The organism is Massilia sp. CFBP9012, assembly GCF_034045115.1.
Classification (GTDB): Bacteria; Pseudomonadota; Gammaproteobacteria; order Burkholderiales; family Burkholderiaceae_D; genus Telluria.
In genome coordinates, this window is sequence record NZ_JAXCWM010000010.1 from 170,267 (window position 1) to 226,082 (window position 55,816).

52 protein-coding genes and 2 tRNA genes (1 of these 54 only partly in view) are annotated in these 55,816 nt (G+C 65.4%); 25 read left to right on the plus strand and 29 right to left on the minus strand.

Annotated elements, in window-relative coordinates; genetic code table 11:
- Nucleotides 1-218, minus strand: the 5' end (the start) of a protein-coding gene (locus tag SOM61_RS17870) for an HAD family hydrolase (RefSeq protein WP_147936826.1). It extends 523 nt beyond the left edge of the window; 218 of the gene's 741 nt are visible here — the first part of the coding sequence; its start codon is at nt 216-218; its stop codon lies off the left edge, out of view.
- 218 nt (nt 219-436) lie between these two features.
- On the opposite strand from SOM61_RS17870, the gene SOM61_RS17875 reads away from it, so the two are divergent.
- Nucleotides 437-1,093 carry a hypothetical protein gene (locus SOM61_RS17875; protein ID WP_320475334.1) on the plus strand — a complete coding sequence of 219 codons (657 nt, stop codon included), beginning with the start codon at nt 437-439 and terminating at the stop codon, nt 1,091-1,093.
- On the opposite strand, the gene SOM61_RS17880 is transcribed toward SOM61_RS17875, so the two are convergent.
- Genes SOM61_RS17880 through SOM61_RS17890 form a run of 3 tightly spaced genes read right to left on the minus strand, consistent with a single transcriptional unit; the run spans nt 1,094 to nt 7,993 of the window.
- A complete protein-coding gene (locus SOM61_RS17880; protein ID WP_320475335.1) occupies nt 1,094-2,035 on the minus strand; it encodes a transglutaminase family protein in 942 nt (313 codons plus the stop codon).
- Nucleotides 2,032-4,572: a circularly permuted type 2 ATP-grasp protein gene (locus tag SOM61_RS17885; RefSeq protein ID WP_320475336.1), complete on the minus strand. Its 2,541-nt coding sequence runs from the start codon at nt 4,570-4,572 to the stop codon at nt 2,032-2,034. Before SOM61_RS17885 ends, SOM61_RS17880 begins: the two co-directional genes overlap by 4 nt.
- A 34-nt stretch (nt 4,573-4,606) precedes the next feature.
- Nucleotides 4,607-7,993, minus strand: coding sequence for a transglutaminase family protein (locus SOM61_RS17890; RefSeq protein ID WP_320475337.1), 3,387 nt, complete (start codon nt 7,991-7,993; stop codon nt 4,607-4,609).
- Between the two features lie 165 nt (nt 7,994-8,158).
- Here SOM61_RS17890 and SOM61_RS17895 point away from each other — a divergent pair, with 165 nt between their 5' ends.
- Entirely contained in the window at nt 8,159-9,571 is a 1,413-nt protein-coding gene (locus SOM61_RS17895; RefSeq protein WP_320475338.1) for a circularly permuted type 2 ATP-grasp protein, read from the plus strand.
- Nucleotide 9,572: 1 nt separating this feature from the next.
- Nucleotides 9,573-10,598 carry an alpha-E domain-containing protein gene (locus tag SOM61_RS17900; protein WP_320475339.1) on the plus strand — a complete coding sequence of 342 codons (1,026 nt, stop codon included), beginning with the start codon at nt 9,573-9,575 and terminating at the stop codon, nt 10,596-10,598.
- Nucleotides 10,599-10,675: 77 nt separating this feature from the next.
- Here the strand turns inward: SOM61_RS17900 and SOM61_RS17905 are convergent, their stop codons facing one another.
- The 4 genes from SOM61_RS17905 to SOM61_RS17915 form a co-directional block, all read right to left on the minus strand.
- Nucleotides 10,676-11,794 (minus strand): zinc-binding metallopeptidase family protein, encoded by a 1,119-nt coding sequence (locus SOM61_RS17905; protein WP_320475340.1) that lies wholly within the window; start codon nt 11,792-11,794, stop codon nt 10,676-10,678.
- Between the two features lie 206 nt (nt 11,795-12,000).
- A complete protein-coding gene (locus SOM61_RS17910; protein ID WP_320475341.1) occupies nt 12,001-12,240 on the minus strand; it encodes a T6SS amidase immunity protein Tai4 family protein in 240 nt (79 codons plus the stop codon).
- Complete coding sequence (locus SOM61_RS26440) at nt 12,221-12,475, minus strand: T6SS amidase immunity protein Tai4 family protein (protein ID WP_349254701.1); 255 nt, start codon at nt 12,473-12,475, stop codon at nt 12,221-12,223. Before SOM61_RS26440 ends, SOM61_RS17910 begins: the two co-directional genes overlap by 20 nt.
- Before the next feature lie 261 nt (nt 12,476-12,736).
- Nucleotides 12,737-14,143 (minus strand): FAD-binding oxidoreductase, encoded by a 1,407-nt coding sequence (locus SOM61_RS17915; protein WP_320475342.1) that lies wholly within the window; start codon nt 14,141-14,143, stop codon nt 12,737-12,739.
- Nucleotides 14,144-14,582: 439 nt separating this feature from the next.
- Between SOM61_RS17915 and SOM61_RS17920 the strand changes: the two genes are divergently transcribed.
- Entirely contained in the window at nt 14,583-15,935 is a 1,353-nt protein-coding gene (locus SOM61_RS17920; RefSeq protein ID WP_320475343.1) for a PKD domain-containing protein, read from the plus strand.
- A 7-nt stretch (nt 15,936-15,942) separates the two neighbouring features.
- Here SOM61_RS17920 and SOM61_RS17925 read toward each other — a convergent pair whose 3' ends face one another.
- The gene (locus tag SOM61_RS17925; protein WP_320475344.1) at nt 15,943-17,736 is read right to left on the minus strand and encodes a DUF885 domain-containing protein; all 1,794 of its coding nucleotides are present in this window, start codon (nt 17,734-17,736) and stop codon (nt 15,943-15,945) included.
- A 147-nt stretch (nt 17,737-17,883) separates the two neighbouring features.
- On the opposite strand from SOM61_RS17925, the gene SOM61_RS17930 reads away from it, so the two are divergent.
- From SOM61_RS17930 to SOM61_RS17950, 5 genes are all read left to right on the plus strand, one after another.
- Nucleotides 17,884-19,008: a toxic anion resistance protein gene (locus SOM61_RS17930; protein ID WP_320475345.1), complete on the plus strand. Its 1,125-nt coding sequence runs from the start codon at nt 17,884-17,886 to the stop codon at nt 19,006-19,008.
- A 27-nt stretch (nt 19,009-19,035) separates the two neighbouring features.
- Entirely contained in the window at nt 19,036-19,623 is a 588-nt protein-coding gene (locus tag SOM61_RS17935) for a TerD family protein (RefSeq protein ID WP_123070470.1), read from the plus strand.
- Between the two features lie 56 nt (nt 19,624-19,679).
- On the plus strand, nt 19,680-20,570 hold the full coding sequence (locus SOM61_RS17940; protein ID WP_320475346.1) for a hypothetical protein: 891 nt from the start codon (nt 19,680-19,682) through the stop codon (nt 20,568-20,570).
- Nucleotides 20,571-20,712: 142 nt separating this feature from the next.
- Nucleotides 20,713-21,132 (plus strand): FxsA family protein, encoded by a 420-nt coding sequence (locus SOM61_RS17945; protein WP_320475347.1) that lies wholly within the window; start codon nt 20,713-20,715, stop codon nt 21,130-21,132.
- Between the two features lie 112 nt (nt 21,133-21,244).
- Nucleotides 21,245-21,787, plus strand: a complete 543-nt coding sequence (locus tag SOM61_RS17950) for a hypothetical protein (RefSeq protein WP_320475348.1) — start codon at nt 21,245-21,247, stop codon at nt 21,785-21,787.
- 108 nt (nt 21,788-21,895) lie between these two features.
- Here the strand turns inward: SOM61_RS17950 and msrA are convergent, their stop codons facing one another.
- Both msrA and SOM61_RS17960 read right to left on the minus strand, forming a co-directional pair.
- The gene (msrA, locus tag SOM61_RS17955; RefSeq protein WP_320475349.1) at nt 21,896-22,402 is read right to left on the minus strand and encodes a peptide-methionine (S)-S-oxide reductase MsrA; all 507 of its coding nucleotides are present in this window, start codon (nt 22,400-22,402) and stop codon (nt 21,896-21,898) included.
- 98 nt (nt 22,403-22,500) lie between these two features.
- On the minus strand, nt 22,501-23,382 hold the full coding sequence (locus SOM61_RS17960) for an alpha/beta fold hydrolase (protein ID WP_320475350.1): 882 nt from the start codon (nt 23,380-23,382) through the stop codon (nt 22,501-22,503).
- A 317-nt stretch (nt 23,383-23,699) separates the two neighbouring features.
- Between SOM61_RS17960 and SOM61_RS17965 the strand changes: the two genes are divergently transcribed.
- The gene (locus SOM61_RS17965) at nt 23,700-25,274 is read left to right on the plus strand and encodes an AbgT family transporter (RefSeq protein ID WP_320475351.1); all 1,575 of its coding nucleotides are present in this window, start codon (nt 23,700-23,702) and stop codon (nt 25,272-25,274) included.
- Nucleotides 25,275-25,470: 196 nt separating this feature from the next.
- Nucleotides 25,471-26,319: a hypothetical protein gene (locus tag SOM61_RS17970; protein ID WP_320475352.1), complete on the plus strand. Its 849-nt coding sequence runs from the start codon at nt 25,471-25,473 to the stop codon at nt 26,317-26,319.
- 103 nt (nt 26,320-26,422) lie between these two features.
- On the opposite strand, the gene SOM61_RS17975 is transcribed toward SOM61_RS17970, so the two are convergent.
- Nucleotides 26,423-26,498, minus strand: a tRNA-Phe gene (locus SOM61_RS17975).
- Between the two features lie 58 nt (nt 26,499-26,556).
- On the minus strand, nt 26,557-27,042 hold the full coding sequence (locus SOM61_RS17980) for an acyl-CoA thioesterase (protein ID WP_320475353.1): 486 nt from the start codon (nt 27,040-27,042) through the stop codon (nt 26,557-26,559).
- A gap of 166 nt (nt 27,043-27,208) precedes the next feature.
- On the opposite strand from SOM61_RS17980, the gene epsC reads away from it, so the two are divergent.
- Nucleotides 27,209-28,138, plus strand: a complete 930-nt coding sequence (epsC, locus tag SOM61_RS17985; protein WP_320475354.1) for a serine O-acetyltransferase EpsC — start codon at nt 27,209-27,211, stop codon at nt 28,136-28,138.
- A 4-nt stretch (nt 28,139-28,142) separates the two neighbouring features.
- Here the strand turns inward: epsC and SOM61_RS17990 are convergent, their stop codons facing one another.
- From SOM61_RS17990 to SOM61_RS18025, 8 genes are read right to left on the minus strand one after another with little or no spacing between them, the layout of a single operon-like run.
- Complete coding sequence (locus SOM61_RS17990) at nt 28,143-28,871, minus strand: ABC transporter ATP-binding protein (protein ID WP_320475355.1); 729 nt, start codon at nt 28,869-28,871, stop codon at nt 28,143-28,145.
- On the minus strand, nt 28,868-29,695 hold the full coding sequence (locus SOM61_RS17995; RefSeq protein WP_320475356.1) for an ABC transporter permease: 828 nt from the start codon (nt 29,693-29,695) through the stop codon (nt 28,868-28,870). Before SOM61_RS17995 ends, SOM61_RS17990 begins: the two co-directional genes overlap by 4 nt.
- A gap of 1 nt (nt 29,696) precedes the next feature.
- Nucleotides 29,697-30,668: an aliphatic sulfonate ABC transporter substrate-binding protein gene (locus SOM61_RS18000; RefSeq protein ID WP_320475357.1), complete on the minus strand. Its 972-nt coding sequence runs from the start codon at nt 30,666-30,668 to the stop codon at nt 29,697-29,699.
- A 20-nt stretch (nt 30,669-30,688) separates the two neighbouring features.
- Nucleotides 30,689-32,080, minus strand: coding sequence for an LLM class flavin-dependent oxidoreductase (locus SOM61_RS18005; protein WP_320475358.1), 1,392 nt, complete (start codon nt 32,078-32,080; stop codon nt 30,689-30,691).
- A complete protein-coding gene (locus tag SOM61_RS18010) occupies nt 32,080-32,919 on the minus strand; it encodes a MetQ/NlpA family ABC transporter substrate-binding protein (protein ID WP_320475359.1) in 840 nt (279 codons plus the stop codon). The genes SOM61_RS18005 and SOM61_RS18010 overlap by 1 nt, the downstream gene beginning before the upstream one ends.
- Before the next feature lie 33 nt (nt 32,920-32,952).
- Nucleotides 32,953-33,615, minus strand: a complete 663-nt coding sequence (locus SOM61_RS18015; protein WP_320475360.1) for a methionine ABC transporter permease — start codon at nt 33,613-33,615, stop codon at nt 32,953-32,955.
- Nucleotides 33,608-34,438 (minus strand): methionine ABC transporter ATP-binding protein, encoded by an 831-nt coding sequence (locus tag SOM61_RS18020; protein WP_320475361.1) that lies wholly within the window; start codon nt 34,436-34,438, stop codon nt 33,608-33,610. The genes SOM61_RS18015 and SOM61_RS18020 overlap by 8 nt, the downstream gene beginning before the upstream one ends.
- 10 nt (nt 34,439-34,448) lie before the next feature.
- On the minus strand, nt 34,449-35,663 hold the full coding sequence (locus SOM61_RS18025) for an acyl-CoA dehydrogenase family protein (protein ID WP_320475362.1): 1,215 nt from the start codon (nt 35,661-35,663) through the stop codon (nt 34,449-34,451).
- Nucleotides 35,664-35,856: 193 nt separating this feature from the next.
- On the opposite strand from SOM61_RS18025, the gene ssuE reads away from it, so the two are divergent.
- The 3 genes from ssuE to SOM61_RS18040 are packed head-to-tail and all read left to right on the plus strand — an operon-like array spanning nt 35,857 to nt 38,319.
- Complete coding sequence (ssuE, locus tag SOM61_RS18030) at nt 35,857-36,408, plus strand: NADPH-dependent FMN reductase (RefSeq protein WP_123070397.1); 552 nt, start codon at nt 35,857-35,859, stop codon at nt 36,406-36,408.
- Nucleotides 36,409-36,425: 17 nt separating this feature from the next.
- A complete protein-coding gene (gene ssuD, locus SOM61_RS18035; protein WP_320475363.1) occupies nt 36,426-37,577 on the plus strand; it encodes an FMNH2-dependent alkanesulfonate monooxygenase in 1,152 nt (383 codons plus the stop codon).
- A 34-nt stretch (nt 37,578-37,611) separates the two neighbouring features.
- Entirely contained in the window at nt 37,612-38,319 is a 708-nt protein-coding gene (locus tag SOM61_RS18040) for an alpha/beta fold hydrolase (protein WP_320475364.1), read from the plus strand.
- A gap of 1 nt (nt 38,320) precedes the next feature.
- Here the strand turns inward: SOM61_RS18040 and uvsE are convergent, their stop codons facing one another.
- Together uvsE and SOM61_RS18050 are read right to left on the minus strand one after the other, a co-directional pair.
- Nucleotides 38,321-39,229, minus strand: a complete 909-nt coding sequence (gene uvsE, locus SOM61_RS18045) for a UV DNA damage repair endonuclease UvsE (RefSeq protein ID WP_320475365.1) — start codon at nt 39,227-39,229, stop codon at nt 38,321-38,323.
- 147 nt (nt 39,230-39,376) lie between these two features.
- Nucleotides 39,377-40,270: a CAP domain-containing protein gene (locus tag SOM61_RS18050; RefSeq protein WP_320475366.1), complete on the minus strand. Its 894-nt coding sequence runs from the start codon at nt 40,268-40,270 to the stop codon at nt 39,377-39,379.
- Nucleotides 40,271-40,289: 19 nt separating this feature from the next.
- Here SOM61_RS18050 and SOM61_RS18055 point away from each other — a divergent pair, with 19 nt between their 5' ends.
- Nucleotides 40,290-40,454 (plus strand): hypothetical protein, encoded by a 165-nt coding sequence (locus tag SOM61_RS18055; protein ID WP_320475367.1) that lies wholly within the window; start codon nt 40,290-40,292, stop codon nt 40,452-40,454.
- A 49-nt stretch (nt 40,455-40,503) separates the two neighbouring features.
- On the opposite strand, the gene SOM61_RS18060 is transcribed toward SOM61_RS18055, so the two are convergent.
- On the minus strand, nt 40,504-41,088 hold the full coding sequence (locus tag SOM61_RS18060; RefSeq protein ID WP_320475368.1) for a lipocalin family protein: 585 nt from the start codon (nt 41,086-41,088) through the stop codon (nt 40,504-40,506).
- A 123-nt stretch (nt 41,089-41,211) separates the two neighbouring features.
- A complete protein-coding gene (locus SOM61_RS18065; RefSeq protein WP_320475369.1) occupies nt 41,212-43,077 on the minus strand; it encodes a tetratricopeptide repeat protein in 1,866 nt (621 codons plus the stop codon).
- Between the two features lie 171 nt (nt 43,078-43,248).
- On the opposite strand from SOM61_RS18065, the gene SOM61_RS18070 reads away from it, so the two are divergent.
- On the plus strand, nt 43,249-44,124 hold the full coding sequence (locus SOM61_RS18070; protein WP_320475370.1) for a class I SAM-dependent methyltransferase: 876 nt from the start codon (nt 43,249-43,251) through the stop codon (nt 44,122-44,124).
- 27 nt (nt 44,125-44,151) lie between these two features.
- On the opposite strand, the gene SOM61_RS18075 is transcribed toward SOM61_RS18070, so the two are convergent.
- A complete protein-coding gene (locus SOM61_RS18075) occupies nt 44,152-44,493 on the minus strand; it encodes a zinc ribbon domain-containing protein YjdM (protein ID WP_320475371.1) in 342 nt (113 codons plus the stop codon).
- Nucleotides 44,494-44,753: 260 nt separating this feature from the next.
- Nucleotides 44,754-45,620 carry an AraC family transcriptional regulator gene (locus tag SOM61_RS18080; protein WP_320475372.1) on the minus strand — a complete coding sequence of 289 codons (867 nt, stop codon included), beginning with the start codon at nt 45,618-45,620 and terminating at the stop codon, nt 44,754-44,756.
- Nucleotides 45,621-45,843: 223 nt separating this feature from the next.
- Between SOM61_RS18080 and SOM61_RS18085 the strand changes: the two genes are divergently transcribed.
- The gene (locus SOM61_RS18085; protein WP_320475373.1) at nt 45,844-46,392 is read left to right on the plus strand and encodes a hypothetical protein; all 549 of its coding nucleotides are present in this window, start codon (nt 45,844-45,846) and stop codon (nt 46,390-46,392) included.
- A 62-nt stretch (nt 46,393-46,454) separates the two neighbouring features.
- Here the strand turns inward: SOM61_RS18085 and SOM61_RS18090 are convergent.
- A tRNA-Phe gene (locus SOM61_RS18090) sits at nt 46,455-46,530 on the minus strand.
- Nucleotides 46,531-46,681: 151 nt separating this feature from the next.
- Between SOM61_RS18090 and SOM61_RS18095 the strand changes: the two genes are divergently transcribed.
- The 6 genes from SOM61_RS18095 to SOM61_RS18120 all read left to right on the plus strand — a co-directional run bounded on the left by SOM61_RS18095 (nt 46,682) and on the right by SOM61_RS18120 (nt 53,049).
- Complete coding sequence (locus SOM61_RS18095; RefSeq protein ID WP_414675023.1) at nt 46,682-47,914, plus strand: FAD-dependent monooxygenase; 1,233 nt, start codon at nt 46,682-46,684, stop codon at nt 47,912-47,914.
- A gap of 10 nt (nt 47,915-47,924) precedes the next feature.
- Nucleotides 47,925-48,659, plus strand: coding sequence for a DsbC family protein (locus SOM61_RS18100; protein WP_320475375.1), 735 nt, complete (start codon nt 47,925-47,927; stop codon nt 48,657-48,659).
- Between the two features lie 37 nt (nt 48,660-48,696).
- Nucleotides 48,697-49,158 (plus strand): (2Fe-2S)-binding protein, encoded by a 462-nt coding sequence (locus SOM61_RS18105; protein ID WP_123072164.1) that lies wholly within the window; start codon nt 48,697-48,699, stop codon nt 49,156-49,158.
- A 4-nt stretch (nt 49,159-49,162) separates the two neighbouring features.
- Nucleotides 49,163-49,759, plus strand: coding sequence for a nucleotidyltransferase family protein (locus SOM61_RS18110; RefSeq protein ID WP_320475376.1), 597 nt, complete (start codon nt 49,163-49,165; stop codon nt 49,757-49,759).
- 102 nt (nt 49,760-49,861) lie between these two features.
- A complete protein-coding gene (locus tag SOM61_RS18115) occupies nt 49,862-51,682 on the plus strand; it encodes a M61 family metallopeptidase (protein ID WP_320475377.1) in 1,821 nt (606 codons plus the stop codon).
- A gap of 32 nt (nt 51,683-51,714) precedes the next feature.
- Nucleotides 51,715-53,049 carry an amidohydrolase gene (locus SOM61_RS18120; protein ID WP_414675024.1) on the plus strand — a complete coding sequence of 445 codons (1,335 nt, stop codon included), beginning with the start codon at nt 51,715-51,717 and terminating at the stop codon, nt 53,047-53,049.
- 68 nt (nt 53,050-53,117) lie between these two features.
- Here the strand turns inward: SOM61_RS18120 and SOM61_RS18125 are convergent, their stop codons facing one another.
- The gene (locus SOM61_RS18125; protein ID WP_123072168.1) at nt 53,118-53,498 is read right to left on the minus strand and encodes a Fur family transcriptional regulator; all 381 of its coding nucleotides are present in this window, start codon (nt 53,496-53,498) and stop codon (nt 53,118-53,120) included.
- A gap of 159 nt (nt 53,499-53,657) precedes the next feature.
- Here SOM61_RS18125 and SOM61_RS18130 point away from each other — a divergent pair, with 159 nt between their 5' ends.
- Entirely contained in the window at nt 53,658-55,766 is a 2,109-nt protein-coding gene (locus tag SOM61_RS18130; protein WP_320475379.1) for a TonB-dependent receptor domain-containing protein, read from the plus strand.
- The last annotated feature ends 50 nt before the right edge of the window (nt 55,767-55,816 follow it).

Here is a 55,816-nt window from a genome sequence, read left to right on the forward strand (position 1 = left end):
AGCTGGGCGCGGCTGTTCTTGCGCAGGTTCTTGCGGATGATCGAGGGGAATTCCTTCAGTCCGCCCATGTACTTGAGCAGCTTGTGCCGCTTCTGGAACCGGGTCTCGTCGCCAATCACCAGCCCATGGTGGGCGAATGCCGCTTCGATGGCGGAGAAGGCATCGATGGTGGTGCCGTCGGCGTCGAGGATCAAGAGCTTCTTGTCGCTTTTGTACATGATGTCTGCGCACCCGGGTAGCGTTGGCCGGTCCGGCGTGAACACATGCCGGAGCTCACTTTTGACCATCATCCGCCCGTGTAATGACAGGCGTGTGACAAAACGGTGGACTGTTGCGGTCGGCCGACGCTGCGGCATCGATGCGCGCGTTCAATCGGCCGAGCCGTCGACGGTCGAATCGGTACACTGCCGTATCGATGACAACCGCCGGGACGAGGATGCGTTATATGGATTTCAGTTCATGGCAAGGCGCGATGACGACCATCATCGGGCTTGCCGTCTTTACCTTGCTGGGGGTGGGCATCCGCATTCTCATGATGCAGACGATTCAGCAGCGCCGCGAGCGCATGAACCGCCAGATCAACGAGCGCCTGAAGACACTGATCGCCGCCTACCGCACCTTGGGCGGCTCGTTCACCGGGCAGCTGACGGTCGATCCGACGCATCTGCGCGACCTGCGCGAGCGGGCCGGATCGGGCGAAGAGGGGGAAAGTGATGGAGCGGCGAGCTCGGACCGCTCGCGCCGCATCCGCGATGCGGTCGAAGCCGCGCTGGCGGACATCCTGCTGCTCGGCACCGAAGAGCACTGCCGGCTGGCGGCGCAGGCGGCGGCCGACCTGGCGGCGGGGCGGCCCATTCATACGGCGGAGCTGGTCGTCAGCCTGCGCACCTTCATTCGCGCGGCGCTGGATCTCGATCCGATGCCGGATGAGGTCATGATTCCGCTGCAAGGACCGACGCGCACGCAGGGTGGTGGCGGTCGTGCGAAAGGCGAGGCCGGCGGCGGTGGCAACCGGGGCGGCGGCGGCATGGACGGCGGCGGCGGCGGGGGCATGCCCATCCCCGCCGGGCTTGGGCACAAGGACGGCGCCTAGTTACGCCCCTTCGAGCAAGGGCAAGGGCGTCACCGTCACCTGCACCTCGAGTTCCTGCTTGCCGCCCCCCAGCACGATGCCGCGCAGCGGGGTCACGTCGCTGAAGTCGCGTCCCCAACCCAGCGTAATGTGTTCATGCTGCACCAAGCAACGGTTGGTCGGATCGAAATCGACCCAGCCCAGCGCCGGGCAGAACACCGATACCCAGGCGTGCGAAGCGTCGGCGCCAACCAGGCGCGGCTTGCCTGCGGGCGGGTGGGTCAGGATGTAACCGCTCACGTAGCGCGCCGGCAGGCCGATGCTGCGCAGGCAGCCGATCATCAGCTGGGCGAAGTCCTGGCACACGCCGCGCCGGCCGCGTAGCACCTGATCGAGCGGGGTCGAGATATCGGTCGCCTTGGCATCGAACTCGAAGTCGTCGAAGATCCTGTACGTCAGGTCCAGCGCGGCATCGAGCTGCGGCCGGCCCGGGGTATAGCTGGCGCGGGCATAGGCTTCGAGCTCGGGGAAGCTGGCGACATGCGGCGAGGCGTACAGATAGCGGCAGGCTTCCAGGGTGGCGGCGCTTTTTTCCTTGCCCATCATGTCGCGCACGCATTCCCACGGCAGCGTCCCGGCGATCTGCGCCAGGGTGTAGCGCGCCCACAGCGAGACCGTCGATTCGGCGTGCACCAGCAGGCTGTCATGCGGCACGGTCAGCGCCACGTGGCGGGTCAGGTTGCCGAAGTAGTCGACACTGTCCTTGCTGTCGTTGACGACCGGATCGAGCCAGATCAGGTGCGACTCGGTCTGCTGGCAGGGGAAGGAGCGCGGGGTCAGGTGCAGGTATTGCTGCGACAGGGTGACCGTGCTGCTGTAGGTGTAGCGCGTTTCATGCACCACGCGATAGCGCGCGCAGGCGCCGGCGCTTGCCGGCGAATCGGTCATGGACTGCGCGATCATGAGCTGCGGTTCCTTTGGCGGCCGTTGTCGGTATAGCTGAAAAATTGCACGCTGATCTGCTCGGACAGGGCCGCACTGGTGCGCCCGATCCGATCCAGCAGGCCGCCGAGCAAGGGGTTGCCGTGCTTCAGGTCAGTGTCCGGATCGAGCGCGAGCAGTTCCTTTTTCAAGGGCGCCAGCATATGCGTGCCGCAGGGCCCCTGGGTCTGCTCGATCCTGGCCAGCGTGCCCAGGATGCCGTTGAGCTGGAAGACGATCGAGCGCGGATTGGTCTCGTCGAGCAGCAGCAGGTCGAGGACCGGCAGCCATTCGGGTTGGGCCCGGTAGCGGGCCCGGTAGGTGATGATGCTGTCGGATAGCTCCAGCAGCCAGTCGAGGTTGCCGCTCCCGTTCATGGCGAGCGCGCGCTGCAGCACCACGCTCTGGAATTGCAGGCGCTCCAGGCGGCGTCCGATCGACATGAAACGCCAGCCAAGATCGCGCGTCATGCCATCGAGGGCGAAGCCGGCCAGTGTCATCAGTGCGGCGGCGGCATCGTCGAGGATCGTCATGACCCCCGACTGCGATGGCCGCTCGCCGACGGAGGTGGCCGGTTGCACCATCCGGTTCAGTGCACGCCAGTTGTCGACCGAGAAGCGTTCGTGCAGCTGCCCGGCAAGCCGGTGCAACTGCTGCTGCTGCCGTGCCAGGCCGGGGACGGTGGGCGAGACGACCGCCGTCAGCAGGGCCGACTCGATCTCGGCATCGGTAAAGATGGGGCCGGTTTGGGTCGTGCCTGGCGTGGCCGGCTTTTTCCCTTCGTCGAGCAGGCCGAACCAGATGCACAGCGCCTCGACGGTCGGCCATTCGGCGCCGCGCTGGTCGAAACGCACGTTGAACAAGAAATCGAGCGCGACCCGCAGCAGGCGGCAGATATTGTCGGTGCGTTCCGCATGGCGTCCGAACCACAGCAGGTTTTCCGCCACGCGGCTCGACAGGTTGGTGTCTTCCCGCACCAGGTCGCGGCCCGAGATGCTGCGCTGCTGCAGGCGGTGCACTTCGACCCTGGCGCGCGCCTGGACCCAGGTGTCCTTGCTGGCGCCGCCCATCTGCATCGTCAGCACCCGCGCATCCGGCCCGGTAGCGACCCGGGTCAGGCCGCCGGGCATCACCACATAGCCGTTCGGGGTGGCGCAGGCAAACACCCGCAGGCCGACGGCGCGCGCCTCGAGGCCAGGCGTCGGCCCGTCCCGCCATACCGGCGATTGCGACAGCCGCACCAGTTCCTGGGCGATGTAATCGTTGGGATTGGCGCGCATCCTGGCGACGAAGGCCGCGCGCGCCTCGCCATCGAGGTCCTGGCCGAACAGCGCCGCCTGCGGACGCTGTGCAAAGCTGGGCTTGATGACCAGGCGATCGAGCCTGGCGATGACGGTGTCCAGCGCGCTCGGCTCGCCGCACCACCAGGTGGCCACCGACGGCATTTTCAGGGGTTCGCCCAGCAGGCGCTTCGACAGCGCCGGCAGGAAGCCGAGCAGGGCGCCCGATTCGAGCAGGCTCGAGCCGAGGCTGTTGGCGACCAGCACATTGCCGCGCATGGCGGCCTGGGTCAGGCCCGCCACGCCCAGCAGCGAGTGCTGCAGTTCGAGCGGATCGCACGATTCGTCGTCGACCCGGCGCATGATCACATGCACACGGTGCAGGCCGGCCAGGGTCTTGAGGTACACCACCCCGTCGCGCACCGTCAGGTCGCCGCCTTCGACCAGCGGCAGGCCGAGATAGCGCGCCAGGTAGGCCTGTTCGTAGTAGCTCTGGCTGCGCGGGCCCGGCGTGAGCAGCACGATCAGCGGCGCCTCGCCCTCGCGCAGCGGCGCCGGATGGTCGCCGGTGGCTGCGCACATGCGCCCCCAGTGCACCAGGCTGTCGTGCATGGTGCGGAAGAACCTGCCGAGAGGCTGCACCTTCAGTTCGCGCAGCAGGTCGGGGAAGGTGGGCGCGATGATGGCGCGGTTTTCCAGCGCATAGCCGGCGCCGAACGGCGCCTGGGTGCGGTCGGCCATGACCCACCAGCGGCCGTCGGGCGCGCGCGCGAGGTCGACCGCATAGAAATGCAGGGCGACGTCGTCATGGTGCCGCATGCCGTGGCAGGGACGCAAAAAGCCGGCATGGCCGTCGATCAATGCCGGCGGCAGCAGGCCTTCTTGCAGCATCTCCTGCTTGCCATACACGTCGCCCAGAATCTTGTTGAGCAAGGTGGCGCGCTGGATCACGGCGGCCTCGATGCCGCTCCATTCCTCATGCGGCAGGATCAGCGGCAGCACGTTCAGGTCCCATGGCCGCTCCTTGCCATGGGCGTCGGCCGTGACGTTGTAGGTCACGCCGTTCTCGCGCACCTGGCGCTGCACCATCTCGCGCCGCTGGCGCATCATGCCCGGCGCTTCCTGCTCCAGGTTGGCTAGCAGCGCACGCCAGTGGGCGCGCGGCGCCTTCGCCGCGTCGAGCATTTCATCGAAACCGTCCGGTGCGGCGAGATAATGGGCTAGTAACTGGTTGGACATGAAGGCAGCAATACGTTCGGTACGAAACAATAGGTCAAACCGGCTGCCAGCGCAAATCCAGCGTCATCGGGAAGCCCGGATTGGGCTCCTCCTTGCGCACCGTGAACGGGCCCGGCGTATGGCCATGCGGCCAGAACCGCGCAACCCGGCGCGCCTCGGCGGCGTTGGCATTGACCGGCGAGCCGGTTTCGTTGCGCCCGCCCGGATGCACCACATGGTAGGTGCAGCCGCCGATCGAGCGGCCATTCCAGGTGTCGACCAGGTCGAAGACGAGCGGGGCCTGCACCTTGATGCTGGGGTGCAGCGCCGACCACGGGCTCCAGGCCCGGAAACGCACGCCGGCCACGTATTGGCCGGGTACGCCGGTCGGCTGCAGGGGCAGCATGCGGCCATTGCAGGCCACCACGTGGCGGCCGTCGGTCAGGCCGGTGACCTTCAGCTGCATGCGCTCGACCGACGAATCGACATAGCGCGCGGTACCGCCGGCCGAGACTTCCTCGCCCAGCACATTCCACGGCTCGATCGCCTGGCGCAACTCCATCTCGACGCCCTCGTAGACGACGCTGCCAAAGCGCGGGAAGCGGAACTCGATGAAGGGATCGAACCAGCGGTCTTCGAAGGCATAGCCGGCCGCGCGCAGGTCGCGCGCGACGTCGCGGATATCCTGGGCGACGAAATGCGGGAGCATCCAGCGGTCGTGCAGCGCGGTGCCCCAGTGCACCAGACGGGCCTGGCAGGGCTCGCGCCAGAAGCGCGCGACCAGGGCCCGCAGCAACAGCATCTGCAGCAGGCTCATGCGTTCGTGCGGCGGCATCTCGAAGGCGCGGAATTCCACCAGTCCCAGGCGGCCGGTGGGGCCGTCGGGCGAATAAAGCTTGTCGATTGAAAATTCGGCGCGGTGCGTATTGCCGGTCAGGTCGACCAGCAGGTTGCGCAGCAGGCGGTCGACCATCCACGGCTTGTCGCCCGGGTGCAGGGTGGGCAGCACCTGGTCCATTTGCTGGAAGGCGATCGCCAGCTCGTACAGATTGTCGTCGCGCGCCTCGTCGACCCGCGGCGCCTGGCTGGTCGGCCCGATGAAGGTGCCCGAGAACAGGTAGGACAGGGCCGGATGCACCTGCCAATAGGTGATCAGGCTCTTGAGCAGGTCGGGCCGGCGCAGCATCGGGCTGTCGTCGACGCTGGCGCCGCCCAGGGTGGCGTGGTTGCCGCCGCCGGTGCCGGTGTGGCGGCCATCGTGCATGAATTTCTCGGTGCCCAGGCGCGTCAGGCGCGCTTCCTGGTACAGGGTCGTCACGTTGTGCACCAGCTCGTTCCAGGTGGCGGCCGGATGGATATTGACTTCGATGACGCCAGGGTCGGGCGTGACGCTGAGCAGCTTGATGCGCGGGTCGCGCGGCGGCGCATAGCCTTCGATCCGCAGCTTCATCTTGAGCCTGGCGGCAGTGGTCTCGACCGCACTGACCAACGCCAGGTAATCCTCGATGCGCTTTTGCGGCGGCATGAACACATACAGGCGTCCGGCGCGCACTTCGACGCACAGCGCGGTGTGGATCACGTCGCGTGCGGCCGGTTCGGCCGGCGCGGCCGGCGCGGCCGGCGCGGCCGGCGCGGCCGGCGTAACCGGCTTGCCGGCCCTGGCGGCCTTGTCCGCCGATTTACCGGCGGCCAGGCCCAGCACCGGGCGCCGGTCCTTCTTCACGGCCGGCAAGGCGGCGCGCGGCGCGAACGGATCGATATCGAACCCGGGATCGCGTTCTTCAGGCAGCACCCACGGCAGCGTGGCCAGCGGCAGGCGCAGGCCGATCGGCGAATCGCCCTCGAGCAGGTACAGGTTTTCGCGCCGCAGCGGCCAGGGCGAGGTGCGCCAGCTGGTGCCGAGCATGACGGCCGGGTCGTATTCCTTCGCCTGCAGCGGCAGCACATAGCCGGCCACCTGGCCCAGGCCGCGCTCGAGCAGGCGCGCCAGCCGGCGCCGTTCCTCCGGCGCCTTGAGGTCGGCTTGCAAGGGATCGAGGTTGCGCGGCAGCGCCTGCTCGCGCTGGGCCTGCAGCAGCACGTCTTCATAGGCCGCGATGGCGCTGCCCGCCGGCAGGCCGAGCGACTTGACCAGCTCGACGATGAAGTGGCCGGCTTCCTCGCTGCCATAGCCATCGTCGATATATTCGTCCGAGAACAGGGACGGATCGAGCCATATCGGCTGGCCGTCGACGCGCCAGAAGATATTCAGGGCCCAGCGCGGCAGCGGCTCGCCCGGATACCATTTGCCCTGGCCATAGTGCAGCATGCCGCCCGGCGCGAAATGGCTTTTCAGCCGGTGCATCAGATTGCCGGCCAGTTCGCGCTTCTTGTCGCCGTGCGCCAGGGTATTCCATTCCGGCCCGTCCATATCGTCGATCGAGACGAAGGTGGGCTCGCCGCCCTGGGTCAGGCGCACGTCCTGGGCCAGCAGATCGGCATCGACCTGCTGGCCGAGACGGTCGATGGCCTGCCAGTCGGTTTCCGTGTACGGCTTGCTTACGCGCGGGTCTTCATGGATGCGGGTGACCGTCATCTCGTGGATGAAGGTGACCTCGGCCTGGTCGCTGAAGCCCGTCACCGGCGCCGCCGACGAGGGTAGCGCGGTGCAGGCCAGTGGGATATGGCCTTCGCCCGCCAGCATGCCCGAGGTCGGGTCGAGTCCGATCCAGCCGGCGCCGGGAATGTACACCTCGGTCCAGGCATGCAGGTCGGTGAAGTCCTCGAGGGGGCCGCTCGGACCGTCGAGTGCTTCCTGGTCGGCGCGCAGCTGGATCAGGTAGCCCGAGACGAAGCGCGCCGCCAGCCCCATTTCGCGCAGGATCTGCACCAGCAGCCAGCCGGTGTCGCGGCACGAGCCGGAACACTTTTCCAGTGTGTCTTCCGGCGTCTGCACGCCAGGCTCCATCCGCAACAGATAGGCGATATCGCGCTGCAGGCGCTGGTTGATCGCCACCAGGAAATCGTTGGTATTCATCGGCTGCGCCAGCAGCTCGCGCCGCGCCGCCTCCACCCAGGCCAGCAGGCGGGGACCGGGCGGCTCGGCCTGGGCATACGCGCTCAGCTCCGTCTTCAGTTGCGCCGGATAGGCGAAGGGGAAATTCTCGGCATAGCTCTCGATGAAGAAATCGAAGGGATTGATGACCGTCATGTCGGCAATCAGGTCGACCGTGAACTCGAGTGTGTCCGTTTTTTCCGGGAACACGAAACGGCCGATGTAATTGCCGTATGGGTCTTGCTGCCAGTTGATGAAATGCTCTTGCGGCAGCACCGACAGCGAATACGACAGGATCGGCGTGCGCGCATGCGGCGCCGGACGCAGGCGCACTTCATGCGGCGAGAGGGCGACTTGCCGGTCATAGCGGTAGCTGGTCTTGTGGTGCAGCGCGATACGGATAGCCATGCGGGAGTGCCTTTATAGGAGAGGTCACGAACGATACCAGCACCGTCGATGCATGCCTGTTTCAACAGTATTTAAGCATGATTCATACCCGCAATATAATGCGCTCGTGCGGCGTCGCCCCAGCTGGCACGTTTCTTGATTGCACTTATGCCACTGGAGGATCCGATGCCGAAATTTTACGATGAAATGTATTCCACTGCGGCAACTGCACGGCCTCACTATGACGCGTTCGCGCGCTGGCTTGCCCTGCAGTCGCCGCAACTGATCGCGCAAAAGCGGGCCGAAGCCGAGCTGACCTTCCAGCGGGTGGGAATCACCTTCGCTGTGTACGGCGACAACGCCGGCAAGGAGAGGTTGATTCCATTCGACATCATTCCGCGCGTGATCAACGCCGCGGAATGGGCCAAGCTGCAGGCCGGCCTGGTGCAGCGGGTGACCGCGCTGAACCGTTTCCTGCATGATGTCTACCACGACCAGGCTATCCTGAAGGCGGGCATCATCCCGCCCGAACAGATCCTGAACAACGCGCAATACCGGCCCGCCATGCAGGGCGTCAGGGTGCCTTCCAATATCTACGCCCATATCGCCGGGGTCGACATCGTGCGCGCGGGCGAGGGCGAGTTCTACGTCCTCGAAGACAATCTGCGGGTGCCTTCCGGCGTGTCCTACATGCTGGAAAACCGCAAGATGATGATGCGGCTGTTTCCCGCGCTGTTCGCGAGCAACCGCGTGGCGCCGGTCGAGCACTATCCCGACCTGCTGCTCGACAACCTGCGCACCGTGGCGCCGCACGGCCTCGACGATCCGACCGTGGTCGTGCTCACGCCGGGCATGCATAACTCGGCCTATTTCGAACACGCCTTCCTGGCCCAGCAGATGGGCGTGGCGCTGGTGCAGGGGCAAGACCTGTACGTCAGCGACGACACCGTCTATATGCGCACCACGCGCGGGCCGAAGCAGGTCGACGTCATCTATCGCCGCATCGACGACGACTACCTCGATCCACGAGCCTTCCGCGCCGAGTCCACCCTGGGCGTGCCGGGCCTGCTCGACGCGGTGCGCGCCGGGCGGGTCGGCCTGGCCAACGCCATCGGCACCGGGGTGGCCGACGACAAGTCGATCTATCCCTATGTGCCGGACATGATCGAATTCTATCTGGGCGAAAAGCCGATCCTGAACAACGTGCCGACCTACCAGTGCAGGAAGAAAGACGATCTCGCGTACACCTTGTCGCGGCTGCCGGAGCTGGTGGTCAAGGAAGTGCACGGCGCGGGCGGCTACGGCATGCTGGTCGGGCCGGCCTCGACCCACGCCGAGATCGAGGCTTTCCGCGAGCGCCTGGTGGCCAACCCGGACGGCTATATCGCCCAGCCCACGCTGGCCTTGTCGGCTTGCCCGACCTATGTCGAATCGGGCATCGCGCCGCGCCACATCGACCTGCGTCCCTTCGTCTTGTCGGGCAAGACCGTCTCGATGGTGCCGGGCGGCCTGACCCGGGTGGCGCTGCAGGAAGGTTCGCTGGTGGTCAATTCGTCGCAGGGCGGCGGCACCAAGGACACCTGGATTTTGGAGAACTAGCATGTTGAGCCGCACCGCAGATCATTTGTTCTGGATGGCCCGCTACACCGAGCGGGCCGAAAACACGGCCCGCATGCTCGATGTCCGGGTCCAGTATTCGCTGATGCCGCAGTCGGCGCAGGCCGAGCAGCAGGGCTGGCGCAGCATGCTGGGCGTGTCCGAGCTGGAGGCGCAGTTCGAGGCCAAGTACCCCGCGCTCACACAGAAGGACGTGATCGACTTCATGGTGCGCGATCCGGACAACCCGTCCTCGATCACCAGCTGCCTGCGCGCATCCCGCGAGAACGCGCGCGCCGTGCGCGGCTCCCTGACCACCGAGGTATGGGAAACCGAAAATACGACCTGGCTGATGCTGCAGCAGCATCTCAATAAGCGCACCTTCGAGCACGATCCCGGCCAGTTCCTGGAGTGGGTCAAGTACCGCTCGCACCTGTCGCGTGGCGTCACGCTGGGCACCATGCTCCAGGACGAGGCGTTCAACTTCATCCGTCTCGGCACCTTCCTGGAACGGGCCGACAACACGGCGCGCATCCTCGACGTCAAGTTCAGGTTCGGGACGCACGATGCGGTCCAGGCCGGGACGCAGGCGGAGTTCTACCAGCTTGCGGCGCTGCTGCGCTCGGTGTCCGCCTTCGAGACCTACCGCAAGGTCTATCGGGACGCCATCACCTCGAAGCGGGTGGCCGAACTATTGATACTGCAAGAGAAGATGCCGCGCTCGCTGGTGGCGTGCATCGCAGCGGTGGTGGCCAACCTGAAGGACGTGCGTAATGCGCAGTCGCACGATACCGAGCGCCTGGCCATGGAACTGTACGCCATGCTGCAGTCGGCCCCGATCGGCGACATCCTCGAAGAAGGCCTGCACGCCTTCCTGACCCGCTTCCTTGCTTCGGTCGACGCATTGGGCAACGGCATCAGCCGCGACTTCCTGATCCCGATCGAGCCGGTCCCTTCCGACGAGGGACAGACCCAGTCCCAGACGCAGACCCTGGGCGGGATGACGCAAACCCAGACCCAGACGGCGTAGGCCGGGTGCACCGACATGGCGCGCGCCGCACCGTTTTGAGGAAAACGGCGGCGCGGGCCTCATGACGGTGCGTCGGCTCAGGCGCCCGGTGTGACAGGCACCGGCGTCGCGGCCGGCTTGACTGGCGCCGTCGCTTGCTTGATCTGGGCGCGCACGACGCGGTGCACGAAGTGCAGTTTTTCCAGTACCGGTGGGCTGAGCGTGAACGGGTAGGAGTCCGGCATCCCGATGCTGCGATTCAGGCTGTTGAGCACGTAGGTCAGCGCGAACCAGTCGCTCAGGGTATCGTCGAACGCGTCGGTCCTGGTCGGCAAGGTGATGCCGTCGAGCGCAGGCTCGTCGGCCTTGCGCGGCTTGAGCTGCAGGCCGCAGGAGTGCGCCGTCTCCAGCGTATCGATCATGTGGAGGTAGTGGGCCCAGGTCTCGGCCCAGTCTTCCCACGGGTGCGAGCTGGCATAGCTGCTCACGAAACGCTCCGCCCAGTCGTCGGCCGGCCCGTTCTCATAGTGGCGCTTCAGGCTCTCGCCGTAATCCTGGCGCTCGTCGCCGAACAGCGCGCGGTACTCGTCGATCCACGGGCTGTTGGCCACCAGGCGGTCGAAATAGTAGTGGCCACTTTCGTGACGAAAATGACCCAGCAGCGTGCGATAGCGCTCGTGCATCTGCTCGCGCGTGCGTTCGCGCTCGGCCGGATCGGCTTCGGCAATGTTCAGGGTGATCACGCCGTCGGCATGGCCGGTCATCACGCACTGGTCCGTCACGCCGTCTTCCAGGAACTGGAATGCAAGGCCGGTCTCCGGCTCGTCTTCCTTCGACGCCGGAGTCAGGTTCAGCGTCGCCAGCGAAAACAGCAGGCGGCGCTTGGCCGCTTCGAGACGCGCCCACAGGATCCGGTTTTTTTCGGAGGTCAGCGCCGGGATGACCACGGTCAGCTGGCAGGAGGTGCACAGATCGTGCGGGTCATCCGCAGGCAGCATCCAGTTGCATACATTGTGCTGAACATAGTTGCTGCATTGTTTATAGACCTTGCCGGCGTCGGTGCGATTCAGGCTGCGCCACAGGCCGTCCTCGGTCTGTTCGAAGCTGTTGACGCTGCGCGTGGCCGGCTGGTAGCCGAGCGTGCTGTCGCAATTGAAGCAGAGGGTGTTTTCAAAAAAAATCTGTTGTGAGCACTTGTCGCAGTGAAAGGTTTTCATGGTAGAAATAAGAGTGGGCTGACGGGCGTATTCGATATTAATAATCTAACAGCAAAATCGATCGCGGCAGGCACGTGTAAGACAACGCCGCATTAAGGTGGAAGGGGATGAGGAAAAGACGCACCTGACGGTGCTGGTAATGAAGGTGGTCGCACTGGATCGCGACCAAGCGCACACGCTATGCTCTGGAAAAATCCAGCCACGTGCTATCTGGCGGTAGCACCGTGGGCCTGCGGTCGCGAAGGATGCTCCTGCCCATAAATGCGTTTCGGGTAGATGACCAATCGCTTCGCCAGGTCGTCCAGTGCTTTGCTGTGGTAGAGGTCCATGCATTTCAAGAAATCGAACCGCACGCCCTTGATTTCCGATTCGACCAGCGGATTGGAATAATCCCGTGCCAGGTAGCTATTCACTAAGGAATTGACCTCATCTGGATTCTGGTCCATATCGAAGTATGTCCAGTCGCGTAAGGCAGCTGATGCTGCTGCCGGCATCCGTAGCCACGCTAGTGTCATTCCGATAGGCTTGGGTCAGACAGGTTGCCAGCACCATGTCCTTGTAATTCTGCGCGTAAGTGCGGGTTACAGCCAGCGGGGAGGTATTGTCGCGAGCACTGATATGGGCTGGCAATGACAATAAAGTGGACACCATCACTGCCAGTCGCAGAGCGGACAACCTCATCGCAAGCTCCAGAAATTTGCGCGATCTGTGCGGTATCGCGCCTCGGGTTTGTTGTCTCCAACGCCGTGCATCATCGCGCGAGAAATTAAGGCCGGCCTTTCGCTAGCACAATAGTCGGGCGGATTTCCACATGACGTGCGAAGACCTGATCGGCATTTGCGATCGGGTTTGCTGCTGCGATGAGCAACGCGGACAAGGGGGCGAGTTGCGGCCGCTGACGCCGCATCCGCGACGCCATCGAGGCCGCGGCTGGTCAGCCTGTCAATCGGCCGCAGATGCAGCGGACGCCGGCCGAATATTCTGATTGGTACGGAACAGATTGTCCGGATCGTAGGTCGCCTTGATCTGCGCCAGGCGAGCATAGTTGGCGCCATAGGCATCGGACGTACGCTCGCCTTCGTCCTGCGGCATGAAGTTGACGTAGACGCCGCCGCTCGCATACGGCGTGGCATCCGCAAAGAAAGCGCGGGCCCAGGCAATGCATCGTTCGTCGTCGGCCGGATCTTCCCAGCGCGTGTGCACGTTCATCACGTACAGCGCATCGCGGTGCGGATAAGCCGTCGCCTGCGGCGGCGGGGCACCGGCCTGGCCGCCCAGCAGGCCAAGGAAGATCTCGCACTGGGCGGTGGGCAGGTTGCCGGCATAGTGCATGACGACGTCGATGGCCCCGTCGCTTAGTTGCGCGAAATTATGCGATTTCCAGTAGTTGCGCGCGCCTGGCGTCAGCATCGGATCGAAGATCTGCTGCCAGGCTGCATAGGGCATGGGACCGACATGCATGCCCAGCGGCTCGCCCAGCCTGGCGATGCGCGCGATGGCGGCGTCCACGGCGTCGCTCGGCGATGGCGAAAAGACCGGCAGCACCAGCACGTCCTGGCCATGCACTTGCGGCGCCAGGAACGGCAGCGGCGGCGCCTTGCGCAGGACGGCCCAGACCGTGAGGTCGGGCGCCATGGTAGCGACGGCATCGCGGTATTGCTGCAACACCGACCGGGCCTGGTCGAACGGGTAGACGATCAGCCCGGCCGTGATCTGCGGGCCCACCGGGTGCAAAGCGAATTCGAAGCGCGTGACCACGCCGAAATTGCCGCCGCCGCCACGGATGGCCCAGAACAGGTCGGGATGCTCGGTCGCGCTCACCTGCAGGCGCCCGGCGTCGGAGGTGACCATCTCGGCCGATAGCAGATTGTCGGCCGCCAGGCCCAGCGTGCGGCTGAGCCAGCCGAAGCCGCCGCCCAGGGTCAGGCCCGCCACGCCGGTGGTGGAATTGATGCCCAGCGGCGTCGCCAGTCCGTAGGCCTGAGCTTCGTGGTCGAAGTCGCGCAGGGTCGCACCGCCTTCCACCCAGGCGCGGCGGCGCTCCGGATCGACTTGCACTGACTTCATGCGCGACAGGTCGATCACCAAGCCGTCATCGCACAGCGCGCTGCCGGCGATATTGTGGCCGCCGCCACGCACGGCCAGCCGCAGCTTGTGGTCGCGCGCGTAGGCCAGCGACGCGCGCACGTCGGCCGTGCCGGCGCAGCGCACGATGATGGCCGGCCGCCGGTCGATCATCGCATTCCAGACGGCACGGGCATCGTCGTAGCCCGCATCGTTGGCCTGGAGGATTTCTCCCCGTATTACACCCCGTAACTCATTGAGCTGCCCATTCGTCAGCGTATTCATGACCCACCTCGCAGATGGTTGGTTCGACGTCTCGCTTCATCATAGGAAGGCAATGTGCGTTGACGCAAGCTCATGAGATGGAAATAGAGCGCAGGAATAGGGACTGGAGAATCGACAACGTCGGGCCACGGTCGAGGCCATTGGTCCAGCACAAACGGCGGCGCAAGTGCGAGCTGCGACATACCGTGCGCATCGGCTGCAACGCATGATTGAGCCCCTTCCCGGCGCCATCCATGGCGACCGGCCCGACGTTCCACTTTTAATGGAGACATGCATGCGTATCGCTCGAAGAAACGATGTGTCGACCGGCAGCCCGATATCGGGGCTGTCCCGCCTGGTCTTGCTAGTGGTCGCGATGTGGACATCCGCAACGGCGCTTGCGCAGCCGGCGTCAGGCGAGGCAGATGGAAAACACGGTGCGCAGCGCACGAGCTACCGCGTGATCAACCTCGGCCCCGGCACGATCGCGACCTACCCCGGCATCAATGCCGCCGGCCAGGTGGCATTCTCGATGGTGAACGGCGGGCGCACGACGGGTTTCTTCTTTGACGGCGCCGCGATAAAAAACATCGGCTCGCTGGGCGGCGGCATCACGTATGCGAACGACCTGAACGAGGGCGGCCAGATCGCGGGCACCTCGATCAACGAACTGGGCATCGAGAACGCCTTCGTGTGGAGCGCGGGTGGCGGCATGCTCGACATCCGCGCCGAACCAGGCCGGGGCCGCTCGTACGGCTGGGCCATCAACAATCGCGGCGTCGTCACCGGCTCGTTCGGTGACTCGGCGCGGCCGTTCCGCTGGAGCCATGCCGGCGGCGTGGAAGACCTGGGCGTCACGCCGGCCTTCCAGCAACCTGCCGGCCGCGTGCTCAACGATGCCGGCCTGATCGCCGGTGTGACTACGATCGACGATGAATTCACGCGCGTGTTTGCCTGGACGCGCGCGAGCGGCCTGGTCGACATCGACACGCTGGGCAGCGTCGAATCGTCGCCGGTGGCCGTCGGCGCCGGGGGCGAGGTAGCGGGCAATCGCCTGGTTTCCTGGGACGATGGCGGCGATCGCCCCTTCCTGTGGACACGCGCCACCGGCATGGTCGACCTCGGGATCGGCCGTGGCACCACGGCCTGGGTCAATGCGATGACGCCGGGCTTGCACATCGCGGGCGGCATCGGCTTTTCCGACGGACGCCAGCGCGCGATGTCGTGGACGCGGAGCGGCGGCATGCGTGAACTCGGCACCCTGGGAGGCAGGACCTCGGTCGCGCGTGGCGTCAATGCAAAGGGGCAGATCGTCGGCTTTGCCGAGGACAAGGCCGGCGCCATGCGCGCCTTCGTCTGGAGCGCAAGCAGCGGCATGCTGGACCTGAACCGGCAACTGCGTCGCGTGCCGCCGACGCTGGTGCTTGAACACGCGATGGCGATCAACGAGCGAGGCGAGATCGTGGCCAGCTCGAATGCCGGACTGGTTTTACTCAGGCCGGATCAGGGACGCAAAACCGGACACACGGTCGGGCCGATCGTCGCAGAACGCACGATCGAGGTCGGTGCGCCGCTGCAGGCGTCGGTGTCCTTCGTGGATGGCGACCAGGTCGGCACGCGCGGCGTGGATTGGTCGTGGGGTGATGGCAGTGGTGGGGCGGCGCGTCGGATCGACGAGCGCGCCGGCGTGGCCAGCGCGCGCGCCAGCCACAGTTTCTCGGCGCCGGGGAACTACACGGTGACGGCCACGGTGGTCGGCCGTGATGGCCGTCGCACCGTGGTCAGCCAGGAGGTGGAGGTGACTGCGCCGTAGGAAGGGATCAGCCCTTCTTCTGGGCCGCGATCCAGCGGTCGGTCGCCGCTTCGAGCACGTCGAGCGGCACCGCGCCGTGCGACAGCACCTCGTTATGGAAGGCGCGCAGGTCGAAGTCCTTGCCCAGGGTCTTCTCGGCGCGCGTACGCAGTTCGCGCAGCTTCAGTTCGCCGATCTTGTAGCTCAGGGCCTGGCCGGGAATTGCGATATAGCGTTCGACTTCCTGCACCGCCGTCACCTCGTTCTGCGGCACGTTGTCCATGAAGTAGGCGATCGCCTGCTCGCGCGTCCAGCCCTTCGAGTGGATGCCGGTATCGACCACCAGTCGCACGCCGCGCCAGATTTCGGCGGTCAGGCGGCCCACCCACTGCCATGGGTCGTTGTACATGCCGATTTCCTGGCCCAGCATTTCGCTGTACAGGCCCCAGCCTTCCGAGAAGGCGGTGCTGCCGCCGAAGCGGCGGAAGGCCGGCAGGCCGGTGGTTTCCTGCGCCAGGCTGCGCTCGAAGTGGTGGCCGGGGATCGCTTCATGCAGGAAGAAGGCGGTGGTCGTGAAGTTGGTGCGGGTCTCCGGCTTGTAGGCGTTGAAGTAGAAGACGCCGGGACGCTTGCCGTCGACCGAGCCGCGCTGGTAAGAGGCCGGGGCCGCGCTCACTTCGCGGAACGCTTCCACCGGACGGATCTCGAACGGCGCCTTGGGCACGCGCGCGAACAGCTGGTCGACCTTGGCCTCGACGCGCGGACGCATCGCCTCGTAGGCCGCCTGGATTTCTTCACGCGACTTGTAGCGCAGCTCGGGCGCGGTGTTGAGGTGATTGAAGAATTCCTTCAGCGTGCCCTGGAAGCCGACTTTGACCTTGGCTTCTTCGAACTGTGCGCGGATGCGCGCGACTTCGCGCAGGCCGATCTCGTGGATTTCTTCCGGCGTCTGGTCGGTCGTGGTGGAACGGCGTGCGAGGAAGGCATACCATTCCTTGCCGCCTGGCAGAGCGCCGATGCCGGCCGTGTCGCGGCCCGCCGGCAGGTAGGTGTCCTTCATGAAGGCCAGCAGCTTGCGGTTGGCCGGCGCCAGCTGTTCGCGCACCATCTTGCCGTAGGCAGCAAGCAGGCGCGCCTTGTCGGCGGCGCTGAAGGACTCCGGGAATTTCTTCGTCGGCCCCATATAGGTGCTGGTCTCGAGATTGTCGCTGCCGACGTTCTCGAGCTGCGGCAGTACGCGCTGGATCAGCGCCTTCGGCATCACGATGCCCTGCTTGATGCCGGTGCGCATATCGGCAATGCTGTTGTCGATGGCCGGCGCATAGCCGGCGGCGCGCTTGAGCCAGTTCTCATAGTCCTGCACGGTCTGGAACGGCTGTGTCGAGGCGCCCGAGCCCAGTTGGGCCATCAGCAGATGCAGGCCCGAGAACTGATCCACCGGCACCAGGTCGGACGGGAAGCGCAGGCCGTCGAGGTCTTGCTGCAGGCGGTAGCGCAGCAGGTCATAGCTGATGCGGTCTTCCGAAGGCAGCGGCGCCGGATCGAACTTGTCGCTGCTGGCGAGGTATTTTTCGGCCAGCGCGCGGGTCTCTTTGCGGCTCTCGGCCGACGAGGTCGGGCCGAAGCGGTCGTTGTAGCGATGGTCGCCATTGAAGGTGGCGGCGATCGGGTTTTCGCGCAGGTAGTCTTCCCAGTAGTCGCTATATAGCTGGTTCATCTTTTCCGGCGTGGCCGGCGTCTTGACTTGGGCGACGGCGGGCAGGGCGGCGAACAGCGCGGTGCACAGCGCTGTGCGAAGGATATTGGGGAGCGAACGGGTCATGTCTTCTCTAGGTGGTCAGGGCAATGTAAGAATAGCATGATGGTCCAGGTGCAATACAAGCAGGAGATCGCTCGCCGCAGAAACCCTTGCAGCCCGATTGTCCAGTGGTAAGCTATTGATGTTGTCATACCAACCCCGAGGGATTCCATGAAACCGCTGTTCTCCTCCGATGACGAAGCGAAGGCCGCGTCGACGCCCCCCGTGACGCCTGCCGCCGGTCTGCCGCCTTTGCTGGATCCGTCCATCACGCCGGACGCGCTGCCGGCACTGCGGCCGGAGGCGAGCACAGCGCCAGTGATCCCGGTCGACCTCACCGGCATCGACGACAAGGCCATCGAGACCCTGGGCAGCGCCGCCGGCCCGGGTGTGGCGAAGGTGTCGGCCAAGCTGCTGGGCACCGTGCGCGCATCGGACGCGGACGTATTCGGCACGCAGCTGAACGAACTGATCGCCACCTCGAAGGGCCTGGACCCGGCCAAGCTCAAGTCGGGTGGCCTGCTGTCGCGGGTGTCGAACATGTTCGGCTCGGTCAAGGAAAAGATGCTGTCGCAATACCAGGTGGTCGAATCGCGCATGGACACCCTGGTGTCCGAGATGACGCGCCACGCCAATGTGCATCGCGCGCGCATCCACGATTTCGACGAGATGTACAAGGGCCTCGAGGTTTACTATCAGGGTCTGGACGCCGACGTGAAGAAGGGCGAGGCCTGGGCCGACCGGCTGCGCCAGGCGGTCGCGCAGCAAACCGCGGCGGCCAATGCCTTCGAGGCGCAGCAGGCGACCGAACTCCGGCGCCGTCTCGAGCGTCTCGAAAAACGCATCGACGACCTGCGCCGCGCGATGCTGATGGCCACGCAGATGGTGCCGCAGATCCGCCTGTCGCAAGACAACGCGCGCGCGCTGACGGACACCTTTACGGACATCGTCAACGTGTCGATCCCGGCCTGGCGCAATGTGTTCTCGCTCTACCTGCTGCAACTGGAAGCCAAGCAGAGCGCGGCGGTTGCCAACGCCGCCTACGACGCCACCGACGCGGCCTTCCGCGCCCAGGCCGATATGCTGCTGGAAAATACCGAGACGGTCGCGCGCGCCAAGCAGCGCTCCATCGTCAGTCTTGAAACCGCGCAGCACGTCCAGACGCAGCTGGTGACCGCGTTCGACAAGCTCGAACAGATCTCGAACGAAGGCCAGCAGCGCCGCCGCGACGAGCTGCCGAAACTGCAGGCGCTGGAGCAGGAGCTGATCACCCGGTTCTCGCCAGGCGCGGCGTAATTTCAACTCACTATACAAGGAGAGCTCATGTCGACGACGCTCCAGACTGGCCACCGCATCAACCTCGAAAAATCCGCACCCGGCTTGAAGCGCGTACGGATCGGCCTCGGATGGAAGGTCAATGCGGCCGAGGGCCATGCCTTCGATCTCGATTCGTCGGTGTTCCTTTGCAAGAAGGACGCGGACGACCATCCGGTCATGATCAGCAACGCCCACTTCGTCTATTACAACCACACGACCTCGCCCGATGGCGCCGTGGTGCACTCGGGCGACAACCGCACCGGCGACAAGGATGGCGACGACGAGGTCATCACCGTTGACCTGGACAAGGTCGATGCGGCGGTGATGGAAATGCCGATCGTGGTCACCATCCACGATGCCGAAGTGCGCAAGCAGAACTTCGGCAGCGTCTCTGGCGCTTATGTGAAGGTGTACAACGCCGATACCGGCGAGACGATCGCGGAATACAACCTGAACGAAGACTACTCGGACAAGACCGCGCTGCAATTCGGTTCCTTGTACCGCAAGGATGGCGAGTGGCGTTTCCAGGCGGTTGGCGCGGGGTTCAAGCTGAACCTGGCGACCTTCATTCGCAAGCTGGGCGGCACCGTCTGAGCAGCGTTACGCGTTCTTTTTCGAAGCGCTGATGGCGTGCGCCGGCAGGTAGATCGATGACAGACCAGAAGCCCAAGGCATTCGACTTCGGCGACGCGCCGGAGCCGCCTTCCGATCCGGTCGACCGTCCGGCCGGGCCGCGGGCATTCGATTTTGGCGACGAGCGCGATGACCCTGCGGCACCCGATCGCAATAGTCCGCCCAGGGCGCTGTCCTTCGACGATGTTCCTGCGGTTTCGGCTGCGTCTGCCGTGACCAGGAAAACCGTGGCCCGCCCGCTGTTCGACAGCGAAGACCATCCGGCGGTGCGCGATGCGCTTGCCACCGTCCACGCCGAGTATCCGAACGTGTTCGCGCATTCGGAGCAGCGCCTGGCCATCCTGTTTCGCCGCATCCTGCCAGTGAGGCTGGTGCTGGTAACCGAGTGGGCGGAGGCACCGCTGATGGAACAGGCGGCGCTGCTCCAGCCCATCACCGAACTCGTATTGAAATTCACGCAGATGGGCGTGCCGGCGCTGCTGGAAGCGGCGCTCGAGACCACCAAGGGGGCGCCGAGCATGTTCGGCCGGCTGTTCCGCCGACCGACAACGCCTGCCGAGTACCGGCCGGTGCTGACGTCGTCCCGCACGCAGCTCATGCAGCTGATGACCGACAGCGAAGTCGCCATGCGTAATCTGGAAGAGTCAGCAAAGGGGCTGGGCTTGCACCTGCTCGTGCTGGCCGTCGTGTCGACACTCGTCGAGGATGCACCGGATGCAGCCTTGCGCGATGCGCTCGTGCAGCGGCGCACCTTGCTCCAGCAGGCGTTGCGCCAGGCCGAGTTGTCCGTATTGCAGATGAAGCAGGTGCGGCAGCAGGCGGCGGATTTGATCGGGCAGGTGTCGTCGTTTTTGACTGTCACCTTGCCGGCGGTGGAAATGGCGCAGGCGCAGGGCGGGGCGCGATAGGCTTCGGGCGCACCTGAAACAGGTGCGGCTGTTAGAATTTGCCATAGCCTCACTGCCCATTTTCAGGAGTACAGACATCCTACGTTTTCTCATCACTGCGGCAATCGGCAGGCCAAGGTTGACGGCCGCCGTTGCAATATTCATGTTGGCAGCCTTGGCCGGTACGATGACCTATACGGGTTATCTCATCATCGGGGTGGTTGCCGATTATCTTGGCACGGGCCGGTTCGCGGCAGGACTGCTGCTCGGCATTCTTTTCGCGAGATTTCCCTGGATAAAAGAGGGCAGGCTGCGCATTGTCGGCCTCTTGCCCAAGCCTGTCCGTCGACCGCTCATCGTGAGCCTGCTTGCACTGGGCCTGTTCACCTTCGTGGCGCGAGGCGACTACGTGCCTGCACTGTTTACCGGTGTCGCAACGGCGTTTGTTCTCGCTTACCCATGGCTGCGGCGAGCGATTGTCGATCGCATGTCTTCGTCTGTGTTCACATTCGCTGGTCGAAACCGCCCCGAGCGCACCGACGACACGGTCATCGAAGGTGAGTTCAGGGAACGAAAAGAATGAGCTCGATTGCTGCCGACCAGATGCGGAAAACCGCGTCGTAAGTACTCTCCTTGCGCGCAACGTGCGGGGCGCGGGTGCTACACTGCGCGCCTTACACTCCAAAGCCACTGCCATGACCAACAAACAACAGCCTCCAGCAAAACAGCCAGCCGGGGCATCCACCGGCCGAGTGGCAAATCCCTTCCTCGACGCCGAGTTCTACCAGCGGATGCGCGACTACACCGAACGTGATGCCGCCTTCTCGAAAGAGTTGACCGCCATCGGTGAAAGTGGCGCGGGCAAGCAAAGCACCGACATGCGCACGGCGCCATCGCTGCAACTGCTGCGTGCAGTCGTCAAGAAAGGGGTGTCGCTGGACACCATGTTGGAGCGTATCGTGCAGGGTGTGGAAATGGGCCTGTGGGAGCCGTGGCTGAGCAGCTTCGGCATCGAGATCCGCGGCGTCAATTACGCCAAGGGTGAGCAGCGCAACGCCCGCCTGGCGCTCGACATGAGCCTGGCGTGCAAGGTCAATTCCGTGTTCGCCAACGCAGGCATCACCAACTGGCGCAGCCTGGTGGCCGAGGACTGCGCCCAGATCAAGATTGACAAGCCGACCGTCAGTTCCGGCGCCAAGCTGTACGCCATTTTCTATCTGGATGCGCCAGGAAAGTGACTAGCTAAATCAGCAGCTGAGCCCGGGGCGACATCGAAGCACCGGCACACGAATTTGCGATCTTCTACTTGGCAACCGGGCGACCAGGCCGTACCTGGATTACTCAGATCACTGGGTGACGGGAAGCTTCCAGCCCGGCCTGATGAAATGGCAGGTGTACCCGTTCGGAATGCGTTGCAGATAGTCCTGGTGTTCTGGCTCGGCTTCCCAGAAAGGTCCCGCCGCGGCGATCTCGGTGACGGCCTTGCCGGGCCAAAGGCCGGATGCGTCGACGTCGGCGATGGTCTGCTCGGCCATGCGCTTTTGTGCGTCATTGAGATAATAGATGCCAGAGCGATAGCTCATCCCCCGATCATTGCCCTGACGGTTCTCGGTGGTCGGGTCATGGATCTGGAAAAAAAATTCGAGGATCTGGCGATAGCTGATCTGACCCGGATCGAACACCAGTTCGAGCGCTTCTGCGTGCGTGCCATGGTTGCGATAGGTGGCGTTGGGCACGTCTCCGCCAGTGTAGCCGACGCGCGTTGACAGCACGCCGGGCATACGGCGCAGCAATTCCTCCATGCCCCAGAAGCAGCCGCCGGCCAGGATGGCGGTTTCAGTTTGCGTTGTCATTGATTGCCTTTGCTTGAACGAGTGATGTACCAAAAAGTACATCTTCCCACGTTGGTCTATTCTTCGCTGCGACTGTCGCGTGACGGCTGATCGCGGCATCACACCAGCAGCGTGGATTGCGGCAGTTGCAGGCTGGAGGATAGTTCAGCATGGCCTCCTTGTCCCTCGTGCGAAAGTCCGACTGGGGCATTCGCGAGCTGACCGGCAAGCGCGCTCAGAATCAGCTGTGCGGTCTCCGCCGGCGCATCCCAGTGCGGGAAATGGCCACACCGCTCGAACCAGTGCAGTTGAGCATCCGGGAACAAGGCCAGCGCGCGCCTGGCTTGACGCGGAAAGCAGACCCGGTCACGCCGTCCCCAGCCAATGACGAGCGGATGCGCGATGCTGTTGCGCGGAGCCCCTTGCTGTTCCTCACCGTAGGCGAGCTGGGCCAGCAGTTCATCGAACGCCGGCGAGGCCACATAGCTGCACAATTCATCGCTCACGATGTCCGGCGGGAGCTTGGTCGGACGGGCAGAAAATTGTGCCAGCAACAAAGCGCGACCAAGAGGGTTGGCGCAGACTGCCGGCAATACCGGACGAAGCAATCGCAGCAGCCGGATCGACAGGTAGATCGAGCTGAAGAACGCGTGACGCTCCCATCCCTGCCAGAAACCACCCGGATTGAGCGCCACCACGCCGCCGACGATCCCACCGCGTCGCGCCAGTTCCAGCACCAGCCGCGCGCCCATCGAGCTACCGACCGCATCGATGCCAGTCAATCCATGGGCATGGAGGAAGGCGGCGGTTTCATCGGCCAGGGTGCGGATCGAGGTTTCGCCGGCCAGGCGCGGCGTCTGGCCAAAGCCGGGCAGGTCTACTGCGATGACTTCGCGCCTCGTCGCGAGATCGGCCAGGATGGGATTCCAGCTCTGCCAATGGCCGCCAAGGCCATGGATCAGAAGCAAAGGCTTGCCGGTGCCGCAACGAATGTGATGCATGATCGATCCTCCCATCGCACGGGCGTGCGGTTGCCACCAGCGTACCGCAGCGGGCACAACGACTGCGTCCGTTAGGAATGCTTGCCCAGATCAACAACGATCGCGTCTGGCGGCCGTTCCTGCCTCGCATCGGTAAATACGACTGTCCTTCCTTAGGATATTTGCTCATCAAGAAGCTTTTCGACAGCCCAGCTTCTGCGTACCATGTGGCTTGATGTGTCTTGGAGATAACAGCTGGCAGGCAATGCCCAAGCATCGACGGGCTTGCGGCTGCGTGTATCGACGATTTCAAAGTCCCCTTATAAGCAAAGGCTACGATGACTGCACAAGCAACTGGCGCAAAACCGCGTGGATTGAACCGTGTCCTGAACTGGATCGAGGTGGCAGGCAACAAGCTGCCCGATCCGGCCATCCTGTTCGCACTGCTGCTGGCCGTGGTCTGGGCCACGTCCTGGGCCATGTCCGGCCTGGTCTTCAACGACATCGACCCGCGCACCGGTGCGCCGATCGAGATCAGGAATCTGCTGGCCCCGGCCGCCCTGACGGATTTCATGGCGAAGATGGTCAATACCTTCGTCACCTTTCCGCCGCTTGGCGTGGTGCTGGTGGCGATGCTGGGGCTGGGCGTGGCGGAATACACGGGCTTCATCAACGCCGGGCTGCGCAAGATCCTGGCGGTGACACCGAAACTACTGCTAACGCCCGTCCTGATCGGTGTCGGCATCCTGAGCCACGTGGCCGTCGATGCCGGCTATGTGCTGGTCATTCCGCTGGGCGCCGTCATCTTCTATGCCGCCGGACGCCATCCGCTGGCCGGTATCGCGGCCGCCTTCGCCGGCGTATCGGGCGGCTTTTCAGCGACCTTCTTCGTGCCCTCCAGCCTCGATCCGCTGCTGGCCGGCCTTACCCAGGTCGCGGCGCGGCTGTCGTCCGACCCGGCCGCCGCATCGATCGTGATCAATCCGCTCAATAATTACTATTTCACGACGGCCTCGACCTTCCTCGTGATCCTGGTCGGCTGGTTCCTGACCGACAAGGTGATCGAGCCGCGGCTGAACAAGAGTTCGCCGGTCGATGGCGATCCTGCCGGCCTGCCCACGATGAATGCGCTGCAGCCGAACGAGATCAAGGGCCTGCGCTGGGCCGGCATCGCGATGGTCGCCAGCCTGGCCCTGCTGCTGCTTTCGCTGATGCCGGAAGGCTCGGCCTGGCGCTCGTCGAGTACGGGCGAGCTGACGCATTCGTCGGCGCCACTGATGCAGTCGATCGTCGCGCTGATCTTCATTTTCTTCCTGATTCCCGGTGTCGTCTACGGCTATGTCGCCGGTACCGCGAAGAACCACCGCGACATCGTCAAGGGCATGAGCCATGCGATGAGCGGCATGGGTTACTACGTGGTGATGGCATTCTTCTGCGCGCAGTTCATCTTCGCCTTCGGGCAGTCCAACCTGGGCGCCCTCATCGCGCTCAAGGGCGCGTTGTGGCTCAGGGAGATGGCGTTCCCGCTGGGCCTCACGCTGGCGGGCATCGTGATTCTGTCGGCCACGGTCAATCTGTTCATCGGTTCCGCGTCCGCCAAATGGGCCCTGATCGCGGCGGTAATGGTGCCGATGATGATGGAGCTCGGCGTGTCGCCGGACATGACGCAGGCCGCCTACCGGGTGGGCGATTCGTCGACTAATATCATCACGCCTTTGCTGCCGTATTTCCCGCTGATTATCGTCTTCTGCAAGAAATATGTGCAGTCGACTGGGATAGGCACGCTGATTGCGCTGATGCTGCCTTATTCGCTCAGCCTGATCGTGACGTGGACGGCATTCCTACTTGCCTTCTGGGCGCTGGAACTGCCGCTGGGGATTGGGTCTTCGTATAACTATCCGGTGGAGCGCTGACAGGTCGGGGAGCGCTGCTTCAACGCGGCCCTGAATCCCAGAAATGACAATGCCCACGCGATGAGTGGGCGTTGTCTTGAATCCTAGTGCCCTGGGAGCAGAATCGAACCACTGATGAGTACCGTCCAGTGCATCTGCATCACCTTTGACACGAAAGAAATGGTTTAATATACAAAATATTTCTTTCGAGTCTGATATGGCGGAACTTCTTCTATACTTGGAAAATGCCGAAAAGGTATTTGTGTTCGACCAGGTCTATCCTCTGAGCGCTGCCACCGAGCAGGCGAACCAGAAAAAATTGAATGCTTTCGGGATGCTGGCGAAGTTGAATCCGTTCAAACGCCCCAAGGAAGAAACTGTCCTCCTTTCGAAGCACGTCTTGCGTTATGAGCCATTTTGGCATGTAGTGACGACTCGTTCAGTCGATTACTCACGCGAGCTGATCTATCCTGTGGAGATCGGTAATGCGTATGCAAAAAAAGTCCTCATCAACGGCAAGGAGTATTCGATTGCAGAGCAAGGAAATAAGCGGTCGATCAACCTGCAGGGAGTCGAGTTCTCCCATAGGAAAATCAATTACGAAGATCACTTGGACGGGCTGTCGCGCGACCTGAAAAAGGGAGTCCTGGCGAATTACATCAACAAGTACAAGGTGCAGGAGCATACCGTACTGGAACTGCCCGAAGCGATCGTCCCGCAACTACGTTTGCCGATGCTGCTGCAGAAGATTCGCCAGACGCTGGACGCAGAAGTAATCAATGCCCACGAGTTTCAGGAAGACATCGTTACGATCGAAAAAGTGTACCTCTATTACCGTCCTGTGTTTGCATTCGAATTTTCCTGGACAACCGAGGACAAGGTAGGCGTGATTGAAGTCGACGGCCTGACGGGTGAAGTGATCGAAAATGGCCAGTGGTTCAAAGAAAAGCTGCAGGCGATCACGACCCGCGAAATGCTTTTCGAAATGGGCTCGGAACTGGCCGGCGCGTTGGTTCCCGGTGGCGGGACGGCTGTAAAAGCGATCGAAAGGATCACTGCCAGCTGATGCATAAGCCGGGATGCCAGTTTCGAAGCTGACTTCTTGGGCGACGGATCACAGAAACGACAACGCCCACTTGCATGAGTGGGCGTTGCGTGAACGATGTTCTTGGTGGCCCGGGGCGGAATCGAACCACCGACACAAGGATTTTCAATCCTCTGCTCTACCAACTGAGCTACCAGGCCAAGAGGCCGCAATTATAGCAGCGTTTGCGCCGGGTCAACAACTCGGGCGCGGCAACAGTTACCCCCTGGACGAGATCCGCTGCGCATGGTCCCGCTCCAGCGCCAGGCGCGACTCGCGCCTGCCCTTGGCTTCCTCGAAGCGACGCAATTCATCCGGCGAAGACGGTTCCAGTGGCGGAATCGCCGCCGGCTTCTTGTCGTCGCCCACCGCCACCATCGTGAAGAAGCAGCTGTTCACATGGCGCACCACCTTGCTGCGAATGTCCTCGGCAATCACCTTGATCCCGATTTCCATCGAGCTGCGGCCGGTGTAGTTCACGGCCGCCAGGAAGGTCACCAGTTCGCCCACGTGGATCGGCTGGCGGAATGTCACCTGGTCGACGCTCATCGTCACCACGTAGCGGCCGGCGTAGCGGCTGGCGCAGGCGTAGGCGACCTGGTCGAGCAGTTTCAGGATGGTGCCGCCGTGCACGTTGCCGGAAAAGTTGGCAGTGTCGGGCGTCATCAGCACTGTCATGCTGAGCTGGTGGGAAGGCAGGTTCATGGTCATGTCATTACAAAAGGTATTCGGTGCTTGATGTTGCCTTAGAAACTGCTGCGCGGCAAGTTCGACCGTTGGCGGAGTCCATTATTGCGCCACTCAAAGCACGCATATCGACATACCAATAAAATCGTAGTCATTGAAAAACGAATCGTATAGGCTCGGCAAAATGAACAGCGAATTTTTCCATCAAGGCGGATCGGTGCAGTGGCAGCTCGGTCCCGTCATCGACGCATTGCGCACCTCGCGCGAATCCACCCACAATATCCGGCACCAGGGCAGGGTGCGCGAGTTGCCGTCACGTGACGTCGTGCGCCAGATCGTGGACGGCGTTTCCGCCGCCCTGTTCCCGACCCATTACGGCCGTCCCGACCTGAACGACGAAAGCATCGACTACTTCGTCGCCGACACGCTCAACGTGGCGCTCGACCGCCTGGCCGAGCAGGTGCGGCGCGCGCTGCGCTTTTCGCCCGAGTTCTCTTCCGAGCATGACCAAACCGAGGATGCCGTGCTGGCCGAGCGCGCCCGCGCCATCACGCGCGAGTTCGCCGCCAGCCTGCCCGGCGTCCGCGGGCTGCTGGTGTCCGACGTGCAGGCCGCGCTGGCGGGCGATCCGGCCGCCACCTCGGTGGCCGAGATCATGCTGTGCTATCCCGGCACCATCGCCATCCTCTACCACCGCATCGCGCATTGCCTGAATCGCCTCGGCGTGCCCTTCCTGGCGCGGGTGGCGGCCGATATCGGCCACTCGCTCACCGGCATCGACATCCACCCCGGCGCGCAGATCGGCGGCAGCTTCTTCATCGACCACGGCACCGGCGTCGTCATCGGCGAAACCGCGATCCTGGGCGAGCGCGTGCGCCTGTACCAGGCCGTCACGCTCGGCGCCAAGCGCTTCCCGGTCGACGAGAGCGGCGCCCTGGTCAAAGGCACGCCGCGTCATCCGATCGTCGAGGACGACGTCGTCATCTATGCCGGCGCCACCATCCTCGGCCGCATCACGATCGGCGCCGGTTCGACCATCGGCGGCAACGTCTGGCTGACCCAGAGCGTCCCGCCGGGCAGCAATGTGTCGCAGGCGCAGATGCGCAACACCTGAGTCATCAGATGGCGTGCGCCGCGTGCAGGCTGTCGAGGATCGCCGGTTTCAGCGGCGACAGCGCCAGCTTGCCGCGTTCGCGCGGCCACGGCGCGTCGTTGGTGAACTCCGCGCGCACCGGTCCGGGCACGCCATCCATCAGCACCACGCGGTCGCTGAGATAGATCGCCTCATCGATATCGTGGGTCACCAGCAGCACCGTCAGGCCGCGCTGGCGCGCCGCTTCCGCCAGCAGGTCCTGCAGGCGCATGCGGGTGAAGGCGTCGACCGCCGAAAACGGTTCGTCCAGCAGCAGCACGTGCGGCTCCAGATACAGGCCGCGCGCGATGGCTGCGCGCTGGGCCTGGCCGCCCGACAGCTGCTTGGGCAGCGCATCGCCATAGCCTTTCAGGCCGACTTCTTCCAGCAGGGCGTGGGCCCGCTCCAGGTTCGGCCGCGCGTGTCCGCCGAAGACGACGTTTTGCGCCACCGTCAGCCATGGGAACAGGCGCGGCGCCTGGAACACCAGGCCAACGTCGGCATCCGGCCCTGTCAACTGGCGGCCGTCGAGGCGCACCGCGCCGCGGTAGTCGCCGTCCAGTCCCGCCACGATCGACAACAAGGTGCTCTTGCCGCAGCCGCTGGCGCCGACCAGGCTGACGATTTCGCCCTGGTCCAGTCCCAGGCGCAGGCCCCGCAGCACCGTGCGCACGCCGTGGCGCTTGTCATCGATGGCGATCTCGAGAAAGCTCATCGCGTCGTCCTTTCCACATAGCTGTCGCGCCAGGCCAGCCAGCGCCGTTCCAGCGCCTGCATCGCGCTGTCGCTGGCCTTGCCCAGCAGGGCCAGCAGCACGATCGCCGCCAGCATGATGTCGGCGCGGCTCGATTCGCGGCCGTCGGTCAGCAGATAGCCCAGGCCGCGGCTGGCGGCGATCAGCTCGGCCGCCACCATGAACATCCACGCCAGGCTCAGGCCGTTGCGCAGGCCGGTCAGCACCGAGGGCAGGGCCGCCGGCAGCAATACCCGGCGCGCCAACGCCAGGGGAGAGAGGCGATACAGCAGGCCGACCTCGGTCAGGCCGCGGTCGACGCCGCGGATGCCGGCCACCACGCCCATGTACACGGGGAAGAAAGCGCCGATCGCGATCAGGATGATCTTCGGCGCCTCGTCGATGCCGAACCAGAGCAGCAGCAGTGGCACCCAGGCCAGCGAGGGAATCGCGCGCAGCGCCTGGAAGGTGGGATCGAGCACGCTTTCCGCGCGCCGGTTCAGGGCAACCAGTGCGCCCAGCGGCAGCGCCAGCAGGGCGCCGGCGGCAAAGCCCGCCGCCACCCGCAGCGTGCTGGCGCCGACGTGGCCGGCCAGGCCGTTCTCCAGCAGCCAGGACAAGGATTCGAGGACGGCGCTCGGCGGCGGCAGCAGATTGGCCGGCACCAGGCCGGCGCGCACACCGGCTTCCGCGCCGATCAGAACCAAGGCCGGCAGCAGCAAGCCCAAAGGGAAGCCGAGGCGGCGCCATGCGCGCCGCGGTGGTGACTGCGGAGGCGCTTCCAGGGTGATGGCCTGCCGTTCCATGTCAGGCCTTGGTGAGCTGGCGCGCGAAGCTGGTGTCGACCAGGCCGGCAATCGCCTTGTCCAGGTCCGTGCCGGGGCGCACCAGCGCCTCGTCGCGCAGGATCGGCGCCGCCAGTTGTAGCGCGCGCAGGTGTTCGGCGGTCGGCTGGGCGTTGCTGAAGTCCGAGCGCAGCTTGACCTGCAGCAGCGCGACTGGCAGCGGCACCTTGGCATCAAGCGACAGGATTTTCGCTGCTTCGGACGGATTGGCGCGGGTCCAGGCGCGGGCGCGCTCGTAGGCCTTGATCACGCGTGCGGTCTCGCTCGCGCGGGTGGCCAGGAACTCTTCGCGCACGTTCAGGAAACCGTAGGTATTGAAGCCCACGTTACGGTACAGCAGGCGCGCGCCGCCATCGAGTTCGGCCGCCGCCATATGCGGATCGAGGCCGGCCCATGCGTCCACGCGGCCCTGTTCCAGCGCGGCCCGGCCATCCGCGTGCTGCAGGCTGACGTGTTCGATGTCGCTGCGCTTCAAGCCCACGGTCTGCAGGGCGCGCAGCAGGAACAGATAGGGATCGGTGCCCTTGGTGGCGGCCACCTTCTTGCCTTTCAGGTCGGCCAGGCTGCGGATCCGGGAGTTCCTGGGCACCACCAGCGCCGTCCACTCGGGCCGCGAGAACAGGTAGGGCGTGCGGATCGGATTGCCGTTGGCGCGGGCCAGCAGGGCCGCCAGGCCGGCGCTCGACCCGATGTCGATGCTGTTCGCGTTCAGGTACTCGAGCGCGCGGTTGCTGCCGGCGCTGAACACCCATTTGATGCGGGTGCCGTCGGCCTTGAATTCTTCTTCGAGCCAGGCGAAGTGGCGCAGCACCAGGCTGGTGGGCGAGTAGTGGGCGTAATCGAGGCGCAGCTCCTGCAGCGGCGCTGCGCGTGCGGGCAAGGCGGCGAGGGCGGCGCCGCTGGCGGCCAGTTGCAACAGGCTTCTTCGTTTCATGATGGTCCTTTGTTGGTGATTCAAGCTGCCTGAATGCCAGACAGCGGGGATGCGATCTCGACCCGGCTGCCCGGGTGGCCGGGCGCCAGGCGCGGGCCCTGGCCCAGCAGTTGTCCGCGCAGCGTGCCACCGCTTGGCGTAGCGTCATAGCGGCCGCGCCGCGCCAGTTCGGGCACGATGTGCTCGACCACCAGCGCCATGTCTTCCAGCGGCAGCGCGAAGGCGAGGTTGAAGCCGTCGGCGCCGGTGTCGTCGATCCACGATTCGAGCTGGTCGGCCACCTGGCGCGGGTCGCCCACGATGATCGGGCCGCGTCCGCCCAGGCCGATGAATTCGGCGGCTTCGCGCACCGTCCAGTCGCGGCCCGGGTCGGCGGCGCTGAGCGAGGCCAGGGCCGAGCGGCCGGCGTCGGTGTCGATGTACTCGATGGTGTCGTCCAGGTGGTGGCGCGCGAAGTCGACGCCGGTCCAGCCGGACAGCAGGGTGAGTGCGGCCTCGACGTCGACGTGGCGCCGGTATTCCTCGAGCCGCGCCTGCGCCTCGGCCTCGGTCGCGCCGGTGATGACGAGGGCCTGGGCATACACCAGCAACGTATCCGGATCGCGGCCCTCCACACGCGCGGCGGCGCGCACGGCATCGACGCCGCGTTTCACCACCGCCTTGCTCGGACCGCTGATGAAGGTGGCTTCGGCATGGCGCGCGGCGAAACGGGCGCCGCGCGGCGAGGCGCCGGCCTGGTACAGGAAAGGCGTGCGCTGCGGCGACGGTTCGCACAGGTGAAAGCCCGGCACGTCGTAGTAGCGGCCCTTGTGCCGGATCGGGTGCACCCTGGCCGGGTCGGTATGGATGCCGCGCTCCTTGTCGCGCTTCACCGCGTCGTCCTCCCAGCTGCGCTCCCACAGCTTGTAGACGACCTCCATGTACTCGTCGGCCAGGTCGTAGCGCTCGTCGTGGCCGAGTTGCTGGCCGAGGCCCAGGTTGCGCGCGGCGCTGTCGAGGTAGCCGGTGACGATGTTCCAGCCGATCCGGCCACCGCTCAGGTGGTCGAGCGTCGACATGCGACGCGCGAAGGTATAGGGATGTTCGTAGGTCAGGGCGGCGGTGACGCCGATCCCGAGGCGCGTGGTGGCGTGGGCGATCAACGGCACCAGGGCCAGCGGATCGTTCAGCGGCACCTGCACGCCGTGGCGCAGCGCGGCTTCCGGACCCTTGCGGTAGACGTCGTACACGCCCAGCACGTCGGCCAGGAAGATGGCGTCGAAGCCGCCGTGCTCCAGCAACTGCGCCAGCTCGATCCAGTAGCCGGGCGTCAGGTAACGCTCGCTATCGCTTCTCGGATGGGTCCACAACCCCGGCGACTGGTGGCTCGGGGTGTTCATCTGGAAGGCATTGAAGCGGATGCGGCGCGCCATCACCTGGCTCCAGTCGATTGCAGCGCCAACTGGTAATCGGTCTTGGCGTAGTCGGCGAAATGCTTGTTGGTGACGTCCAGGAAGGCGCGCGACTTGTAGGCGGCGGCCAGGTCGCGCGCGAAGGGCTTGTCGCGGTCAGGCGTCCTGACCGCCACCAGGTTGGCGTAGGCCGGCGAAATCTTCTCGGTGCGCAGCGCGTCGCGCAGCTTGAGGCCTGAGGCCAGCGCGTAGTTGCCGTTGACGAAGGCGTAGTCGGCATCCTGCAGGGAGCGCGGCAGCTGGGCAGCCTCCAGCGGCAGCAGCTTGATGCCCTTCGGGTTGGCGGCGACGTCGCGTTCCGAGGCGCGGATCGGATCGATGCCGGCACGCAGCTTGATCCAACCCAGTTGGTCGAGCATGACCAGTGCGCGCGCCTGGTTGGTCGGGTCGTTCGGCAGCGCCACGGTGCTGCCGCTTTTCACGGCGTCGAGGCTCTTGTGGCGGCGGCTGTAGATGGCGATCGGCGCGGTCGGCACCTTTACCAGTTCGCTAAGCGCCAGCTTGTGCTGGGCGGCGAAGCGGTCCAGATAGGTCACGTGCTGGAACACATTGGCGTCGAGCGAGCCCTCGGCCAGCGCGAAGTTGGGCTGGATGTAGTCGTTGAATTCGACGATGCGCACCTTGTAGCCCTGTTTCTCGAGGATCGGCTTGATGCCCAGCCTGACCTGGTCGGCATACGGCCCGGCGCTGGTGCCGATGACGATTTCCTTTGGGTCCTTTGCCTGCGCATTGGTGGCGACGGCGAGGGCGATGGCCAGGATCAGCGGGCTGGCGAGCAGGATGCGGCGGTTCAGGCTCATGGGGTTCCTTCCGTTTCTTTTTTCATTGACGGTTCAGCGCTTGTCCAGGCGGCGCGCGATGCGTCCGCCGCCGAACTGGATCATCTGCACCATGGCGATCAGGATCGCGACCGTGACCACCATGACGTCGGTCTCGAAGCGGTAGTAGCCGTAGCGGATGGCGAGGTCGCCGATGCCGCCGCCGCCCACCACGCCGGCCACCGCCGAATAGGACAGGAAGCTGATGGCGAGCACGGTCAGCGCCAGCACCAGGCCGGACCTGGCTTCCAGCAGCAGTACCCGGGTGACGATCTGCAGGCGGGTGGCGCCCATCGCTTCGGCGGCCTCGATCACGCCGCGCGGCACTTCGTGCAGCTGCTGTTCGACCAGGCGCGCGAAATAGGGGATGGCGGCGCAGGATAGCGGCACGCTGGCGGCCAGCGGGCCGATCGAGGTGCCGGCGACGATGCGCGTAAACGGCACCAGGGCCACCATCAGGATGATGAAGGGGAAGGAGCGCACGGTGTTCACCAGCCAGCCCAGCACTTTGCCGATGCTGCGGCCACGGCCTGGTTCGCCCGAGCCGTTGAGGAACAGGACCACGCCCAGCGGGCCGCCCAGCAGTACTGCGGCCGAGAGGCCGATGCCGAGCATGAGCAGGGTTTCGCCGAAGGCGCGCCACAGCTCGGGGGCGACGATCAGGAATTTTTCAAGCATGCAGCTCTCCTGGCGGAAGGCCGGCATGGACGGCTGCGGCATGGGCTTCGGTGGCGTGAGCTTCGGTGGCGTGATACAGCAGCTCGCGGCCGAGCGAGGTCTTGCGCGGCTCGCGGTGGTCGCGCAGGTCGAACAGTTCGGCGATGCGGCCATCCTCGACCACGGCCGCGCGCTGGCACAGGCTGCCCAGCGCCTGCAGCTCGTGGCTGACGATGACGATCGTCACCCCGAGGCGCGCATTGATGTCGCGCAGCGTATCGAGCACGCTGCGCGTGGTGTCCGGGTCGAGGGCCGACGTCGGCTCGTCGCACAGCAGCACCGTGGGATAGCTGGCCAGCGCGCGCGCGATTGCCACCCGCTGCTTCTGGCCGCCCGACAGGCGCGCCGGATAGCTGCCCGCCTTGTCGAGCAAGCCGACCAGTTCCAGGCATTCGGTCACGCGCGCCTTCAGGCGCGGCGCGTTCATCGCGCCGTGGATGCGCAGCGGGAAGGCCACGTTCTCGAATACGGTGGCGTTGGCGAGCAGGTTGAAGTGCTGGTAGATCATGCCGATGCGACGGCGCGCTTCGCGCAGCTCGCGCGCGCCGAGGGCGGTCAGTTCCTGGCCGGCGACGCTGATGCTGCCGCTGTCGGGCTTTTCAAGAAGGTTCATCAGGCGCAGCAAGGTCGACTTGCCGGCGCCGCTGCGGCCCACCAGGCCGAAGATCTCGCCCGGCAGGATGTCGAGCGAGACGTCGCGCACGGCGTCGAAGCGGCCGCCTTCGGGCAGCGGAAAGGCCTTGCTGGCGCGCTCGACGCGGATGACGGGTACGGAAGCTGTCATGTCGGGCCGGTCAGGAATAGGGTGTCGGATCGGGCACGCGGCCGCTGAGCGCGTAGCGCCCCAGGTCGCGCAGCTTGTAGTCGACCGGGTCGTGCAGGGTGTGCACGCGCGCGTTGCGCCAGAAGCGGTCGAAGCCGAAGCGGCCCGACGTGGCGCGCGCGCCGAGCAGTTCGAACATCTGGTTGCTGATGTCGATCGCGGCGCGATGGGCCAGCACCTTGGCCTCGGCCACCGCGATCGCCACCAGGCCGCGATCGCGCGCCGTCACCGCGTCGCCCTTGCGGATGGCGGCATCGAGCTGGCGCCCGGCCTCGTCGGCCAGCAGCGCGGCGGGACGCACCGTCAGCCACAGCTGGCCGTAGCGGTGCTGGCTGAAGGGATCGTCGATCGCGTCGTCCACGCCGGACGCGAACCAGGGCCGTGCCTGTTCCAGCGTGTAATCGCGTGCGGCGTCGAAGGCGCCTTGTGCGATGCCGAGATACAGATTGGCCATGATCAGCTGGGCGACCTGGGAGCGCAGGGTCGAGCGGGCGGTCGGCGCCTGGCCGGGTGCCTGCAGCACCAGTGCGGTCGGCAGGTAGACCTTCTCGAAGTGGACGTTGCCGCTGTCGGTCTGGCGCTGGCCGAAGGCGTCCCAGTCGGCCTCCACGTGCACGCCGGCCTGCTCGGTCGGCACCACGGCGATCAGGGCGGCGTCGGCTTCACTGTCCCAGGCCGACACCGTCAGCCAGTCGGAACCCACCGAGCCCGACGAAAAACTCTTGACCCCGTCGAGGATGTAGCCGGCCGGCGAGGCGGTGGCGCGGGTGCGCTTGTCGAGCGGGTTCAGGGCGTTGCCCCAGAACAGCTTCTGGCGCACGGTGGCGGTGAGCAGGCTGCGCTGCTGCAGCTCGGTGCCGTAGAGCCCGATGCCGGCCAGTTGCAGGTGGTGGAAGCCGAACAGGTGGGCCAGCGCGCTGTCGGCCTTGGCCAGGATGCGCACCGCCGCCATCACGGTGGCCCAGTCGGCGCCCTGGCCGCCGAACTCGGTGGGGATCGACAGCGTGAGCAGGCTTGAAGCGCGGATCAGTTCGCGCTCGTGCTTCGGGTGGCCGCCGGCGCGGTCGCGTTCGACGGCGGTGGCGGCCAGGCGCTCGGCCAGGTCGGCGGCGATGGCCAGCGGATCGGGTGTGACCGCGGTGGCGTAGTCGTCTTGTGGACGCAATTGCTGCAGGATGGAGGACATGGGACCGTGTGCCGATGTTGGGTGAACTGCCATCTTGCATCCCAAGCCGGCGCCGCGTGAACGAAGAAAACCGGCCATGAATATGCGCGAAAAGTTAAAACGGCAAACGCATATCGATGAGTGAAACGATTCGTTGGGCCGATCTCGCGCGCGGCGTACGCTGTGGCGATCGTTGTCAGAACTGGAAATCACCATGAGCGTCATCTTGCTGGGCGGTAGCCCGTCGTCGCAATCGTCCTGCAGCCGCCTGTTGCAGCACGTTGGAGATAAACTCGCCGTCCACGGCTGGCGCACGACGCGTCTCGAGGTACGCGAGCTGCCCGGCCCAGCCCTGCTGCGCATGGACGCGAACGACCCGGAACTGGCGCGCGCGCTGGCGCTGGTGGCCCAGGCCGATGCGCTGGTGGTGGCCACGCCAATCTATAAGGCGGCCTACACCGGCATGCTCAAGCTGTTCCTCGACCTGCTGCCGCAGGACGGCCTGCGCGGCAAGGTCGTGCTGCCGCTGGCGACCGGCGGCAGCCAGTCGCACCTGCTGGCGCTCGACTATGCGCTGCGCCCGGTGCTGGCGTCGATGTCGGCGCGCGCCATCCTGTCGAGCATCTATGCCACGTCCGAGCAGGTCGCCTGGGACAGCGAGCGCGGCACGCGCCTGGCGGGCCCGATCGCCGAACGTGTCGCCGAGGGTATCGAACAGCTCGACGCCGAATTGCAGGCGCGTGTGCAGACCGCGGCTGCTGCCTGATTCACCGAGGATTTACTGTGTCGACTCCCAACATTTTCTGGTTCATCCCTACCCACGGCGACAGCCGTTATCTCGGCACCACCAAGGGTGCGCGCCCGGTCAATGCCGACTACCTGAAGCAGGTCGCGGTCGCCGCCGATACCCTCGGCTACGACGGCGTGCTGCTGCCGACCGGGCGCTCCTGCGAGGACGCCTGGATCGTTGCCTCGTCGCTGATCAACGCCACCACCAGGCTGAAATTCCTGGTTGCGATCCGTCCCGGCCTGTCGACGCCGGGGCTGGCGGTGCGCATGGCCTCCACCTTCGACCGCTTGTCGAACGGGCGCCTGTTGATCAATGTCGTCACCGGCGGCGACCAGGGCGAGCTCGAAGCCGACGGCCTGTACGCCGACCACAGAAAGCGCTACGAGATCTCGAGCGAATTCTTCAAGGTCTGGCGCGCCAGCATGGCGGGCGAGGGCGGCGCGGCGGGCTACGATTTCGAGGGCACCCACATCCAGGTCAAGGGCGCCAAGACCTTGTATCCGGCCGTGCAGAAGCCGTATCCGCCGCTGTACTTCGGCGGCTCGTCCGAGCCCGCGCACGAGCTGGCGGCCGAGCAGATGGACGTCTACCTGACCTGGGGCGAACCGCCGGCGGCGGTGGCCGAGAAGCTGGCCGACATCCGCGCGCGCGCCGCAAAGTATGGCCGCACGCTGAAATTCGGCATCCGCCTGCACGTGATCGTGCGTGAAACCAATGAAGAAGCCTGGCGCGCGGCCGACGAGTTGATCAGCCACCTGGACGACGACACCATCGCCCGCGCCCAGGCTGCGTTCGCGAAGATGGACTCGGTCGGCCAGCGCCGCATGGCGGCCCTGCATGGCGGACGGCGCGACCAGCTCGAAGTCTCGCCCAATCTGTGGGCCGGCGTGGGCCTGGTGCGCGGCGGGGCGGGGACGGCGCTGGTGGGCGACCCCGAGACGGTGGCGGCGCGCATGCGCGAGTACGCGGATCTGGGCATCGAGACCTTCATCCTGTCGGGCTATCCGCACCTGGAAGAGTCGTACCGCTTCGCCGAACTGGTGTTCCCGCTGCTGGGCAAAGGAACCGAGCACGGAGAGCAGTCGATCACCGGACCATTTGGCGAGATGATGGCCAGCGATATCCTGCCAAAGAAGGCCGCCTAGCACCGTCGTCAGCGCGCTTTGCTATGATGGCGCGATGACTATCCTGCTGGTTCCCGGCTATATGGCCGACGAGACGCTGTGGGACGGTATGCGCGACCGGCTGGCCCCCTTCGGCCCGCTGGCGCATGCCGACCTGCGTCACGATTCCACCCTCGAGGACCTGGCGCGCCGCGCATTGGCCGAGGCGCCGCCGTCCTTCATCCTGATCGGCTTTTCGATGGGCGGCTATGTCGCGCGCGAGATCGTGCGCCAGGCGCCCGAACGCGTGCGCGCGCTGGTGCTGATCGCCACTTCGACCCGGCCCGATTCCGACGCCGTCCGCCAGGGCAAGCGCACTGTGGCCCGGGCGGCGGCGTCGGTCTCGTTCGCGGGGCTGAGCCGCACCGCGATCGCCAGCTCGCTGCATCCGCGCGAGGTGGACAACGAGGCGCTGATCGAGCGCGTGCGCATGATGGGCGTGCGGCTGGGCGGTGTGGCTTTCCGCAACCAGTCGCTGGTCGAGCGGCCGGGCGACCTGCATCTGCTGGGTGAGATCCGCTGTCCGACCCAGGTGGTGGCGGCCGGGCACGACCGCCTGCGCAGTCTCGACGAAGCGCGGGAGCTGCATGCGGGGATCGCGGGGGCACAGTTCGCGCTGGTCGAGGATAGCGGGCACATGATTCCGCTCGAGGCCCCGCAAGCATTGTGCGATGTGATCGTGCCGTGGCTGGCGCAACTGCGGGCGCAGATGCCGGAAGCCTGAATCAGGCCTGCGCGACCCTCGCGCACCAGCCGTCCAGGCCGCGGATCGCTTCTTCCTTGAGCTTGGCCTCGATCTCGATAAACGGCGCGGCGAGATAGGACGAGGGCATCGTCGCGATCAGGTCGGAATGCTGGCGGTCGTTGAATCCTTCGCGGCCGTTCGAAATGTGCACCAGCTGGTGGGCCGGGTCGGGCCAGGTGGCGCGCGCCCTGGCCACCATCTCGGCCACGCTCGGGTGCTCGTAGCTGTCCAGCTTTTCGTGGACGATGTGGTGATGGGCGTCGAACACCATCGGCACGCCGGCGCGCACGCATACGGCGTGGATCTCGTCGGCGCTGTAGGCGTATTCGTCATTCTCCAGGCCGATGCGGCAGCGGATCGCGTCCGGCAGTTCGGCAATGCGCGCGACCAGCTTGTCCTCGCGGTCGGACTTGCCGCCGTGGATTTCCAGCAGCGCCCAGGGTGAGCGCGGCTGGTCCAGCAAATCCATGATGTCGGCGTGCATCTGCAAGATCTTGACGCTGTTGGCCACTACGTCGTCCGAGTCTGAACTGAGCACCACGAACTGGTCGGGATGCATCACCAGGCGGATGCCGCGCTCGATCGCGCGCCGGCCCGAGCGGCCCAGGGTGTCCTTGAACTGTTGCAGGATGTCCAGCCCGAACGGCGTATCGGAAAACGGGAAGATCGACGAGGGCATGCGGTAGAGGGTGATGCCTTCGCGCTCGCAATAGCGCAGCGCATTGTCCAAGGTCTGGATATTGTCGCGATAAATGTCTTCCAGCACGCGGCGCTGGTTATCTTCCGAATGCTCGAGCAGGCGCTTGCGCGTGAGCGCGCGGTAGCGCACGTCCTTGGAAACGGTGATGCAGACGAGGCCGAGTCGTGGTTGCGGGGCGGACTGGGTCATGTGTTCTGGGCCGGCGCAGCGAGACGCGGACGGGAGGTTGATGTTGATGGGCAGTCTATCCGAAGCAGCTTTCAGGAGAGGCATGACTCGGGACGCAATCCGGGTCGAAGGCGGGGCAGGCGTGGCGCCTTCCCTCCGGTCCGTCACTTAGCGCGGCGCGGCGAACACCTGGGTCCAGTAGATGATGCCGGTCTGCCGCTCCGGCGTGACGCCATAGGCGGCGCCCATCTCGGTGAAGTCGCGGTTCATGATGTTGGCGCAATGTCCAGGGCTGTCGAGCCAGCCTTCGACGGCTTCGCGCGGCGAACGCTGACCGAAAGCAATGTTTTCGCCCACCCGGCGCCAGCTGTAGCCGGCGCGCAGGGCGCGGTCGGTGGCCTGGCTGCCATCCTTGGCACGGTGGCTGAAGTAGCGCCCTGTGGCCATGTCGCGGCTATGGGCCAGTGCGGCATCGCCCAGCGCGGGGTTCCAGCTCAGGGGCGGCGCCGCCGGGAACGCCTGCTTGCCGCAGGAGCGGGCACTGGCGCGCGCGGCATTGACTTCAATCAGGATCGCGCGACCGGCTTCGCGCCAGTCGGGATAGGTGGCCGAGGGCAGCGGCGGCGCCGGACGCGCCAGCACGACGGTCCAGGTCGTGCCCTCGCGGTAGCTGCCGACGGCCGAGAAACGATCGCTCAGCAATACCTTGCAGTATTTCTGTGCCAGCACGTTCATGGCGGCCTGGGCATCCTCGGGGCCGGTGACGTAGACCGCCTGTGCCTGCGCGACGGCGTAACCGGCTTGTTCCAGTGCGGATTCGATGAAGGTGCCGGCGCCGATGCGCACCTGGGCCAGGGCCGGTTGCTGGTCGAGCGCAGCGGTCGCCGCGGCGGGAAGTCCGTCGCAGGCGCCAGGATTGGCGCGGTAGGCATTGACCAGTGTTGCCAACGAATCGCTATCGCCGGCCTGAGTGGGCAGGGCGTGTGTGGCAGGCAGCGCCAGCAGGGTGGCCGCCACCGTCAGCAGCGCCTGGCGCAGTGCAGGGGATTGTGGACCTGGCATCGAACTCTTCAAGGACGGCATGATGGCAGGCGATACCGGCGCGTCATATAAGCTGGGGATGAAAGATTCAGAAAGCAAGAACGCCAATGGCGTCGGCGCGGTTTGCTGTTCTGTTGGTGAAGATGGGGACGGCTGCCGGGATTTCCAGATGCACTGCCGCCGTCAGCAGGTGCGGCGGCATTGACCGTGGCAAGCGACGCGGCATTGGTCGCCGCGGTTTGCCACGTCTGTTCTTACTGTGTGGGTTGTTGCAATTGCGTTTGCGACGTGCGCACAAGCCTGGAAACATCTAGTCCCTGGGCCGTGAGGCGCGTGAGCAGGGCGTCGTATGCGGCCGGCTCGACCTGGGGCGTCCGCGACAGGATCCACAGGTATTCACGCTTGGGTTCGCTTACCGCGGACAACTGGTATTTGTCGTCGAGGTCGATGACCCAGTAATCCCCCCACACCATCGGGATGAAGGACAGGATGGCCGGCGCGAAACGCACCTTGAGCTTGGGCGACGTGGCGCCGCCGAGCTGGCGCGCCACGCCGTCGGCCATGTCGAATTTGCCCTCGGCGGTGCGGCAGCGGTTGACGACTTGCACCCGGCCATCTTCGCTCAGGTTGTAGCTTGCGGTGGTGTCACCGACGCATTTTTTCTGGAAATCGTTGGGGAATTTTGCGATCTCGTACCAGACGCCCATATAGCGCGGCACCACGAGCGATTCGATCGGCTGCAACGGTCGGGTGTTGTCCGCTGCCAGCGCCGGAATGGCGCACAGGGCGGACAGGACCAGGGCGGCGCACGGCGCGAAGAACGAAAGCTTGGCGTTCATCGGAACCTCTTGTAAATATTCGGGCTCCTAGCATAAATGACAATGGGATTGCTGTGTCGCATGATTTGCAAGCGCGCCGCATGACAGTATTTGCCAGGCCGCGCGAGCAAGTCTCCGGCAGGTCTAGAGCGCGGACAGCGCCGGCCCGTCCGGCTTGCCAAGCCAGGTGGTCGCGAACTGCTTTTGCACGGCTGCGAGCGCGGCTTCGTCACCACGTTTGCGGTACACCTCCATCAAGCCGCGCAATGCCCAGCCATTGCTTGGGGTGCGCGCCAGCGAATCGCGGAAGACTTTTTCGGCGGCGTCCGGCTGTCCGCTGCGCAGGAGCGCCATGCCGAGCGACTGGCGCACCGGGTAATACCAGTAGGGCGGCTCCATATAGGGCAGGGCGTCCTGCACCGCGATTGCGCTGCGGTAGGCTTTGACCGCACGCGGCAAGTCACCCCGCGCATCGGCGATCCGGGCCCGGGCCACCGCGCGGGCGGTCTGGACGATCTCTTGACCGGGAATATTCCAGTCGTTCACCGGCTTGAAGTCGCCGTTCTTCTCGATCTTGTCGAGCGCGGCGACTTGTCGTGCGGCCGCATCGAAGTCACCCTTGCGTGCATGGCCGACGGCGCGCGCGTAATGCCACATCGCCTGAACGAGCACGAACTGGGGGCCTGGGTCGGGGAGCGCGAGCAGGGTGTCCGCATCGCTGAACTGGACGTGGGCGAAGTAGGGCGCCGACTTGACCGGCTGCAGCGCGCCGATGGCGGTCAGGAGGTCTGGCGTGATCACCTTGTCGAGCTTGCCTGCGGCTTCGAGCGCCGTGCGGCCATCGCCGCCCATCAGGGCCGACACCATCACGAAGTGGATATTGTGCGGGTAATAGGCGCCCCGGTAGACGGGATCGCTGGCCGCGTCGGCGAAGTAGCGTTCGTCGGTGGCGATCGCCAGGACATTCGCGCGCAGCGCGTCGCGATACATGCCCAGCCGGTAATAGATGTGCGAGGGCATGTGCACGATGTGGCCGGCGCCCGGGATCTGGCTTGCCAGCACGCGCGCGGCGGGCAGGGCTTTCTCGGGCCGGCTCGAGGCTTCCATGGCGTGGATGTAGTAATGGGCGGCCCCGGCATGGGTCGGGTTGCGCGCCAATACTTTCTCGAGTGCGGCGACCAGCTCGGCCGTGCGGTTCTTGGGCTTGGCGCCGCCGGCCGCCCAGTAGTCCCACGGCGACAGGTCCATCAGCGATTCGGCGAATAGCACCTGGATGGTGTCGTGGGTGGGGTAGTCGCGCGCGACCTCGGTCATGGCATCGGCGTAGGCCTTGTCGAGCGCGGCGCGGTCGGCGCCGGGGTCAAGGCTGTAGCGGCGCACCACGGCGCGGATCACGGCCTGCTCTTCGGGCCGGGTGCGCGGCGCCAGGCGGCTCGCCTCGGCCGCGGCGGCCACCGCCGGTGCGACGGCCTCGGGAAACATGGGGGCGTTGATGTTCGGGCCCAGCACCAGCGCCTCGCCCCAGTAGCACATGGCGCAGTTCGGGTCGGCGTCTTGCGCGGCGCGGAAGGCGCGCGCCGCCTCGGCATGGTTGAAGGCGAAGGTCAGGCGGACGCCCTGGTCGAAATAGGCCTGGGCGCGCTTGCTGGCGGTGGTGATCGGCACGCGCAGCTTGCCCAGGTTGTCGTACAGGGGCGGCGGCGCGGCCTTGCCTGGTTTGTCTGCGGGCTTGGTGCCCGACGTGGCCGGCGCCTGCTGGCCGGGTGTGAACGGGCGCGTCTCGGTCTGGGCCTGCACCAGATGGGCCAGGAGGGGCGGCGCACCTGCGCGTGTCGGTGCGCAGGTGGCGCTGGTGGCCCCGGCGAACAGCGGGTCGAAACCGGTATTGGCCGTGCCGCGCCCGGACCATAGCGATGGCATGGCGGCAAGCGCCACTGCGCCGATCACGGCGATGGCAAGAATGATGATTGCGGCGGCAATGCCACGCGGAACAAGGCGCGGTCGTTTCATGGTGAGACTCCTCGGAGGCGGCGCCGTGTCTGCGGTGCCTGCCTTGTCTTTGGAGTCGCATCGGCCAGCTGATTTCCCAATTCAGGATTGAGAAGGCACAAGGTGTAGCGTCGAACCATGGGTGGCACGGGCTAGTCATATCGAAAACCTGCCTGCTCAAGGAGACCGATCATGACCCAGCCAGCCCAACCCTCGCCGTCGCCCCAGGCGGGCCCCGGCACTGCCGGCCCCGACCTCGCCGCGATCAAGCAACGCCAGCAGGCCACCTGGGCCAGCGGCGACTTCGCGGTCGTCGGCGTCACCCTGCAGATCGTCGGCGAACTGCTGGCCGAGGCCACCGACGTGCGCGCCGGCGAGCGCGTCCTCGACGTCGCTGCCGGCAACGGCAACGCCACGCTGGCCGCGGCGCGCCGCTTCGCCCGCGTCACGTCCACCGACTACGTGCCGGCGCTGCTCGAGAAGGGCAGGGCGCGCGCCGCCGCAGAGGGCCTGGCGATCGATTTTCGTGAAGCGGACGCCGAGGCGCTGCCGTTCCCGGATGCCAGTTTCGATGTGGCGCTATCCACCTTCGGGGTGATGTTCGCGCCCGACCAGGCGCGCGCCGCCGCCGAGATCCGGCGCGTGGTGCGGCCCGGCGGACGCATCGGTATGGCGAACTGGACGCCCGAGGGCTTCATCGGCCAGCTGTTCAAGGCGGTCGGCAAGAACATCGCGCCGCCGGCCGGGCTGGCGTCGCCGCTACTGTGGGGAAATGAAGACCATGTGCGCCAGCTGTTCGGCGCCGACGCGCTCCAGGCGCGCATCACGCGCAGGATGTTCAACTTCCGCTACGCGTCGCCCACGCACTGGGTGCATGTGTTCCGCGATTACTACGGACCGCTCAACCGGGCGTTCGCCGCCCTTGCGCCGTCTGCCGCCGACGCGCTCGAACAAGACTTGCTGGCCCTGATCGACCGCTTCAACACTGCCGGGCCCGATTCGATGGTGGCGCCGGCCGAATACCTCGAGATCGTGCTGACCCGCGAGGCGGCGGGCGCGCTGCATTAGGCTCCAGGCGCCGGTCGCGGTGCGTGCTTATACCTTGCGAACGAATTCCGTCTTGAGGCTCATGGCGCCGAAGCCATCGATCTTGCAGTCGATGTCGTGATCGGCGTCGACCAGGCGGATATTCTTGACCTTGGTGCCTTGCTTGATCACGCCGCCCGAACCTTTCGGTTTCAGGTCCTTGATCACGGTGACGGTATCGCCATCCTGGAGGATATTGCCTGACGCATCTTTGTAGACGCGCACGGTGTCGGTCGCTGCGGCTGCCTGGACCGGCCACTCATGGGCGCATTCCGGGCAGACATATTGGCCGCCGCCATCTTCATAGGTATAGGCGGACTGGCATTGGGGGCATGGAGGAAGGGTGTGCATGTAAACCTTGGATATCAAACGCTGGCCCGGGAGGGCCGCAAACAGGGAGGGTGGTGATCGGACGCCGCGCCGTCGACGCGGATGCGCGCCATCGGACAGAACCTGCATCGTCAGGGATGACGCGGAGCATTGGGCAGGCGCCGACTACCATCAGTCAGCGCGTATGATACCAGAAGGAAACATGCCAACTCCCAGCCGTGGCGCGCTCCGCCGGCAGCGCCACGGCCCCGGCATGCCAGCTTGGCCCGATGGTTGCCACATCAGCCACTGCGCATCTGCCTCAACCACGCCCCTGGCGACAGTCCGACCGCGCCCTTGAAGCGCCGGGTGAAATGGCTCTGGTCCGCAAACCCCGCGCTCACCGCGACCGTCGCCAGCGACATGCCGCTCAATAAGAGCTGACGTGCATTGGCCAGCCGGACCGCGTTCAGGTAGACATGGGGCGGCACGCCGAACTGCCGTTCGAACGCACGGCTCAGGTATACCCGCGACACGCCGGCTTCGCGCGCGAGTTCGGCAATCGAGAAATCGTTGCTCGCATGGGCGCGGATATAGTCGCGCACCCGGTTCAGCCGGGCCAGGCCGGCAAGCGCGGGCGCCTGCGCCGCCCCCGGCGCTTCGCCGAAGCGCAGGAGCAAGCCCATGAAGGCCTTGAGCAGCAGCGACTCCGCGCGCAGCGCTTCCTGAGCTTGTCCGCTTGCCTCTATGGCGTTGTGCAATTGTCTTGCCGCTTCCGGTGCGTGCACGACGGCATCGCGAAAATAACTCGCCGGAAGAACGCCTGCCGCCCGCTCGCGCAGCACCGTCATCACGGCAGGATCGACATACAGCATGCTGTAGTCGTAGCTGTCGGTCTTGCCGCGCAAGCCGTCATGGGCCTGGTCCGGGTTCAGGAAGATCACGTTGCCCGGCGCGCTGACCTGCCGGCTGCCCTGGCAGTTGAATGTCTGGACACCGCGATAGGTCAGGCCGATCCCGAATTCAGGATGGCTGTGCCGCTCGAAAGTGTAGTCGGTGAAATGGGCCCGCATCAGTGTCACGCCCTGCACACCGGTGGGGCGATAGCGCACCCAGTCGGCCTTCGATGCCAGCTCCGGTCCGGATTGGTCGTGGTTGTCTGTGTCCATCGTCTGTCTGCAAGAAATGCCAGGAATATAACGAAAGGCCGCTCTTGCCCTGGCGTCGCGTCCGGCCGCAACGCATGATGGCAGGCTTTTGCGCAGCATGCTTGTACAGCTGTAAACACAGCTGTACAGCACGCCAACCGGGTGCCGGCCGAGGTTACAGCCATACAAGACCTGCTCGCCCAACCCAGCGCACACTCGACGCTTTCAACTTTCCGGCAGAACCATGTACATCCATCGCGCGCACACTGCGGACATACCGAAAATCAAGGAGTTATATGAGGAAGCGATCGCGTTCCAGCGCAGGCGGGGGCTCCCCTACTGGAATACGCTGGACCTGGCGGTGGTCGAGGCCGACATCGCCGCCGGGTCCCAATATCTGTTGTCGGTCGATATGCACACCGTCGGCATCTTCAGTTTCTGTCCGCCATCGCCCATGGACGAGGATTTGTGGCTGGGCCTGCAGCCGCACGCGGCCCGCTATATCAACCGCATCATTGTCGGGCGTCTATGGAAGGGGAGGTCATTGTTTGGACTGATGCTGGCCTGGAGCGAACGCGAGACGCTACGCCTGGGATTCGACCGGCTGCGCCTGGATACCTGGGCGGATAATCAAGGCCTGAGCGACTATTATTCCCGCTTCGGCTTTGTCCACATGGGCGTGCGCTCGGCATCGAGCGGTCCGGAGCTGTCGCCCCAGTACCGTGGCGTGCGCCTGGCGATCATGGAAAAACTGCTGACGCCGGCAAGCAAGGCCGATCCGCGGGCCATGTGATCACAGGCGCAGGCACGAAAAAAAACGCCAACCGGTGAGGATTGGCGTTTTTTCGATATTCTTGGTGGCCCGGGGCGGAATCGAACCACCGACACAAGGATTTTCAATCCTCTGCTCTACCAACTGAGCTACCAGGCCAAGAGAGGCATGATTATAGCCAGCGATTTTCAGTTGCGCAAGTACTCGTGAATGCTTTGTGTGTTCCGCACGGCATGTTGACCCCGGCTCAGCCGTAAACGCATGGCGACGCCGGCAAGGCGTGGCTTGGCATATCGCTATAATGAGCACCATGACCACGCCCACGACCTCCACTACCCGGACCGATGTTTGCATCGTCGGCAATGGCGCCATCGCCAAGACCACCGCCCTCGGCTTTGCCCAGGCCGGGCATAGCGTGACGCTGCTGGCGCCGCCCGCGCGTCCCGCGGCAGAGGCGCCGTCGTCAGCGTCGGCTGCGGAACGTCCATGGGACGTGCGTGTCTACGCGCTCAACCATACGGCCCATGACCTGCTGGCCTCGCTCAAGGTCTGGGGCGCTCTCGACCTGGCGCGCGTCGCCGCGGTCGATGCGATGGACGTGCATGGCGACGGCGAGGGCGGCGGCACCCTCGGTTTCGACGCCTTCGGGGCCCGGGTCGGCACCCTGGCCTGGATCGTCGAAGACCATAACCTGAATCAGGCGCTGGATGCCGCGCTCAAGTTCGCCCACAACGTGCAGCGGGTCGAAGGCCGCGCCTGCGAGCTCAGCTGCAGCGACGAGGGCGCCGCGCTGCGCCTGGAAGACGGACGCCGCATCGAATGCGCGCTGCTGGTCGGGGCCGACGGCCGCGAATCGTGGGTGCGCGGGCAGTGCGACATCGGTGTCGACTACCGCATGTATCACCAGCGCGCCATCGTCACCAACTTCTCCTGCGAGAAGCCGCACCATGGCGTGGCCCACCAGTGGTTCACCTGCGCCGACGGCATCGTCGCCTTGCTGCCGCTGCCGGGCAACCGCGTCTCGCTGGTGTGGTCGGCGCCCGAGACCCTGGCCGACACCCTGATGGACGAGTCGCTGGGCGAACTGGCGATCCGGCTCGGCGAGTACGCCGACGACAAGCTGGGCGCCCTGCGTCCCCTGCAACCCGAGGCCGTGGCGGCGGTGCCGCTGGCGCTGGTCAAGCCGCATGCGATCGTGGCGCCGCGCGTGGCGCTGGTGGGCGACGCCGCCCACGCCGTGCATCCGCTGGCCGGGCATGGCATGAACCTGGGCTTCGGCGACGTGGTCGACCTGCTCGCCACCGTGCGCGAGCGCGAGGAACGGCGCGCCATCGGAGACGAACGGGTGCTGGCGCGCTATGCCCGCAAGCGCAAGGAAGACGTGGTCATGATGCAGCTGGCCACCGATGGGCTGGAGCGCCTGTTCGGGGCAAATCTGGAGCCTGTACGCGTAATGCGCAATCTTGGACTCAACTTGCTTGATAAAATGCCTGCTTTGAAGCGGCGCCTGATGGCGCATGCGATGGGCAAGTCATCAATCTGAGGAATCAAGCATGATCAAAATGAAGCTCGCCGTCCTGCTGGCGACGGCGCTGCTCGCATCGTGCGTCGATGCGCAGAACACGGTCGAGGCAAATATCAAGAAGGCGCTCGAACCGCACCTGGGCGGCGCCAAGATCGAATCGGTCAGCCAGACCCCGTACGGCGGCCTGTACGAGGTGCGGGTCGCGGGCGACATCCTGTACACCGACAAGAAGGGCGAGTTCCTAGTGATCGGCCAGGTGTATGACGTCAAGAGTTCGCGCAACCTGACGCGCGAGCGCATCGACGACATCAACAAGATCAAGTTCAGCGACCTGCCGCTCGAGATGGCGCTCAAGCAGGTCAAGGGCAACGGCAAGCGCGTGATCGCGGTGTTCGAGGATCCGAACTGCGGCTACTGCAAGCGCCTGCGCCAGACGACGCTTAACGAGATCGACAACGTCACCATCTATACCTTCATGTACAACATCCTGTCCCAGGATTCGTTCACGAAGTCGAAGAACATCTGGTGCGCGCCGAACCGCAACAAGGCCTGGGATGACTGGATGATCAACGGTAAGGTGCCGCCGGCGGCGCCGGCCGCCTGCGAATCGCCGAACGACAAGGTGCTGGCGCTCGGCCAGAAGCTGCGCATCACCGGCACGCCGGCCATCTTCTTCAGCGACGGCACCCGCATCCCGGGCGCGATCGACCTGAAGTCGCTCGAAGCCAAGTTCGATTCGCTGGAAGCGAAGCCGGCGAAGTAAGGCTGGCGCCGGTCATGGTTGTCGTCCAGGAGCGTGCATGCTCACATTGAACATCAACGGCAGAGACCTGCAGGTCGATGCCGACCCCGCCACGCCCGTGCTGTGGGCGCTGCGCGACAACCTGAACCTCACCGGCACCAAGTTCGGCTGCGGCGCGGCCCTGTGCGGCGCCTGCACCGTGCACCTGGGCGGCGTCCCGATCCGCGCCTGCGTCACCCCGATCGCGGCAGTTGCGGGCCAGGCGATCACCACCATCGAAGCGATGCAGGACGACCCGGTCGGCAAGGCGGTCCAGGATGCCTGGGTACGCCACGACGTGCCGCAATGCGGCTACTGCCAGAGCGGCCAGGTGATGAGCGCCGTCGCGCTACTGCGCACCAACCGGCGCCCGCTGGACGCCGACATCGACAACGCCATGAGCGGCAATCTGTGCCGCTGCGGCACCTATCAGCGGATCCGCGCGGCCATCAAGGATGCCGCCGCGGCCCTGGAGGCATGACCCCATGGCGCTGACCGGCATCCTGTTGGCCGCGGGGCGGGGTCGCCGCTTCGACCCGGCCGGTAATTACAACAAGCTGTTGCAGCGCCTGCCCGGCGGCGAACTGGTGGTCGCCGCCAGCGCGCGCACGCTGCTGGCCGTGTTCCCACGCGTGCTGGCGGTGGTGCCGCCCGCCGACGGCGGGGTGGGAGACGTGCTGCGCCAACTCGGCTGCGAGGTGACGGTGTGCCCGGATGCCGACAGCGGCATGGGCCTGTCGCTGGCGCACGCGATCCGTCATTCCCTGCATGCTCAGTTGCACGACCAATCGCCCGGCCAGGGCTGGCTGGTGGCGCTGGGCGACATGCCCTTCGTCGATCCATCCACCCTGCATGCGCTGGACGCTGCGGTCAGGGAGGGCGCCGCCATCGCCGCGCCCCTGTTCGAAGGCCGGCGCGGCAATCCGGTCGCCTTCGGCGCGCAGCACCGCGATGCCCTGCTGGCGCTGGACGGCGACCAGGGCGCGCGGCGCCTATTGCAAAGCAGCCCCGTCGCCACGATCGACGTGCTCGATCCCGGCATCCTGCGCGACATCGATTCCCCTTCCGACCTGCCGGCCTAGCCGACGCGCCGCCCACCCGCCATGCATGGCGCGCGTTTTGCTTCGCCCGATGGATTACACTATGTCCATTCGGCGCGTCCCGAGAGACCATTCAAGAAGATCATGAAAAAGCCATCGCAGAAAAAGCAGAACGCCATCCACTACACGATTGTCCCCAAAGACCTGGCCGGTCACCTGTTCAACGTCACCGTCACGGTCGCCAATCCCGATCCCGACGGCCAGGCGTTCGTGCTGCCGGCCTGGATCCCGGGCAGCTACATGATCCGCGAGTTCGCGCGCAATATCGTGCGCATCCGCGCCGAGAGCGGCGGCCAGCCGCTCGCACTCACCAAGCTGGATAAACACTCGTGGCGCGCCGCGCCTACCGCAGCCCCCCTGACCCTGCATTACGAGGTGTATGCCTGGGACCTGTCGGTGCGCGCCGCCCACCTCGACCAGACCCACGGCTTCTTCAACGGCACCAGCGTGTTCCTGCGCGTGGTGGGGCAGGAGTCGCTCGTCCACCAGATCGACATCCAGCGCCCGCTTGACCCGGCCGCCAAAACCTGGCGCGTGGCCACCGCGATGCCCGAAGCAGGCGCCAAGCGCTATGGCTTCGGCGCCTACGCCTGCGCCAACTACGACGAACTGATCGACCATCCGGTCGAGATGGGCGACTTCGAGCTGGCCACCTTCAAGGCCCATGGCATCCCGCACGATATCGTAATCACCGGCCGCGTGCCCAACCTCGACATGGCGCGCCTGCAGGCCGACCTGCAGGCGATCTGCGAGACCCAGATCGCCTTCTTCGAACCGAAGACGAAGCGCGCGCCGCTCGAGCGCTACGTGTTCATGACCATGGCGGTGGGCGATGGCTACGGTGGCCTCGAACATCGCGCCTCGACCGCCCTGATCTGCGCGCGCGCCGACCTGCCAAGCCTGGCCACGCCAAAGGCGGCCGAGCCGGGCGAGGGCTATCTGCGCTTCCTGGGCCTGTGCAGCCACGAGTATTTCCATACCTGGAACGTCAAGCGTATCAAGCCGGCCGCCTTTGCCCCCTACGACCTGCAGGCCGAGAACTACACGCCGCTCCTGTGGCTGTTCGAAGGCTTCACCAGCTATTACGACGACCTGATGCTGGTGCGCGCTGGGATCATCGGCGAAGCGACTTATTTCAAGCTGCAGGCCAAGACGGTCGGCGGCGTGCTGCGCGGCAGTGGGCGCCTCAAGCAGAGCGTGGCCGATTCGAGCTTCGACGCCTGGAGCAAGTATTATCGCCAGGACGAGAATTCGCCGAACGCGATCATCAGCTACTACACCAAGGGTTCGCTGATCGCGCTGGCCTTCGACCTGACCATCCGCGCCAAGACCGGTGGCGCGAAATCGCTGGACGACATCATGCTGGCGCTGTGGGAACGCTACGGACGCGACTTCTACAACGGCGCCGGCCGTGGCGTGACGGAACAGGAAGTCGAAGCGCTGTTCGACGAGATAAGTGGCCTCAAACTCAAGAACATGTTCGAGCGCTACGTGCGCGGCACCGAAGACCTGCCGCTGGCCAAGCTGTACGCGCCGCTGGGCGTGAAGCTGGTCGACGAGCGCAAGGGCGGCAAGGCCTCGCTGGACGCCGGCATCGGCCGCGACCCGCTCGGTGCCAAACTCACCCAGGTGCACGAGGGCGGCGCCGCCCACCAGGCCGGCCTGTCGGCGCTGGACGTCGTGATCGCGATCGACGGCCTGCGCGTCAACGGCAATCCGCCCAACGTCGATGCACTGCTGGCGCGCTACCGCGTCGGCGACCGCGTCACCGTGCACGCCTTCCGCCGCGACGAGCTGATGGCCTTCGACGTCACCCTGCAGGGCGACCGCGTGCCAGGCATCAGCCTGGCGCAGGCGGTGGCCGGGCGCAAGTCGGCCGCGATCAAGCGGCCGAGCGCCGTGTAATGGACCAGAATCTTCACAACGATAAGCATCCCATGACCTTTACTCGAATTGCCATGTCAGCTGCGGTAGCCGCCGTTTTCACGTCCTTGGCACTGTCCGCGAACGTCGCCCAGGCCCAGCAGGCCGCCCCGCTCAAGAGCGATGTCGTCGCCAAGGTCGACGCCATGTACCCATGGCTCGACGCGGTCTATAAAGACCTGCACGCCCATCCCGAGATCGCCTTCCAGGAAGTGCGCACCGCCGGCAAGCTTGCGGCCGAGATGCGCAAGCTTGGCTTCACCGTCACCGAGAAGGTCGGCAAGACCGGCATCGTCGCGGTGCTCAAGAACGGCGCCGGCCCGACGGTCCTGGTGCGCACCGACATGGACGGCCTGCCGATGGAAGAGCGCACCGGCCTGCCGTACGCCAGCCGCGCCCGCGCCACCAGCGAAGGCCGCGACACCTTCGTGATGCATAGCTGCGGCCACGACATTCACATGACCAGCTGGCTCGCCACCGCGCGCACCCTGGTCGAGCTGAAATCGCAGTGGAAGGGCACATTGGTCTTCATTGGCCAGCCGGCCGAGGAAATCGTCGCCGGCGCCAAGGCCATGCTGGACGACGGCCTGTTCAAGCGCTTCCCGAAACCGGACTACGCCTTCGCCCTGCATTCGTGGCCGCTGGCCCATGGCACCGTGGGCTTCAACGACGGCCCGGTATCGTCCAACTCGGACTGGCTCGAGATCACGTTCAAAGGCCGTGGCGGCCACGGCTCGGCGCCAGACAAAACCATCGACCCGGTGGCGATCGCGGCGCGTTTCGTGGTCGACGTCCAGACCGTGGTGAGCCGCGAGAAGGATCCGAAGGAGTTCGGCGTCGTCACGGTCGGTTCGATCCAGGGCGGCACGGTCGGCAACATCATCCCGGACAGCGTGCAGGTGCGCGGCACCATCCGCTCGTACAGCCCGCTAGTCCGCGCCAAGCTGCTCGAAGGCGTGCGCCGCGTGGCCGAGGGTTCGGCCGCGATGGCCGGCGCGCCGAAGCCGGACATGCTGATCGGCGGCGGCGGCCAGGCCATCGTCAACAGCACAGAACTGGTGAACAAGACCGAGGTGGTGTTCAAGGAAGCCTTCGGCGCCGACAAGGCCAAGCGCATGCCGGCCATGACCGCCAGCGAAGACTTCTCGCTGTACGCCAACGAAGGCGTGCCGTCGATGTTCTTCTTCACCGGCGTCTACGATCCGAAGGTGGTGGCCGAAGCGGAACGCGAGGGAGGCAAGCCGATCGCCTTCAACCACTCGCCGTTCTACGCGCCGGTGCCGGAACCGTCGATCAAGACCGGCGCCCAGGCGATGACCCTGGCCGTGCTGAACGTGCTTGGCAAATAAACAGCCAGGCCATATGAAAACGGCCGGTCGCTGGTGCGCCGGCCGTTTTTGTTTTTTTGTGCGGTTGTTCAGGACTTGAGGCAGTCGGCGCAGCGGCCGTACAGGGTCAGCTCGTGACTTTCGACGCTGAAGCCCTTCGGCGCCATGTGCTCGATGTCGCCCGGGCAGGCGTGTACGTCGAATACGCGCTGGCAGACGGTGCACTGGAAGTGATGATGGTGGTGTTCGGCGGCGCTGGTCGATTCGTAGCGCGCGCCTTCGCCGGGCAGGGTGACGACCTTGAGCGCGCCGTCGTCCACCAGCGACTTCAGGTTGCGGTACACGGTCGCCATGCCCAACTGGCTGACCTCGCGACTGGCTTCGTCCAGGATCTCTTGTGGCGATAGCGGGCGCTGCGCATGCTCGATCGCATGCAGGATGGCGGTTTTTTGACGTGTATTGCGTTGCATAGGGCGAAGGATACCTCAAAGCGCGCACTGGAATCAAAAAGCGCCAAAAAGCGGTTGAATGCTTAATGATAATGGCTTATCATTTCAACGTTAATGATAACGTATTATCGTTATCGGCTTTGCATGCATCCTGCCGCTCAATCATTTCGAGGAACCACCATGTCTCACTTTTCCTGCAAGCGCACACCGCTGACCCTGGCGTTGATGCTGGCCTTCGGCGCGCCCCTGGCCGTCCAAGCCCAGACGACGAGCCGTGCGGCCTCGGATCCGGACAGCGTGCCGACCGTGGTCGTGTCCGCCAGCGCCCTGGGCGTGGTCCACGATGACATGATCACCCCGGTGACCTCGCTCGGCGGCAGTGAACTGGTGCGCGCCCGCGAATCGACCCTGGGCGAAACCCTGGCCCACCAGCCCGGCATCACCTCGAGCCACTTCGGCGCCGGCGCCAGCCGTCCGGTGATCCGCGGCATGGACGGTCCGCGCGTGAAGATCCTGTCGGACGGCGCCGAGATCCAGGACGCCTCGACCATCAGCCCCGACCACGCTGTCGCTTTTGAACCTGTTTTGGCCGAGCGCATCGAAGTGCTGCGCGGCCCGTCGGCCCTGGCCTATGGCGGCGGCGCGGTGGGCGGCGTGGTGAACATCCTCGACCGCAAGATCCCGACCGCGATGCCCGAGAAGGGCCTGGAAGGCAGTGCCGAAGTACGCGCCAATTCGGCGGCGCGCGAAAAGACCGGCGCCTTCGAATTCACCACGGCCGCCGGCAGCAACCTGGCCCTGCACCTGGAAGGCGTCAAGCGCGACGCCGACGAGTACCGCGTCGGCAAGGACTGGAGCGAAGGCCGCCACGTCAACGGCAGCTACAAGGAATCCGAGACCGGCACCGTCGGCCTGTCGTGGATCGGCAAGAACGGTTATATCGGCGCCGCCTTCACCAAGGAGCGCACCGAGTACGGCATTCCGGGCCATGGCCACGAGTTCGAGAGCTGCCACCCGCATGGCTCGCACCTGCACTGCGGCGGCCACGGAGACGAAGAAGGCCATGACCATGACGAGCACGGCGAGGAAGGCCACGATCACGACCATGACCATGAGCACGGCGAAGTGCCGGTCGTGAAGCTCGACAGCGAACGCTGGGACATCCGCGGTGAATACCGCAACCCGGTGGCCGGCATCGAGCGCGTGCGCCTGCGCGCCTCGTTCACCGACTACGTCCACGACGAGCTGGAAGACAATGTGGTTTCGACTTCGTTCCGCAACAAGGGCCACGACGCCCGCCTGGAAGCGGTGCACGCGCCGCTGGCTGGCTGGCGCGGCGTGTTCGGCCTGCAGACCACGCGTCGCGACTTCTCGGCCATCGGCGAGGAAGCCTATGTGCCGCCGACGCTTACCAAGAAGCACGCCGCCTTCCTGACCGAGGAATACAAGCTCGATAACTGGCGCTTCGAGGCCGGCCTGCGCCACGAATGGCAGGACATCGAGGTCGATGCCCCGGGCCTGCGCGACACCGATGCGCGCGGCACCTCGGCCTCGGTCGGCGCCGTATGGAAGCTGGCGCCGCAATACTCGCTGCGCGCCTCGCTGTCGCGCAGCCACCGCCTGCCGACCGCCGAAGAACTGTATGCCGACGGCGTGCACCTGGCCACCGCCACCTATGAAGTCGGCAACCAGGACCTGGACAAGGAAACCTCGAACAACGTCGACCTGACCCTGCGCAAATTCGAAGGCGACACCACCTTCTCGGTCAGCGCCTTCCACAACCGCGTCGACAACTACATCTACGCGCACACGCTGGACAACCACGAAGGCTTCCAGCTGGTGGAATACGCCCAGCGCGACGCCACCTTCACCGGCCTCGAAGGCGAGATCCGCCAGAAGCTGACCCCGGCGATCAGCGCGACCGTGTTCGGCGACTACGTGCGCGCCCGTTTCGACGAGGGCGAGGGCAGCCGCAACCTGCCGCGCATCCCGGCCTCGCGCCTCGGCGTCAAGCTGGACGGCGACTGGAACCAGTGGCATGGCATGGTCGAGTTCTACCGCGTGGGCAAGCAGGACAAGCTGGCCGACTACGAGACCGAGACCGCCGGCTACAATATGCTTAACGTCGGCGCCCATTACTCGACCCGCATTGGCGGTGTGCCGACCCAGTTCTATGCGCGCCTGAACAACCTGACCGACGAACTGGCGTATAGCCACACTTCGTTCATCAAGAACGCGGCGCCGCTGACTGGGCGTAATTTGACGGCAGGCATTCGCGTCATTTTCTAAGTTCGTTAGCCGTAGCATCGTCGTCCCCGCGCAAGCGGGGACCTAAGTTT

Bases quoted from the DNA above. Each gene is read 5' to 3' on its own strand.
- SOM61_RS17875 (WP_320475334.1), top strand. From the start codon at position 437: ATGCGTTATATGGATTTCAGTTCATGGCAAGGCGCGATGACGACCATC.
- SOM61_RS17880 (WP_320475335.1), bottom strand. From the start codon at position 2,035: ATGATCGCGCAGTCCATGACCGATTCGCCGGCAAGCGCCGGCGCCTGC.
- SOM61_RS17885 (WP_320475336.1), bottom strand. From the start codon at position 4,572: ATGTCCAACCAGTTACTAGCCCATTATCTCGCCGCACCGGACGGTTTC.
- SOM61_RS17890 (WP_320475337.1), bottom strand. From the start codon at position 7,993: ATGGCTATCCGTATCGCGCTGCACCACAAGACCAGCTACCGCTATGAC.
- SOM61_RS17895 (WP_320475338.1), top strand. From the start codon at position 8,159: ATGCCGAAATTTTACGATGAAATGTATTCCACTGCGGCAACTGCACGG.
- SOM61_RS17900 (WP_320475339.1), top strand. From the start codon at position 9,573: ATGTTGAGCCGCACCGCAGATCATTTGTTCTGGATGGCCCGCTACACC.
- SOM61_RS17905 (WP_320475340.1), bottom strand. From the start codon at position 11,794: ATGAAAACCTTTCACTGCGACAAGTGCTCACAACAGATTTTTTTTGAA.
- SOM61_RS17910 (WP_320475341.1), bottom strand. From the start codon at position 12,240: ATGGACCAGAATCCAGATGAGGTCAATTCCTTAGTGAATAGCTACCTG.
- SOM61_RS26440 (WP_349254701.1), bottom strand. From the start codon at position 12,475: ATGAGGTTGTCCGCTCTGCGACTGGCAGTGATGGTGTCCACTTTATTG.
- SOM61_RS17915 (WP_320475342.1), bottom strand. From the start codon at position 14,143: ATGAATACGCTGACGAATGGGCAGCTCAATGAGTTACGGGGTGTAATA.
- SOM61_RS17925 (WP_320475344.1), bottom strand. From the start codon at position 17,736: ATGACCCGTTCGCTCCCCAATATCCTTCGCACAGCGCTGTGCACCGCG.
- SOM61_RS17930 (WP_320475345.1), top strand. From the start codon at position 17,884: ATGAAACCGCTGTTCTCCTCCGATGACGAAGCGAAGGCCGCGTCGACG.
- SOM61_RS17935 (WP_123070470.1), top strand. From the start codon at position 19,036: ATGTCGACGACGCTCCAGACTGGCCACCGCATCAACCTCGAAAAATCC.
- SOM61_RS17940 (WP_320475346.1), top strand. From the start codon at position 19,680: ATGACAGACCAGAAGCCCAAGGCATTCGACTTCGGCGACGCGCCGGAG.
- SOM61_RS17945 (WP_320475347.1), top strand. From the start codon at position 20,713: ATGTTGGCAGCCTTGGCCGGTACGATGACCTATACGGGTTATCTCATC.
- SOM61_RS17950 (WP_320475348.1), top strand. From the start codon at position 21,245: ATGACCAACAAACAACAGCCTCCAGCAAAACAGCCAGCCGGGGCATCC.
- msrA (WP_320475349.1), bottom strand. From the start codon at position 22,402: ATGACAACGCAAACTGAAACCGCCATCCTGGCCGGCGGCTGCTTCTGG.
- SOM61_RS17960 (WP_320475350.1), bottom strand. From the start codon at position 23,382: ATGCATCACATTCGTTGCGGCACCGGCAAGCCTTTGCTTCTGATCCAT.
- SOM61_RS17965 (WP_320475351.1), top strand. From the start codon at position 23,700: ATGACTGCACAAGCAACTGGCGCAAAACCGCGTGGATTGAACCGTGTC.
- SOM61_RS17970 (WP_320475352.1), top strand. From the start codon at position 25,471: ATGGCGGAACTTCTTCTATACTTGGAAAATGCCGAAAAGGTATTTGTG.
- SOM61_RS17980 (WP_320475353.1), bottom strand. From the start codon at position 27,042: ATGAACCTGCCTTCCCACCAGCTCAGCATGACAGTGCTGATGACGCCC.
- epsC (WP_320475354.1), top strand. From the start codon at position 27,209: ATGAACAGCGAATTTTTCCATCAAGGCGGATCGGTGCAGTGGCAGCTC.
- SOM61_RS17990 (WP_320475355.1), bottom strand. From the start codon at position 28,871: ATGAGCTTTCTCGAGATCGCCATCGATGACAAGCGCCACGGCGTGCGC.
- SOM61_RS17995 (WP_320475356.1), bottom strand. From the start codon at position 29,695: ATGGAACGGCAGGCCATCACCCTGGAAGCGCCTCCGCAGTCACCACCG.
- SOM61_RS18000 (WP_320475357.1), bottom strand. From the start codon at position 30,668: ATGAAACGAAGAAGCCTGTTGCAACTGGCCGCCAGCGGCGCCGCCCTC.
- SOM61_RS18005 (WP_320475358.1), bottom strand. From the start codon at position 32,080: ATGGCGCGCCGCATCCGCTTCAATGCCTTCCAGATGAACACCCCGAGC.
- SOM61_RS18010 (WP_320475359.1), bottom strand. From the start codon at position 32,919: ATGAGCCTGAACCGCCGCATCCTGCTCGCCAGCCCGCTGATCCTGGCC.
- SOM61_RS18015 (WP_320475360.1), bottom strand. From the start codon at position 33,615: ATGCTTGAAAAATTCCTGATCGTCGCCCCCGAGCTGTGGCGCGCCTTC.
- SOM61_RS18020 (WP_320475361.1), bottom strand. From the start codon at position 34,438: ATGACAGCTTCCGTACCCGTCATCCGCGTCGAGCGCGCCAGCAAGGCC.
- SOM61_RS18025 (WP_320475362.1), bottom strand. From the start codon at position 35,663: ATGTCCTCCATCCTGCAGCAATTGCGTCCACAAGACGACTACGCCACC.
- ssuE (WP_123070397.1), top strand. From the start codon at position 35,857: ATGAGCGTCATCTTGCTGGGCGGTAGCCCGTCGTCGCAATCGTCCTGC.
- SOM61_RS18040 (WP_320475364.1), top strand. From the start codon at position 37,612: ATGACTATCCTGCTGGTTCCCGGCTATATGGCCGACGAGACGCTGTGG.
- uvsE (WP_320475365.1), bottom strand. From the start codon at position 39,229: ATGACCCAGTCCGCCCCGCAACCACGACTCGGCCTCGTCTGCATCACC.
- SOM61_RS18050 (WP_320475366.1), bottom strand. From the start codon at position 40,270: ATGCCAGGTCCACAATCCCCTGCACTGCGCCAGGCGCTGCTGACGGTG.
- SOM61_RS18055 (WP_320475367.1), top strand. From the start codon at position 40,290: ATGATGGCAGGCGATACCGGCGCGTCATATAAGCTGGGGATGAAAGAT.
- SOM61_RS18060 (WP_320475368.1), bottom strand. From the start codon at position 41,088: ATGAACGCCAAGCTTTCGTTCTTCGCGCCGTGCGCCGCCCTGGTCCTG.
- SOM61_RS18065 (WP_320475369.1), bottom strand. From the start codon at position 43,077: ATGAAACGACCGCGCCTTGTTCCGCGTGGCATTGCCGCCGCAATCATC.
- SOM61_RS18070 (WP_320475370.1), top strand. From the start codon at position 43,249: ATGACCCAGCCAGCCCAACCCTCGCCGTCGCCCCAGGCGGGCCCCGGC.
- SOM61_RS18075 (WP_320475371.1), bottom strand. From the start codon at position 44,493: ATGCACACCCTTCCTCCATGCCCCCAATGCCAGTCCGCCTATACCTAT.
- SOM61_RS18080 (WP_320475372.1), bottom strand. From the start codon at position 45,620: ATGGACACAGACAACCACGACCAATCCGGACCGGAGCTGGCATCGAAG.
- SOM61_RS18085 (WP_320475373.1), top strand. From the start codon at position 45,844: ATGTACATCCATCGCGCGCACACTGCGGACATACCGAAAATCAAGGAG.
- SOM61_RS18095 (WP_414675023.1), top strand. From the start codon at position 46,682: ATGACCACGCCCACGACCTCCACTACCCGGACCGATGTTTGCATCGTC.
- SOM61_RS18100 (WP_320475375.1), top strand. From the start codon at position 47,925: ATGATCAAAATGAAGCTCGCCGTCCTGCTGGCGACGGCGCTGCTCGCA.
- SOM61_RS18105 (WP_123072164.1), top strand. From the start codon at position 48,697: ATGCTCACATTGAACATCAACGGCAGAGACCTGCAGGTCGATGCCGAC.
- SOM61_RS18110 (WP_320475376.1), top strand. From the start codon at position 49,163: ATGGCGCTGACCGGCATCCTGTTGGCCGCGGGGCGGGGTCGCCGCTTC.
- SOM61_RS18115 (WP_320475377.1), top strand. From the start codon at position 49,862: ATGAAAAAGCCATCGCAGAAAAAGCAGAACGCCATCCACTACACGATT.
- SOM61_RS18120 (WP_414675024.1), top strand. From the start codon at position 51,715: ATGACCTTTACTCGAATTGCCATGTCAGCTGCGGTAGCCGCCGTTTTC.
- SOM61_RS18125 (WP_123072168.1), bottom strand. From the start codon at position 53,498: ATGCAACGCAATACACGTCAAAAAACCGCCATCCTGCATGCGATCGAG.
- SOM61_RS18130 (WP_320475379.1), top strand. From the start codon at position 53,658: ATGTCTCACTTTTCCTGCAAGCGCACACCGCTGACCCTGGCGTTGATG.